Annotated in this window: 46 protein-coding genes, 1 pseudogene and 1 riboswitch (1 of these 48 running past the window's edge); of the genes and pseudogenes, 17 read left to right on the forward strand and 30 right to left on the reverse strand. The window is 67.4% G+C overall.

Annotated elements, in window-relative coordinates; translation table 11 throughout:
- The 3 genes from N5D91_RS07255 to N5D91_RS07265 form a co-directional block, all read right to left on the reverse strand.
- A partial coding sequence (locus N5D91_RS07255) for a hypothetical protein (protein ID WP_279908488.1) occupies positions 1-388 on the reverse strand: 388 nt, incomplete at its 3' end.
- Between the two features lie 68 nt (positions 389-456).
- Positions 457-1,353 carry a siderophore-interacting protein gene (locus N5D91_RS07260; RefSeq protein WP_180855353.1) on the reverse strand — a complete coding sequence of 299 codons (897 nt, stop codon included), beginning with the start codon at positions 1,351-1,353 and terminating at the stop codon, positions 457-459.
- Positions 1,354-1,494: 141 nt separating this feature from the next.
- Positions 1,495-2,721 (reverse strand): multidrug effflux MFS transporter, encoded by a 1,227-nt coding sequence (locus N5D91_RS07265; protein WP_106469715.1) that lies wholly within the window; start codon positions 2,719-2,721, stop codon positions 1,495-1,497.
- A gap of 300 nt (positions 2,722-3,021) precedes the next feature.
- Positions 3,022-3,124, forward strand: a riboswitch (glycine riboswitch).
- A gap of 62 nt (positions 3,125-3,186) precedes the next feature.
- Here N5D91_RS07265 and gcvP point away from each other — a divergent pair.
- Entirely contained in the window at positions 3,187-6,054 is a 2,868-nt protein-coding gene (gene gcvP / locus N5D91_RS07270) for an aminomethyl-transferring glycine dehydrogenase (protein WP_180855354.1), read from the forward strand.
- Between the two features lie 92 nt (positions 6,055-6,146).
- Here the strand turns inward: gcvP and N5D91_RS07275 are convergent, their stop codons facing one another.
- From N5D91_RS07275 to N5D91_RS07285, 3 genes are all read right to left on the reverse strand, one after another.
- Entirely contained in the window at positions 6,147-6,557 is a 411-nt protein-coding gene (locus N5D91_RS07275) for a VOC family protein (protein WP_180855355.1), read from the reverse strand.
- 103 nt (positions 6,558-6,660) lie between these two features.
- Positions 6,661-8,028, reverse strand: coding sequence for an amino acid permease (locus tag N5D91_RS07280; protein WP_014038111.1), 1,368 nt, complete (start codon positions 8,026-8,028; stop codon positions 6,661-6,663).
- A gap of 82 nt (positions 8,029-8,110) precedes the next feature.
- Positions 8,111-8,833 carry an AraC family transcriptional regulator gene (locus N5D91_RS07285; RefSeq protein WP_164162805.1) on the reverse strand — a complete coding sequence of 241 codons (723 nt, stop codon included), beginning with the start codon at positions 8,831-8,833 and terminating at the stop codon, positions 8,111-8,113.
- 107 nt (positions 8,834-8,940) lie between these two features.
- Here N5D91_RS07285 and N5D91_RS07290 point away from each other — a divergent pair, with 107 nt between their 5' ends.
- Positions 8,941-9,315: a hypothetical protein gene (locus N5D91_RS07290; protein ID WP_180855356.1), complete on the forward strand. Its 375-nt coding sequence runs from the start codon at positions 8,941-8,943 to the stop codon at positions 9,313-9,315.
- Between the two features lie 9 nt (positions 9,316-9,324).
- On the opposite strand, the gene N5D91_RS07295 is transcribed toward N5D91_RS07290, so the two are convergent.
- From N5D91_RS07295 to hflK, 7 genes are all read right to left on the reverse strand, one after another.
- Positions 9,325-10,026 (reverse strand): alpha/beta hydrolase, encoded by a 702-nt coding sequence (locus N5D91_RS07295; protein ID WP_180855363.1) that lies wholly within the window; start codon positions 10,024-10,026, stop codon positions 9,325-9,327.
- Positions 10,027-10,373: 347 nt separating this feature from the next.
- Positions 10,374-12,497, reverse strand: a complete 2,124-nt coding sequence (locus N5D91_RS07300) for a methyl-accepting chemotaxis protein (protein ID WP_180855357.1) — start codon at positions 12,495-12,497, stop codon at positions 10,374-10,376.
- Between the two features lie 110 nt (positions 12,498-12,607).
- Positions 12,608-13,246, reverse strand: a complete 639-nt coding sequence (locus N5D91_RS07305) for a hypothetical protein (RefSeq protein WP_180855358.1) — start codon at positions 13,244-13,246, stop codon at positions 12,608-12,610.
- Between the two features lie 117 nt (positions 13,247-13,363).
- The gene (locus N5D91_RS07310) at positions 13,364-14,656 is read right to left on the reverse strand and encodes an adenylosuccinate synthase (RefSeq protein WP_006463282.1); all 1,293 of its coding nucleotides are present in this window, start codon (positions 14,654-14,656) and stop codon (positions 13,364-13,366) included.
- Between the two features lie 325 nt (positions 14,657-14,981).
- On the reverse strand, positions 14,982-15,167 hold the full coding sequence (locus N5D91_RS07315; RefSeq protein WP_180855359.1) for a DUF2065 family protein: 186 nt from the start codon (positions 15,165-15,167) through the stop codon (positions 14,982-14,984).
- Positions 15,168-15,234: 67 nt separating this feature from the next.
- Positions 15,235-16,098 (reverse strand): protease modulator HflC, encoded by an 864-nt coding sequence (locus N5D91_RS07320; RefSeq protein WP_088026795.1) that lies wholly within the window; start codon positions 16,096-16,098, stop codon positions 15,235-15,237.
- Complete coding sequence (gene hflK, locus N5D91_RS07325; protein ID WP_049401370.1) at positions 16,095-17,228, reverse strand: FtsH protease activity modulator HflK; 1,134 nt, start codon at positions 17,226-17,228, stop codon at positions 16,095-16,097. Before hflK ends, N5D91_RS07320 begins: the two co-directional genes overlap by 4 nt.
- A gap of 153 nt (positions 17,229-17,381) precedes the next feature.
- Here hflK and N5D91_RS07330 point away from each other — a divergent pair, with 153 nt between their 5' ends.
- Positions 17,382-18,377 carry a YhdH/YhfP family quinone oxidoreductase gene (locus tag N5D91_RS07330; protein WP_180855360.1) on the forward strand — a complete coding sequence of 332 codons (996 nt, stop codon included), beginning with the start codon at positions 17,382-17,384 and terminating at the stop codon, positions 18,375-18,377.
- Between the two features lie 88 nt (positions 18,378-18,465).
- The gene (gene pilH / locus N5D91_RS07335) at positions 18,466-18,837 is read left to right on the forward strand and encodes a twitching motility response regulator PilH (protein ID WP_005410644.1); all 372 of its coding nucleotides are present in this window, start codon (positions 18,466-18,468) and stop codon (positions 18,835-18,837) included.
- Positions 18,838-18,925: 88 nt separating this feature from the next.
- Here the strand turns inward: pilH and N5D91_RS07340 are convergent, their stop codons facing one another.
- A complete protein-coding gene (locus tag N5D91_RS07340; RefSeq protein WP_180855361.1) occupies positions 18,926-19,816 on the reverse strand; it encodes a DnaJ C-terminal domain-containing protein in 891 nt (296 codons plus the stop codon).
- A 261-nt stretch (positions 19,817-20,077) separates the two neighbouring features.
- Between N5D91_RS07340 and N5D91_RS07345 the strand changes: the two genes are divergently transcribed.
- Together N5D91_RS07345 and N5D91_RS07350 are read left to right on the forward strand one after the other, a co-directional pair.
- Positions 20,078-20,560, forward strand: coding sequence for a peroxiredoxin (locus N5D91_RS07345; RefSeq protein WP_180855362.1), 483 nt, complete (start codon positions 20,078-20,080; stop codon positions 20,558-20,560).
- Positions 20,561-20,589: 29 nt separating this feature from the next.
- Positions 20,590-21,165 carry a ferritin-like domain-containing protein gene (locus N5D91_RS07350; RefSeq protein WP_110713170.1) on the forward strand — a complete coding sequence of 192 codons (576 nt, stop codon included), beginning with the start codon at positions 20,590-20,592 and terminating at the stop codon, positions 21,163-21,165.
- Between the two features lie 99 nt (positions 21,166-21,264).
- On the opposite strand, the gene pbpC is transcribed toward N5D91_RS07350, so the two are convergent.
- From pbpC to prpB, 9 genes are all read right to left on the reverse strand, one after another.
- Entirely contained in the window at positions 21,265-23,646 is a 2,382-nt protein-coding gene (gene pbpC / locus N5D91_RS07355) for a penicillin-binding protein 1C (protein WP_180855562.1), read from the reverse strand.
- Between the two features lie 49 nt (positions 23,647-23,695).
- Positions 23,696-28,603, reverse strand: a complete 4,908-nt coding sequence (locus N5D91_RS07360) for an alpha-2-macroglobulin (RefSeq protein ID WP_279908475.1) — start codon at positions 28,601-28,603, stop codon at positions 23,696-23,698.
- A 226-nt stretch (positions 28,604-28,829) separates the two neighbouring features.
- Positions 28,830-30,290, reverse strand: coding sequence for a bifunctional 2-methylcitrate dehydratase/aconitate hydratase (locus N5D91_RS07365; protein WP_180855563.1), 1,461 nt, complete (start codon positions 30,288-30,290; stop codon positions 28,830-28,832).
- Between the two features lie 124 nt (positions 30,291-30,414).
- Positions 30,415-31,593, reverse strand: coding sequence for a 2-methylaconitate cis-trans isomerase PrpF (gene prpF / locus N5D91_RS07370; RefSeq protein ID WP_110713177.1), 1,179 nt, complete (start codon positions 31,591-31,593; stop codon positions 30,415-30,417).
- Between the two features lie 3 nt (positions 31,594-31,596).
- The gene (locus N5D91_RS07375; protein WP_164161713.1) at positions 31,597-31,959 is read right to left on the reverse strand and encodes a type II toxin-antitoxin system RelE/ParE family toxin; all 363 of its coding nucleotides are present in this window, start codon (positions 31,957-31,959) and stop codon (positions 31,597-31,599) included.
- Positions 31,956-32,198 carry a type II toxin-antitoxin system ParD family antitoxin gene (locus N5D91_RS07380; RefSeq protein ID WP_110713180.1) on the reverse strand — a complete coding sequence of 81 codons (243 nt, stop codon included), beginning with the start codon at positions 32,196-32,198 and terminating at the stop codon, positions 31,956-31,958. Before N5D91_RS07380 ends, N5D91_RS07375 begins: the two co-directional genes overlap by 4 nt.
- Positions 32,199-32,298: 100 nt before the next feature.
- Entirely contained in the window at positions 32,299-34,917 is a 2,619-nt protein-coding gene (gene acnD, locus N5D91_RS07385) for a Fe/S-dependent 2-methylisocitrate dehydratase AcnD (RefSeq protein WP_180855564.1), read from the reverse strand.
- 97 nt (positions 34,918-35,014) lie between these two features.
- A complete protein-coding gene (gene prpC / locus N5D91_RS07390; RefSeq protein ID WP_014038133.1) occupies positions 35,015-36,172 on the reverse strand; it encodes a 2-methylcitrate synthase in 1,158 nt (385 codons plus the stop codon).
- A gap of 36 nt (positions 36,173-36,208) precedes the next feature.
- Positions 36,209-37,102 carry a methylisocitrate lyase gene (gene prpB, locus N5D91_RS07395; RefSeq protein ID WP_010482769.1) on the reverse strand — a complete coding sequence of 298 codons (894 nt, stop codon included), beginning with the start codon at positions 37,100-37,102 and terminating at the stop codon, positions 36,209-36,211.
- Positions 37,103-37,256: 154 nt separating this feature from the next.
- On the opposite strand from prpB, the gene prpR reads away from it, so the two are divergent.
- On the forward strand, positions 37,257-38,840 hold the full coding sequence (prpR, locus tag N5D91_RS07400; RefSeq protein ID WP_180855565.1) for a propionate catabolism operon regulatory protein PrpR: 1,584 nt from the start codon (positions 37,257-37,259) through the stop codon (positions 38,838-38,840).
- A gap of 136 nt (positions 38,841-38,976) precedes the next feature.
- Here the strand turns inward: prpR and N5D91_RS07405 are convergent, their stop codons facing one another.
- The 3 genes from N5D91_RS07405 to pdxH form a co-directional block, all read right to left on the reverse strand.
- Positions 38,977-39,438, reverse strand: a complete 462-nt coding sequence (locus tag N5D91_RS07405; protein WP_110713184.1) for a DoxX family protein — start codon at positions 39,436-39,438, stop codon at positions 38,977-38,979.
- Positions 39,439-39,630: 192 nt separating this feature from the next.
- Complete coding sequence (aacA, locus tag N5D91_RS07410) at positions 39,631-40,098, reverse strand: aminoglycoside 6'-N-acetyltransferase (protein WP_110713186.1); 468 nt, start codon at positions 40,096-40,098, stop codon at positions 39,631-39,633.
- Positions 40,095-40,694, reverse strand: coding sequence for a pyridoxamine 5'-phosphate oxidase (gene pdxH / locus N5D91_RS07415; protein WP_110713187.1), 600 nt, complete (start codon positions 40,692-40,694; stop codon positions 40,095-40,097). Before pdxH ends, aacA begins: the two co-directional genes overlap by 4 nt.
- A gap of 40 nt (positions 40,695-40,734) precedes the next feature.
- On the opposite strand from pdxH, the gene N5D91_RS07420 reads away from it, so the two are divergent.
- Positions 40,735-41,562 (forward strand): kinase, encoded by an 828-nt coding sequence (locus N5D91_RS07420; RefSeq protein WP_180855566.1) that lies wholly within the window; start codon positions 40,735-40,737, stop codon positions 41,560-41,562.
- 6 nt (positions 41,563-41,568) lie between these two features.
- Here N5D91_RS07420 and N5D91_RS07425 read toward each other — a convergent pair whose 3' ends face one another.
- Positions 41,569-41,772 carry a dodecin family protein gene (locus N5D91_RS07425; RefSeq protein ID WP_005410663.1) on the reverse strand — a complete coding sequence of 68 codons (204 nt, stop codon included), beginning with the start codon at positions 41,770-41,772 and terminating at the stop codon, positions 41,569-41,571.
- Positions 41,773-41,870: 98 nt separating this feature from the next.
- On the opposite strand from N5D91_RS07425, the gene N5D91_RS07430 reads away from it, so the two are divergent.
- The 5 genes from N5D91_RS07430 to mdtD all read left to right on the forward strand — a co-directional run bounded on the left by N5D91_RS07430 (position 41,871) and on the right by mdtD (position 46,536).
- Positions 41,871-42,413: a shikimate kinase gene (locus N5D91_RS07430; RefSeq protein ID WP_110713190.1), complete on the forward strand. Its 543-nt coding sequence runs from the start codon at positions 41,871-41,873 to the stop codon at positions 42,411-42,413.
- On the forward strand, positions 42,410-43,522 hold the full coding sequence (gene aroB, locus N5D91_RS07435) for a 3-dehydroquinate synthase (RefSeq protein WP_180847990.1): 1,113 nt from the start codon (positions 42,410-42,412) through the stop codon (positions 43,520-43,522). The genes N5D91_RS07430 and aroB overlap by 4 nt, the downstream gene beginning before the upstream one ends.
- A 164-nt stretch (positions 43,523-43,686) precedes the next feature.
- Positions 43,687-43,926, forward strand: coding sequence for a WGR domain-containing protein (locus N5D91_RS07440; protein ID WP_032127800.1), 240 nt, complete (start codon positions 43,687-43,689; stop codon positions 43,924-43,926).
- Between the two features lie 25 nt (positions 43,927-43,951).
- Positions 43,952-45,034, forward strand: coding sequence for a uroporphyrinogen decarboxylase (gene hemE / locus N5D91_RS07445; protein ID WP_180854998.1), 1,083 nt, complete (start codon positions 43,952-43,954; stop codon positions 45,032-45,034).
- 92 nt (positions 45,035-45,126) lie between these two features.
- Complete coding sequence (mdtD, locus tag N5D91_RS07450; protein WP_010482759.1) at positions 45,127-46,536, forward strand: multidrug transporter subunit MdtD; 1,410 nt, start codon at positions 45,127-45,129, stop codon at positions 46,534-46,536.
- A 606-nt stretch (positions 46,537-47,142) separates the two neighbouring features.
- Here mdtD and N5D91_RS07455 read toward each other — a convergent pair.
- The gene (locus N5D91_RS07455) at positions 47,143-50,670 is read right to left on the reverse strand and encodes a hybrid sensor histidine kinase/response regulator (protein WP_180854999.1); all 3,528 of its coding nucleotides are present in this window, start codon (positions 50,668-50,670) and stop codon (positions 47,143-47,145) included.
- Between the two features lie 95 nt (positions 50,671-50,765).
- The gene (locus N5D91_RS07460; RefSeq protein WP_180855000.1) at positions 50,766-54,311 is read right to left on the reverse strand and encodes an ATP-binding protein; all 3,546 of its coding nucleotides are present in this window, start codon (positions 54,309-54,311) and stop codon (positions 50,766-50,768) included.
- A gap of 164 nt (positions 54,312-54,475) precedes the next feature.
- Here N5D91_RS07460 and N5D91_RS07465 point away from each other — a divergent pair, with 164 nt between their 5' ends.
- The 3 genes from N5D91_RS07465 to N5D91_RS07475 are packed head-to-tail and all read left to right on the forward strand — an operon-like array spanning position 54,476 to position 56,267.
- Positions 54,476-55,108, forward strand: a complete 633-nt coding sequence (locus N5D91_RS07465; protein WP_110713196.1) for a YceI family protein — start codon at positions 54,476-54,478, stop codon at positions 55,106-55,108.
- 10 nt (positions 55,109-55,118) lie between these two features.
- Positions 55,119-55,691, forward strand: a complete 573-nt coding sequence (locus N5D91_RS07470; protein WP_153855745.1) for a cytochrome b — start codon at positions 55,119-55,121, stop codon at positions 55,689-55,691.
- A 3-nt stretch (positions 55,692-55,694) separates the two neighbouring features.
- Positions 55,695-56,267, forward strand: a complete 573-nt coding sequence (locus tag N5D91_RS07475; RefSeq protein WP_110713200.1) for a YceI family protein — start codon at positions 55,695-55,697, stop codon at positions 56,265-56,267.
- A gap of 45 nt (positions 56,268-56,312) precedes the next feature.
- Here N5D91_RS07475 and N5D91_RS07480 read toward each other — a convergent pair.
- Positions 56,313-56,531 (reverse strand): annotated as a pseudogene (locus tag N5D91_RS07480) (glutaredoxin family protein); the annotation flags it as partial.
- Between the two features lie 100 nt (positions 56,532-56,631).
- On the opposite strand from N5D91_RS07480, the gene N5D91_RS07485 reads away from it, so the two are divergent.
- Positions 56,632-57,671, forward strand: the 5' portion of a protein-coding gene (locus N5D91_RS07485) for an L-serine ammonia-lyase (RefSeq protein ID WP_049456519.1). The gene runs 343 nt beyond the window's last position; only the first 1,040 of its 1,383 coding nucleotides appear in the window; the start codon lies at positions 56,632-56,634; the stop codon falls past the right edge of the window.

Genomic DNA, 57,671 nt, shown 5'->3' on the forward strand with positions numbered 1-57,671 from the left:
TGTCCTTCTTCGCCGCCATCGCGGCAGCCAGTTCGGCCTTGAATTCTTCGAAGGTCTGGCCCTTCTCTTTCGCTTCGGCCTGCGCGGCATCGCGCAGCGCATCGGAATACATCAGGCGCACCGGCGTACCGTTGCGCTCGTGCAGTTCACCGGCCTGCATGATCAGCGCCAGCACCTGCGCGGCCGAGTCACTGTGCCCGGCGATGCGGCCATCCATGCCCAGCACCCATTCGCCATCACGGCGCACGACACCGGCCAGCAGGGTGCGCTGCGCATCGCGCAGCTCGGCATGCGGCTCCACCGGCGAGGCCTGGGCAGCGGCCTTGTTGGCGGCCTGCTTTTCCTGGCGACGGCGCTGGTCGCGGCGGGTCTTGGAGCTGGTGGACATGGTGCGGTACCGCTGCGAGGGGGGCGCAAGGATAGCGCACCCCGCCCGCAGTACCGCTTCACGTCGCCTCAGTCCAGTACTTTGCCGTGCCTCCAGTAGCCCATGAAGGTGATCGCGCGGCGGTCCAGCCCACAGTCGCGGACCAGATGGCGACGGATCGCCATCACGGCCCCTGCCTCGCCTGCCACCCAGGCATACAGCGGTCCGCCCACACTGGCATCGGCCTGCTCCCAGAGGATCTGCGCGTCGACGTCGATCTCTTCCAGCGCATCGTCGGCAGCCACGCTCGACGCCGCCGCCAAGCGCGCCTGCACTGCCTGCAGCAGGGGCTGCCCGTACGTCGCCTGCCCGCGCGGCAACCAGACCAGCTCGGCCGTGACCGGCGCCTTCAGGGGAACCGCATCACCGGCCTGCGCCACCTCCAGCAGGGCCAGCGTGCGCGGCGGATCCACCATGGCCGCCAGTTCCTCGAGAATCCCGGCCACTGCCGGCAACGCGGTCTCGTCAGCCACCAGCAGCACCTGGCCAACGCCGGCCGGCGGCTTCCATTCCCAGCCTTCGCTGCTCTCGGCGCAGTCGGCGTCCGGGGCCAGCAGCACCACGCGGTCTCCCGGCCTTGCATGCATGGCCCAGCGCGAAGCGGGCCCGGTCACGCCGTGGATGACGAAATCGACGTCGACCTCGCCCTGCTCGGCGCGTAGCTGGCGGATCGTGTAGGTGCGCATCGGCGGGCGCTGATCATCCGGCAGCGCCCGGTAGCGCGGGTACCAGTCCTCGCCGCTGGGGACCTGCGGCAGGTCCTGGCCGGGCAAGGGGAAGAACACCTTGATCCGCTGGTCCGGGCCTTCGGTCTTCATCCGCGCCACGTCGGCACCAGTGAACACCATGCGGTCCAGGGAAGGGGAGAGAACGCGGCGCTCCTTCAGCGCCACCTCGAACAGGCGGTAGGTCTGCTGCGCAGCCATGGGGGAACCTCATGCAACGGCATCGGATTGGCTGGCTGTCGTGCACCTGTGCACCGGCTGGCTGGAGTGCCCAGCCTAGTCCCGTGGTTTCCCGTCGCAAGCGCTGCGGGCGTCGCGGCCTGCCCTACCCCTGCACGCTGCTCAGTGACCCGTGCAGACTGCCTGCGCCGCGCGTTCACGTTGGTGTTCCCAGTACCAGAACACGAAACCAGCACCGAAGAAGGCGGCCTGGCCCAACGCCAGGTGCAGCGGGCTGGCGCTGAGCAGCGGCGACACCACGCCGGCCACCACCGTGCTGATCATCAGCTGCACGAAGGCCTGCAGCGACGAGGCCAGGCCGCGCTGGTGCGGGTACATGTCCAGCACCGCCAGCGCCAGGATCGGGAAAATCAGCGCCATGCCCATGCCGCCCAGGAAGATCGGCAGCACCGCCCACGGCAGCACGAACTGCGGGGCCAGCGCCACGTAGCCGACGTTCAGCAGCACCGACAGCGCGCACAGGACGAAACCGATGGCGACCTGGCGGGTGGGCGTGGTGTGCCCGGCCATGCGCCCCGACAGGAACGAGCCGGTGGTCATGCCGCCGATGGTGGGGATGAACAGCCAGGCAAAACCACCCTCGCCCAGATGCAGGTGCTGCATCACGAACACCGGCGCCGAGGAGATGTACAGGAAGATGCCGCCGAAACCGATGCTGCCGGCCAGCGCCAGGCGCAGGAACCGCGGGTTGAAACCAATGCGCACGTAATCGCGCATCAGCACGCGCGGCGACAACGGCACCCGTGCCTCCACCGGATGGGTTTCCGGCAGGTAGCGTGCGGTCGCCGCCAGCAGGACCAGTGCGAACACCACCAGGAACCAGAAGATCAGTGGCCAGCCGGCGCCGCTGAGCAGGATCCAGCCACCGATGATCGGTGCGATCGCCGGTGCGATGCCGAACAGCATCGACACCTGGCTCATCAGTCGCTGCGCGTCGTGGCCGTGGTACAGGTCGCGGATCACCGCGCGGCCGACGATCATGCCGACGCCCGCGGACAGTCCCTGCAGCGCGCGGAACGCCAGCAGCGTGGTCAGGTCGGTGGACAGCGCGCAGCCAACCGAAGCGCCGACGAACACCACCAGGCCGCCAAGGATCACCCGCTTGCGGCCCCAGGCATCGGACAGCGGGCCGTGCGCCAGGCTCATCAGGCCGTAGAACAGCAGGTATACGCTGATGGTCTGCTGCACTGCCACCTCGTCCACCGCCAGGCGCTGGGCCAGCTGCGGGAACGCCGGGAAGATGGTGTCGATCGAGAACGGACCGAACATGGCCAGGCCGGCGAGCAGCAGGGCCATGCGGCGGGTGGAGGGAGCAACAGCGGCGGTCATGGGAAAGGCGTCCGGGAGGGCCATGCGCGGCACGCACGGCGGGCGCCGGTCCCCCTGCAGCAGGGACGGCGCCAGATGAATTCGGGTATCCGCCCATCATAGGTGGGGATTGCGCCTGATGCCATGCAGCAGTGCACAAAACGCACGGACGGGCCATCGGCCATTCAGGCGCGGCGGCCAGGTCCGAAGGCGGCCGGCGCGCCCGCAACGGGCTATAATCGGCGGGCAACACGGTGGGAGAAGCGGAACACCGCTGCCGAAGGCGCAACGCCCGTAATCGCTCAGGCCCGATACCACCCGTAACACAACTCTGGAGAGACCGGTTCGATCCGGCGCCGAAGGGGCACGAAGCTGCGGTTCGCCGCGCTTCCAAACTCTCAGGCAAAAGGACAGAGGGGCGCCCCGCAGACCGCCGACCGGCGGCTTGTGCCCGTGCGTGTGCCCTTTCCTGACGGATCCTTCGCCATGTCCCAGAACACCCCTTCCCTGCGTGAGCTCGAGCATCATTCCGCGTTCGTCGAGCGCCACATCGGTCCCAACGATGCCGAGATCGCGCAGATGCTCGACGTCGTCGGCCACGCGTCGCTGGATGCGATGACCGATGCCATCGTGCCGGCCAAGATCAAGTCGCCGGCGCCGCTGGCGCTGCCGGAGTCGATGACCGAAGTGCAGGCACTGGCGAAGATCCGTGCGATCGCCGACAAGAACACCGTGCTGCGCAGCTTCATCGGCCAGGGCTACTACGGTACCCACACGCCGAACGTGATCCTGCGCAACATCCTGGAAAACCCGGCCTGGTACACCGCCTACACCCCGTACCAGGCGGAAATCTCGCAGGGCCGCATGGAAGCGCTGATCAACTTCCAGACCCTGTGCGCCGACCTCACCGGCATGGAAATCGCCAACGCCTCGCTGCTGGACGAAGCCACCGCCGCCGCTGAAGCGATGACCCTGGCCAAGCGTTCGGCCAAGTCGAAGTCGGACACCTTCTTCGTGCACGACGCCGTGCACCCGCAGACCCTGGAGCTGCTGCGCACCCGCGCCGAGCCCATGGGCATCGTGCTGCGCGTCGGCACCCCGGCCGAAGCGCTGGAAGCGGAAGCCTTCGGCCTGCTGCTGCAGTACCCGGACACCTTCGGCCAGGTCGGCGACTACAAGGCGCTGGTCGATGCCGTGCACGCACGCGGCGGCCTGGTGGCCGTGGCCACCGACCTGCTGGCGCTGACCCTGCTGGCCGCCCCGGGCGAATGGGGTGCGGACATCGTGGTCGGCAACAGCCAGCGTTTCGGCGTGCCGTTCGGCTTCGGTGGCCCGCACGCGGCCTTCATGGCCTGCCGCGACGCCTACAAGCGCTCGATGCCGGGCCGCCTGATCGGCGTCTCGGTCGATGCCCAGGGCAACCCGGCCTACCGCCTGACCCTGCAGACCCGCGAGCAGCACATCCGCCGCGAGAAGGCCACCTCCAACATCTGTACCGCACAGGTGCTGCTGGCGGTGATGGCGTCGATGTATGCCGTCTACCACGGCCCGGAAGGCCTGACCCGCATCGCCCGCCGCACCCATCGCCTGGCCTCGATCCTGGCTGCGGCGCTGCGCAAGGCCGGCGTGCAGGTTGGTGGCGACTTCTTCGACACCCTGCATGTCACTGGCGTGCACGCCGATGAGATCCACGCCAAGGCCCGCGCCGCCGGCTACAACCTGCGCGCGATCGACAGCGACTCGGTCGGCATCAGCCTGGACGAGACCACCACCCGCGCCGACATCGTTGCCGTGGCTGCCGTATTCGGTGCCGCACTGGATGTCGACGCGCTGGATGCCAGCACCGCCGATGCCCTGCCGGCGGGCCTGCTGCGCCAGTCCGCATTCCTGACCCACCCGGTGTTCAACACCCACCACAGCGAGCACGAACTGCTGCGCTACCTGCGTTCGCTGGCCGACAAGGACCTGGCGATGGACCGCACGATGATCCCACTGGGCTCGTGCACCATGAAGCTCAACGCCACCGCCGAGATGATCCCGGTGACCTGGCCGGAGTTCTCGCAGATCCACCCGCTGGTGCCGGCCGACCAGGCGCTGGGCTACAAGGAACTGATCGATACGCTGGAAGCGATGCTGGTCGAGTGCACCGGCTACGATGCGGTCAGCCTGCAGCCGAACTCCGGCGCGCAGGGCGAGTACGCCGGCCTGCTGGCGATCCGCGCCTTCCACCGCTCGCGCGGTGAGGAACATCGCGACATCTGCCTGATTCCGGACTCGGCGCACGGCACCAACCCGGCCTCGGCACAGATGTGCGGCATGAAGGTGGTGGTCACCAAGACCGATGCCAACGGCAACGTCGATGTCGAGGACATCCGCCTCAATGCCGAAAAGTACAGCGACCGCCTGGCCGCGATCATGATGACCTACCCGTCCACGCACGGCGTGTTCGAGGAAGAGGTGGTGGAGATCTGCGAGATCATCCACAAGCACGGCGGCCAGGTGTACACCGACGGTGCCAACATGAACGCCCTGGTCGGCGTGGCCAAGCCGGGCAAGTGGGGTTCGGATGTTTCGCACCTGAACCTGCACAAGACCTTCTGCATCCCGCACGGCGGTGGCGGCCCGGGCGTCGGCCCGTGCGCGGTCAAGGAGCACCTGGCCCCGTTCCTGCCGGGCAAGCTGGGTGACCACGGCCCGGTCGGCATGGTCAGCGCAGCCAGCTTCGGCAGCGCCTCGATCCTGCCGATCAGCTGGATGTACATCGCGATGATGGGCACCGAAGGCCTGCGCAAGGCCACCCAGGTCGCGCAGCTCAATGCCAACTACATCGCCAAGCGCCTGGCCCCGCACTTCAAGACCCTGTACACCGGCCGCAACGGCCTGGTGGCGCATGAGTGCATCCTGGACGTGCGCCCGCTGGAGAAGACCAGCGGCATCGGTGCCGAGGACGTGGCCAAGCGCCTGATCGACTTCGGCTTCCACGCCCCGACCCTGAGCTTCCCGGTGGCCGGCACGCTGATGGTCGAACCGACCGAGAGCGAGTCGCTGCACGAGCTGGATCGCTTCATCAACGCGATGATCCAGATCCGCGAGGAAATCACCGCGATCGAAGACGGCCGCCTGGACCGCGAGGACAACCCGCTGAAGAACGCACCGCACACTGCCACCGCAGTAACCGCGAGCGAGTGGACCCACGCCTACCCGCGCGAACTTGCCGCCTTCCCGCTGGCCAGCCTGAAGCAGAGCAAGTACTGGCCGCCGGTGGCCCGTGTCGACAACGTGTACGGCGACAAGAACGTGATGTGCGCCTGCATCCCGGTCGATGCCTACAAGGATGATGAAGTCGAGGCGTGATTCCTCGCTGCATCGGTAAAGAAAACGGCCCGCGCAAGCGGGCCGTTTTCATAAGGGCGTATGGACCAGGGCCCACACCCACAAACATCCGATCACGGGTCCGGCATCTGCCCCTGGCTCAGCTGCCACGACACCCCGAAGCGGTCCTGCACCCAGCCATAGCGGTTGCTGAAGTCATAGTCGCCCACCGGCATCAGCCAGTGGCCGCCCTCACCCAGCACGCGTGCGGCACGTTCGAACTGCTCGGCACCGGAACACTCGACGAACAACGAGATCGACGGGGTGAAGGTGAATTCGTGCACGTCCAGGCTGTCGAAGCACAGGTAGTGGGTGCCACCGAGCAGGAAGATCGCCTGGCGGACCTGCCCAGGCACACCGGCGCCGGCCCCCTCGGGGTGGCGTTGCAGGGCCAGCAGGCGGAAATCGGCAAAGGCTTCGGCGTACAGGGCCAACGCGGCCTCGGCCTGGCCGGTGAACATCAGGAAGGGACGGCTGCGCAGCATGCGGTGCTCCTGGTCGACGGGCCGGTGACGGCCCACGCGATCAGGATGGCACGGCAGATGTGCAGCCCCCGTGGTAGTGCCGGCCGCTGGCCGGCAGCTTCAGTCACGCCTCGCGCATGCGCCGCGCGATGGCGCTGCTGGCGGCGATCGTGGCGGTCAGTGCCACCATCGACAGGAACTGCAGCCGGGTGTGCGACTCGCTCAGCAGCAGGCCGAAGATCAGTGCCAGAATCGCCAGCGCGCAGCAGGTCAACCACGGGAAGCCGGCCATGCGGAACGGCAGCCGGGTACCCAGGCGATCCGCGCGGCGACGCAGTACCAGCTGCGAGACCAGCGACAGCGTCCACACCAGCAGGCAGGTGGAACCGACGATGTTCAGCAGCACCGGCAGCACCCTGTCCGGGAACAGCAGCTCCATCACCGTGGCGGCGAAACCGAACAGCACGCTGGCCAGCACAGCGATCACCGGCACCTGGCGCGGATCGGTCCAGCCCAACACGGCCGGCGCCTCACGACGCTGCGCCAGCGAATACATCATGCGCGAGGCACCGTAGAGGTTGGCATTGAGCGCCGACAGCAGCGCGATCACGGCAATCAGGGTGATGGCGGTACCGGCGCCCGGGATGCGGGCGATGTCCAGCACGGCGGCGAACGGCGACTTCAGTGCCTCGCTGGTCCATGGCACCACGGCGATGATCACGCTCAGCGAGCCGATGTAGAACACCAGGATGCGCCAGGCCACGGTGCGGATGGCACGGGCGATGCTGCGCTCGGGATCTTCGGTTTCGGCCGCCGCCACGGCCACGATCTCGGTACCGCCAAAGGCAAAAACGACAACCAGCAGTGCCGCGCCGATCCCGGCCAGCCCCTTCGGCGCGAAGCCGCCATGCTCGGTGAAGTTGCTCAGGCCCGGCGAGGTCACCTGCGGCAGCCAGCCCATCAGCAGCGCCACACCGATGGCGATGAAGGCCAGGATCGCCGCCACCTTGAGGATGGCGAACCAGAATTCGAACTCCCCGAAGTTCTTCACTCCGAGCAGGTTGATCGCGGTGAAGAACAGCATGAAGGCCAACGCCGCCATCGGTACCGGTATCGCCGGCCAGACCGTGGCCAGCAGCCCGGCTGCACCCACTGCTTCGGCGGCGATCACGATCACCAGCTGCACCCACCACAGCCAGCCCACGGTGGCACCGGCGGTAGCGCCCATGGCGTCGGCTGCATACACCGAGAACGCGCCGCTGGTGGGCTTGGCCGCCGCCATCTCACCCAGCGCGTTCATCACGATGATCACCAGCGCACCAGCGACCAGATACGACACCAGAACCGCCGGACCGGCCGCCTGCACACCCACGCCCGAGCCGAGGAAGAGGCCGGCGCCGATGGCGCTGCCCAAGCCCATCATGATCAGCTGGCGGGGCTTGAGCGAATGTCCGAGGCGGGACGGCGAAGCGGTCGGAATCGAGTTGGGCATCGGCGGGGCTGGCGGCGGGCTACAGGGGCGACACCTTACCCTGTCCCGTGCCCATGGGGATAGGCACAGCGCAGCAGGCCGCTCAGGCCAGCGCCGGCTCGCCGACGTTGCCACCAATACGGGCGCGGTAGGCGCGCGGCGAGAAACCGGTTTCAGCCTTGAACTTGCGGGTAAAGGCGCTCTGGTCGCTGAAACCGCAGGCCTGGCCGATGCAGGCGATGCTGTCGTCGCCGTGCAGCAGGTGCATGGCCATCTGGATCCGCAGCCGGGTCAGCACCTGCTGCGGGGTCATCTGGAACACCTTGCGGAAACTGCGCTCCAGCTTGGACAGCGAGAAGCCGGTGATGTCGAGCAGGGTCTGCATGCGCACGTTCTCGGCGTAGTGCGCATTGAGGTGGGCCAGCGCCAGCCGCAGCTGCTCGTACTGGGTGCCCAGGCTGTCCTTCTGGCCAAGGTCGCGGGATATGCCGATCAGGCCCTCGATGGTCCCATCGACCACCAGCGGGCGCTTGCAGGTCAGGCACCAGCCCGGTTCGCGGTTGGCGAACAGGTGCAGCTCCATCAGGTTCTCGATCACCTCGCCGGACAGCACGCGGGCGTCCTGGTCGACGTAGTCCGCACTGAGGCCGGTCGGGTAGATTTCAGCCGCGGTACGCCCGATCACGTCCTTGCGCGCGCGCAGGCCCAGCCGCCGCAGCATGGTCTGGTTGACGTGGGTGTAACGCCCCTGAAGGTCCTTGATGAAGAACAGCACATCCGGGATGGCGTCGAACAGGGCTTCGATGTCGGCGGGCTCGACTCGCATGCCACAAGCATAGCCGAGGCCCCTTGCCGGTGCGATCACCCTTGCGGGACTTGCGCTTAACGCCGCCAGGCCCACCGTGGGGGCCAGCCCCCACCGGAGAACCGGCCATGCCCCGCGGTGACAAGTCCGCCTATACCGAAAAGCAGAAGCGCCAGGCCGAGCACATCGAAGAGAGCGAGCGCGAGCGCGGTGCCAGCGAAAGCACCGCAGAGCGCATCGCCTGGGCCACTGTGAACAAGCAGGATGGCGGTGGCAAGCGCAGTGGCAGTGGGCGCAAGGTGGCGAAGAAGGCAACGGCGAAGAAGGCGCCGGCCCGCAAGGCGGCCAAGAAGAAAGCAGCAAAGAAGGCGGTGGCCAAGAAGGCCAGCACCACCACTTCACGCAGCGCTGCCGCAAAGAAGGCGGCGAAGACCCGTGCGGCGAAGAAGACCGTGCGCAAGGTGGCGGCGAAGAAAGCAGCACGTACCCGCGCGCGCGGCTGAGCCCTTCGATCAGGGCGACAGCGTCCTCATCCACGCGGCAATTTCGGCTGCAGCTGCATCAGCGCGCGCCTGCAGCAGCAGATGTGGCCCCTGCAACGACACATGGCGGGCATCGGGCAACAGGACCTGCAGCTCGGCCACGCTGGGCGGCCATAGCAGGCGGTCCTGCTGGGCATGCAGGCACAGCGTCGGCAACACGAGTTCCGGCAGCAGTGCACGAACATCCACCTGCAGCGTCGCCGCAGCACGCTGGCGCAGGGTTGCCGCTGGCACCTGCGTGATTGCCAGGCTCAGCTCGCGCAGGTTCGCACGCGTCCGCCATTGCCCCAGCAGCAACCGGGCCATCAACGCCAGTGGCGGCAACGGCCACGCCGGAGCCAGTATCCGTGCGCTCGCCGCAGGCAGCGGCACCGGCCTCCGTGCGAAGGTCGTACTCAGTACCAACCCTCGCAGGCCCGGCGGTGGCGCCGCCGCCAGCTCAACGGCCAGGGGACCGGCGAACGATTCGGCCAGCAGCACAAAAGGAGATGCCGGAAGCTGCGGGCGCAGGATCGACGCCAACGTCGTGTAGTCCTGTGGTCCCCGCGCGGGCATCGGCAGCACCTGCATCTGGATGCCCCGCGCCTGCATCGCCTCTACGAAGTGCGCCGACAGCAGGCCGGTGCCATCCAGACCTGGCAGCATCACGACCGGCAGCATCACGGCATTCATCACGTTGATCACCCTTCAGGTTTCTTCGCGCGGTTCCCTGCCTGCAGCTTCACTCATTGGCTCGGCCCAAGGAAGTGCACGGCGGCACACGTGGCGCTACGCTGGTGGTCCCGACGGAACGGAGAAGGCGGCATGCGCAAGCCACGCTGGCTCAGCTGGCCGGAAAGACCTGGACGACCGTCTACCTGCTGGTGACGCCCCCTACCCTGATCGTGCTGTATGCCGTGGGGGCCAGGCTCGGCATGTGTCTTTGAACAATGATGGCGGTGTGTCCGCCTCTCTGGGCAGGCAACGGGAATACGGCTGCCCAGGGCGGCCGTATTCCTGTCACGGGTTCAGCAGCCTGCTCAGGCTGCGCGACGCGGCACAACTGAAGCAGCTTCGCCTTCCACCTTGAACACCGACACCGACGTGGTCAGTGCATGCGCCTGTTCTTCCAGCGCGCGACTGGCCGCGGTGGCTTCTTCCACCAGCGCAGCGTTCTGCTGGGTCACCTGGTCCATCTGCACCACCACCTGGTTGACCTGCTCGATACCGGCGGCCTGCTCCTTGCTCGCCGCAGCGATGTCGCTCATCAGCTGGGTCGTGCGCGAACTTGCCTGCGCCACGCGCGCGATCGCCGCCTCCGATTCAACGGTCACTGCCAGGCCACTTTTCACCTTCGCAGCGGCGTCTTCGATCAGTTCCTTGATCTCCTTGGCGGCGACACCGGCACGCTGTGCGAGCGTGCGCACTTCGCTGGCGACCACGGCGAAACCACGGCCCTGCTCACCTGCACGCGCCGCTTCCACTGCAGCATTCAGCGCCAGGATGTTGGTCTGGAACGCGATGCCGTCGATCACCGTGGAGATTTCCGAGATGCGTGCCGAGGACTGGTCGATCTCACCCATGACCGACGCCATCTGTGCCATCGCCTGTTCGGTCTCGCGTACAGCGGCACCGGCGGCATGCGCTTCACTGTCGGCCTGACGCGCCAGCTCGGCGTTCTGGCGCACGGTGGAGGTCAGTTCCTCCATCGATGCGGCCGCTTCTTCCAGATTGGCTGCCTGCTGCTCGGTACGGCGCGACAGGTCGTTGTTGCCGGCGGCCAGTTCCTGCGCCGCGTTGTTGATGCTGTCGGCAGCCACCTGGATGCCTCGCACGATGCCGGTCAGCTGTGCGGTGGTGGTGTTGGCGTCGTCGCGCATACGGGCGAACACGCCGTCGTACTCGCCGTCCATGCGTGCGGTCAGGTCGCCGTGCGAGATCGCGCGCAGCACGTCGGAGACATCGGCGATGCTGGCCTGTGAACTGGCCATCATGCCGTTGAGGTGCTCGACCATCGCCTTGAACTGGAACTGGAATGCAGCGGCGTCGCCACGCATGCTGAAATCACCGGCGCGCGCGGCGCGGGCCAGTTCATCGATCTGCGCGTTGATTGCCATCAGGCTCTGCTTCACTGCCGCCAGGGTGCGGGTCAGCGTGCCCTTCTCGCCCGGGTAATCCGGCAGGTCACGGCTGAGGTCGCCGATGGCGTAGCGCTGCATCACCTCGGCCATCAGCAGCTCCACCTGCACGTGCGATTCGACCAGGCTGTTGGTGGCCTGCACCATGCGGCCGAAGTCACCGGGGAACGCCGTGACGTCCATGCGATAGCGGATCGCGCCGGCCTCATGCTGCTCTGCCATCTGCAGCTGTGCGCCGATCGCCGCCTGCACACTCTGCCGCACACTGGCCATGGCTTCGCCCAGCTGGGTCAGTTCATCGCGGCCACCAAGACGAAACTCCTGGTCCAACTGTCCCTTGGACAGGCGTTCGGCCAGGTTCACGGCGCGGGCCAGCGGGCCGGTCAGGCTGCGGCCGATCATCACCGAGGCACCGATGCCCACCAGCAGCGCGACACCGCCCAGCACCAGCAGCTGCAGCAGACTGCGCTCACCCAGACGAATCGCCTCGGCGGCGGCATCACGGCTTTCCTTCTCTTCGAAGTCCACGCCATCGGACAGCGCCTTGTTCCAGCCATTGGCCGCTTCCTGCACCGGCCCCAGGGTCAGCGCCACGGCGCCCGGGTAGTCGCCCTGCTCCATCAGTTCGCTGGTCTGCTTGTTGAGCGGGCGCGCAATGGCACGCTTGGCCGCGATGGTTTCGGCAATGGCCTTGCCGTCGGCGTCGCTGGGCAGCGCCTGGTAGGCGGTCCAGCTGGCCTCGTAGCGCTTCACCAGATCGGCGATGCGCTGCTCGTCGTGGCCGCGGTCTTCGCCCTGGCGGATCAGCATCTCGCGGCGCACCACCATCATCTGGTTGTTGGCATCGAGCATCTGCGACAGCAGGCGCACCTTGGCCACGCTGACGTCGACCACCTGCTGCATCGCGCGCTTCTGCACGACACTGGCGGTGGCGCCGGTGGCCACCACGGCGGCGACCAGCAGCAGCAACAGGCCAAAGCCCAGCCCAAGACGCCAGGCAACCCTGACATTCCTCAAGTAGTTCATCGGTACATCCAAAACGGGGGGATGCGCCCCTATCGGCCGCTGCCGGGCGTGGCTTGATGGCGACCATGCCATCCGGCCGGGTACGGTTCAGAGAGGTGATGGCACGGCGGTCACGGCACCCGGCGCTGCCAGCGCCGCGGGGGGAAGGTGAACACCGCCAGCGCAGCGCCCGGAATCAGCAGGAACAACGCCGCCACCTTCCAGAAGAAGAACGGCCACAGCCACACGTAGTCCAGGTCAGTCAGCTTCAGCACGTCCATCGGTGGCAGCAGTTCCACCGAGGCCACGCGCCCCGCCAGCGCGGGCTCGACCTCCAGAACGGTCACCCGCAGCCACGAACGCCCGCGCGGCAGCGCATCCCCCCGGCCATAGCCGAAGTACGAGGCGGCAAATCCACCAGGCTCAACCGATTCCAGCGCGCGGGTAATGCCGGAGCCCGGCACGCCCGAACGCGTTTCGGCGCGGAAGTCAGTTTGATCTGTCGGGGTTTCCGCGCGCAGGCGCACCTCAGGGTCGATCGCCGTGGCAGTACCGTCATCCGCGTAACGCAGGCGCAGCCGCAATTGGTCATCAATGAAGCGGTAGACCGTGACCTCGGCCGTCGCACCCGGGCTCAGCACCAGAGGCAGCACCTGCGTGCGTGAGGCCATGTAGTTGGCGATCGCGCCCAGCACCAGCACCGCGCAGGCAAGCGCCCAAAGGCTCCACAGCACCCACAGGGTGATCCGCACCACCGTTACGCCCTTCACGCTGACATCCGGGTCATCACGTCACTTCCCTGCTGGCCGTGCCGACACAGTAACGAAAAAGCCCCGCTTTCGCGGGGCTCTTCCTGTCACCTACGCCGGGCAGCGCCCGGCGCTACCTCAGGCGAACGGATCCTGCAGGACCATGGTGTGGTCGCGGTCCGGGCCGGTGGAGACGATGCTGATCGGGCAACCGGCCAGCTCTTCCAGCGAACGCAGGTAGGCACGTGCGGCCGGCGGCAGCTCGTCCCAGTTGGTGATGCCGTGGGTGTTCTCGCTCCAGCCCGGGAACTCCAGGTACACCGGGGTGCAGTCTTCCCAGCCCTGCGCGTCCAGCGGCGCGTATTCGGTGCGCTTGCCGTTGTATTCGTACGCAATGCAGACCTTCAGCTTTTCCATGCCATCCAGCACGTCCAGCTTGGTGATGCACAGGCCGCTGATGCCGTTGATGGCCACGGCACGCTTCAGCGCGACAATGTCCATCCAGCCGCAACGACGCGGACGGCCGGTCGAGGCACCGTACTCGGCACCGCGGTCACGGATGCCCTGGCCGACTTCGTCGTCCAGCTCGGTCGGGAACGGGCCGCCGCCGACGCGCGTGGCGTAGGCCTTGGCGATGCCCAGCACGTAGTCGATCGAATCGGCGCCGACGCCGGAACCGGCCAGCGCACCACCAACAGTGGTGTTGGAGCTGGTGACGTACGGGTAGGTGCCGTGGTCGATGTCCAGCAGCGCACCCTGCGCGCCTTCGAACAGCACGCGCTTACCCTGCTTGCGCAGGTCGTGCAGGATGCCGGCCACGTCGGACTTCATCGGCTGCACGTATTCGCCGAAGGCCAGCGCTTCGTCGAAGGTCTTCTGGAAATCGACCGCGTCAGTGTTCAGATACTTGGTCAGCACGAAGTTGTGGTAATCCAGCGCAGTGCGCAGGAGTTCTTCCAGCTGCTTCGGGTAATGCAGGTCGGCGATGCGGATACCGCGACGCGCCACCTTGTCTTCGTAGGCCGGGCCGATGCCACGGCCGGTGGTGCCGATCGCCTTGCCGCCGGCAGCGCGCTCGCGCGCCTGGTCCAGGGCGATGTGGTACGGCATGATCAGCGGCGCGGCCGGGGAGATCTTCAGGCGCGAACGCACTTCCACGCCGGAGGCTTCCAGCTCGGCGATTTCCTTCTGCAGCGCGGCCGGCGAGATCACCACGCCGTTGCCGATCAGGCACAGCGCGTCGTCACGCAGGATGCCCGACGGAATCAGGTGCAGGACGGTCTTCTTGCCGTTGATGACCAGGGTGTGGCCGGCATTGTGGCCGCCCTGGAAGCGCACGACGGCGCCGATTTCCTCAGTGAGCAGATCGACGATCTTGCCCTTGCCTTCATCGCCCCACTGGGCACCCAACACTACGACAGACTGACCCATGACGGGCTCCTCGATTTGTTGCGGCCATCGGGGCCGCGGACGGTTGAACCGTGGCGGGGCTGGCCAGCACCTGGAAGGCGGCTCCAAACGGGGAGCAGCCGGCGATGGAAGGCCCAGACACGGAAAAAGCCGAACGGGGAGGCCCGTCCGGCTTTTGTGCATTATCCGGGTTTCCGGGGTCGGGTGCCACCTTTCCGACGGACGGCTTCACCGGCCGGTCAGGCGCCCCGCCCGGTCGTGCCGGCCGCTGGCCGGCAATGCCAACCAAGGTTGGCATCTACCAGAGCCGCGCCACGCATGTACCGGCCGGTCAGGCACGACCCTTTCAATGCCGGGCCCACCACAGCAGGCTCAGGCCGGCCAGCAGCACCAGCCCGCCGAAGCTGCGCAGGGCCGGGCTGGGCAGGTCCAGCAGGCGCTCGGCCATGCGCTTCCAGGCGAACGGGGCGACGAACAGGAACAGGCCTTCCAGCACCGCCACCAGGCAGACGGCGGCGAACAGATCTTGCATGGGGGACTCCGGAAAAAGCACGGGGCCCGGCATCTGGCCGGGCCCCGTGGGGTACTGCCCTGCGACCTCAGCGGTCGTTCTTCAGGTACTGCAGGAACGGGTCGTTCTTGTCGAGCACGATCACGCCGTTGCCGTCGCTCATGGAGCCACGGTAGGCCTCCAGGCTGCGGTAGAACGCATAGAACGACGGGTCGGCCGAGCCGGCCTTGCCGTAGATGCGCGCCGCATCGGCATCGCCTTCACCGCGCAGGCGCTGTGCATCACGCTCGGCTTCGGCGATCAGCACGGTGCTGTCACGGTCAGCCTGGGCGCGGATGGTCAGCGACTGCTCCTCGCCCTCCGCACGCAGCTTGGCCGCTTCCTGCTTGCGCTGCGCACGCATGCGCTCGTACACGTCATTGATCACCTGACTGTCGGTCGGCAGGTCCACCTGCTTGATGCGCAGGTCGATCATCTGCATGCCGAGGCCGGCCACCGCTTCGTTGATCCCCTTCAGCTGCTCGGCGATCAGCTCGCTGCGGTCGCCGGACACCAGCTGCTGCAGGGTGCGCGAGTTGATCTGGTTGCGCAGCGAGTCGGTGATGATCGGCGCCAGGCGGGCATTGGCGATACGCGGATCGCCGCCGGTGGCACGGAAGTAGTCACCCACGTTGGAGATGTAGCCGATGGCGAAGAAGTCGACGCTGACGTCCTTCTGCTCGGCGGTGAAGTAACGCGCCGGGGCGGTGTCGAGCACCTGGAAGCGGCGGTCGAAGACCTTCACCGTTTCCACCACCGGCACCTTGAAGTGCAGGCCCGGCTTGATGTCCGAACGCACCACCTTGCCCAGGTTCAGCACCATGGCGGTCTGGTCCTCGCGGACCACGTACACCGAGCCAAGCAGGCCCAGCACCACCGCCACGATCACGGCGATCCAGATAGGACTCTTCATCGGCTGCCCTCCTCACGGCCGCTCGGTCGCCCGGTCGGGCGGCCCACCGGCCGGCCCGGATCACGGGAAGCTTCCGCCGCTGCACCCGGCAGCGACGGCATCACCACCTCAGGATTGGTCACTCCCGGCGGCGCCGAGGTGGTGGGACGGGTATCGCCGGTCATCGGCACGTAGATCAGCTGGCGGCCATCGCCACCGATCACCTTGCGGTTCTCGCTCAGCACCTGCTGCACGGTCTCCAGCCACAGGCGCTTGCGGGTCACTTCCGGGGCGTCCTTGTACTGGGCCTGCAACAGGCTGAAGCGCTGCGCGTCACCCTCGGCCTTGGAGACCACGGCCTGCTTGTAGCCTTCGGCGGTGGTACGGGCGCGCGAGGCCTGGCCTCGGGCTTCCGGCACGACCTTGGCGGCGTAGGCCTGGGCTTCGTTGATCAGGCGTTCCTTGACCTGCTGGGCACCGTTGACCTCGTCGAAGGCCGGCTTCACTTCTTCCGGCGGACGGGCGTCCTGCAGGGTCAGGCCGGTCACGGTCAGGCCGGTCTTGAACGCCTTCAGCAGTGCCTGCAGGCGCTCCTCGGCGGCCACGGCCAGCGGGCCACGGTTGTTCAGCACCGCGTTGAGGTCGGCACGGCCGACTTCCTCGCGCACCGCGCTCTGCGCCGACTGCTCCAGCACCTGGTTGGCATCGACCGTGCCGAACAGGTACTGCTGCGGGTCGTCGATGCGGTACTGGACGTTCAGCGAGACGTTGACGATGTTCTCGTCGCGGGTCAGCACCGGCACCTGGATCGAGAAGGTCTTGATCTCGGTGGCATTGACCTTGGTGACCGATTCGATCGGCCACGGCAGCTTGAAGTTCGGGCCGGGCTGCAGGATGCGCGAGAACTGGCCGAAGCGCAGCACCACGCCACGCTGCTGTTCGCCGATCAGCTGGAAGCTGGAGAACAGCACCAGCAACACGACAGCCGCCACCACCCAACGCATGATGCCGCCGTCGAACAGGTCCTTCAGCGGCCCGGGCAGTCCGCCCCAGCCACCACCATTGCCACCGCCGCGCGACCCGAACGGCCCGCGTCGATTGTCCTCGGGGCCTTGTCCGCCCTTGTTGCCGCCGGGTGTATTCCAGGCCATGCACGCTCCATCAAGATTTGGGCTGCGGCGCGGGCCCTTCCCGCACCACCAGCCGTGAAACCATCACCGATCATACAAGATGGGGCGGATCGGCAGGATCGAAAGGGGGGCAACGGGGTAAGGTGGCGTTTTCCTCGAAGTCAGGCAACGCCGATGGCCCCCACCACCCCGTTCACCGCCTTCCGCATCGAAAACGACGACGCCGGCTACCGCAGCGGCCTGGCCCAGCTCAATGTCGACGACCTCAACCCCGGCCAGGTACTGATCCGCGCCCACTGGTCTTCGGTCAACTACAAGGACGCGCTGGCGGGCACCGGCAAGGGCATGATCCTGCGCCGCTTCCCGCTGGTCGGCGGAATCGATGTGGCCGGCACCGTGGTGGCATCCACCGACCCGGACTGGCGTGAAGGCGATGCGGTGCTGGCCACCGGCTGCGGCCTCAGCGAGACCCGCGATGGCGGCTACAGCCAGTATGTGCGGCTGGAGTCGCGTGCGGTGATCGCCCAGCCGGCCGGGCTGACCCCGCGTGAGGCGATGGTGCTGGGCACCGCCGGCTTCACGGCGGCGCTGGCGCTGCTGCGCATGCAGGACAACCGGCAGGTGCCGGAACTCGGCCCGTTGGCGGTCACCGGCGCCAGCGGCGGTGTCGGCGCGCTGGCGCTGTCGATCTTCAGTCGTGCCGGCTACACCGTGCACGCAGTCAGCGGCAAACCGGACCAGGCCGAGTTCCTGCATGGTATCGGCGCCACTGAAGTACTACCGCGCGAGGCACTGTCCGACACCGGCCCGCTGCAGTCGGCCCGCTTCGGCGGGGGCCTCGACAATGCCGGAGGCGACATGCTTGCCAGCCTGCTGGCACAGACGGTGCCCTACGGCAGCGTGGTCAGTGCCGGTCTGGCCGCCAGTCCGACGCTGGATATGACGGTGATGCCGTTCATCCTGCGCGGCGTGTCACTGCTGGGCGTGTCCTCGGCCAATGCACCGCGCGGGCTGCGCGAAGAAGTGTGGTCGCGGCTGGGCAGTGACTGGAAGCCGCAGCAGCTGGACCGCATCTGCACCGCCGAAGTCGGCCTCGATGGCCTTCCTGCCGTATTCGAACGGATGCTGGCGGGCGGTTCGCTGGGCCGCACCGTGGTGCGGATCGACTGAACGTCGCAGGCAGGCGACGGACGGCAGATGCGCCCCTCCCGCCAGTAATGGGCCCGCACTACACTGCGGGCATTACATGGGGAACAACATGGCACGCATTCTGATCGTCGACGACTCACCGTCGCAGCTGTTGGGGATACAGCGCATCGTCGAGAAGCTCGGGCACCAGATCCTGACCGCCACCGATGGCGCCGCCGGGGTCGAAACCGCCAAGGCCGAGCTGCCCGACCTGGTCCTGATGGACGTGGTGATGCCCAACCTCAATGGCTTCCAGGCCACCCGCACCCTCGCCCGCGACGAGGCGACCCGGCACATCCCGGTGATCCTGGTGACCACCAAGGACCAGGACACCGACCGCATGTGGGGCATGCGCCAGGGCGCCAAGGCCTACATCACCAAGCCGTTCTCGGAAGACGAACTGTCCGAGGTGCTGGAACGGGTGTTCGCCGGGCAGGGCTGAGACACGCGCGGTAGTGCCGGCCGCTGGCCGGCAACCACGCATCACCGTCCCGGGCAATGAAGTTGCCGGCCAGCGGCCGGCACTACCTTCAAATGGTCTCGCCGAACGCCTTGGCCAGATTGCGGTAGGCCTTCTTCTGCGCCTCGTCGGTCGCGGCCGGGGCCACGATCTCGATTTCAACAATCTGGTCGCCATCCGGGCTGCCCGGCAGCCCGCGGCCGCGCAGGCGCAGCTTGCGGCCGGCATCGGAATCGGCCGGAATCTTCAATTCCACCGCTCCACCCAGGGTCGGCACGCTGATGCTGGTACCCAGCGCGGCCTGCCACGGGGTCACCGGCAGCGTATAGAGGATGTTGCGGCCATCGACCTCGAACTGTGGGTGGGCGGCATATTCCACTTCCAGCAGCAGGTTGCCGCCATGGTTGCCCTGCCCGGCCAGCCGGATCACCTGGCCTGGGCGGATGCCCTTGGGCACGCGCACGTCCAGCTGCTTGCCGTTGACGGTGATGCGCAGGCTGTCGCCGCTATAGGCCGCTTCCAGCGGAACCGACAGCTTGGCGCGGGTGTCGCGGTTGGGCGCGTGGCCCTGGCTGCTGAAGCCCGGCCCCGGACCGGCTCCGCCACCGCGCTGACGCGCGAACAGGCTCTCGAAGAAGTCGCTGAAGCCGCCATTGGGGCCGCCACCGCCGAATACTTCCTCGAAATTGAAGCCGCCGGCACCGCCGTAGTTCGGCGGTACGTTGAACTCCTCGCCCGGGCGATAGCCCTGTGCGCGCAGCTGGTCATACGCCGCCCGCTTTTCGGGGTCGCGCAGCGCCTCGTAGGCCTCGTTGACCGCCTTGAACTTGTCTTCGGCCCCGGCCTCCTTGCTGACGTCCGGGTGGTACTTGCGTGCCAGCCGGCGGTAGGCGGTCTTGATCTCCGCCTCGCCCGCGCTCGGTTCCACCCCCAGGGTGGCGTAGTAATCCTTGAATTCCATCCAGCTACCTCGATCTGCTTCGGCCGCGCCGGTGGCGCCGCCCCGGGTTCATTCTACGCGCCGGCGATGCTACGCCGCCCCTCGTGCGGCCCCGGTGAGGCCGACTGATCCTGCGCAATGCGGCTGCCATCCCCATGCGCCACGCTGTGGCTGGAAGCCCCTGCCACAAAGCCTGAAGATGGGGCCTGCACACCGGGTTTCCAATGTCTTGACGCCCCTGTCCCATCCGGCCCACTAGCCTGCCCCAGCAAGGAGTTCCCCATGACCATCCATGTCGGCGACCGCGTTCCGGAAGTGACCCTCAAGCGCATCCGCGAGGGCATCGAAACGCTCGATACGCACTCGCTGTTCGACGCACGCAAGGTGGTGCTGTTCGCGGTGCCCGGTGCGTTCACCCCGACCTGCTCGGCGCGCCACCTGCCCGGCTACGTCGAGAAGTTCCAGGCATTCCGCCAGCGCGGCATCGACGTCTACTGCATGGCCGTCAACGACCCGTTCGTGATGAAGGCCTGGGCTGCCGACCAGAGCGTGCCCGACGGCCTGCTGATGCTGTCCGATGGCAACGCCGAACTGACCCGCGCACTCTGCCTGGAACTGGATGCCAGTGCCTCGGGCATGGGCATCCGCTCGCGCCGCTTTGCGCTGTATGTGGTCGACGGTGTGGTGCGCGCGGCCTGGATCGAACAGCCCGGCCAGTTCGAGGTGTCTTCGGCCGAATACGTGCTGGACCACCTGCCCACCTGATCTTCCACCGCAAGAGGAAACGGCCAGCCATGTCCAGCAAGCCAGCCAAAGCTCCCAGATCTGCCGCCAAGGTACCCGGCATCAGCGATCGCAAGACCCTGCGCGAGCGTGCACGACGCAACATCGAGGACGGTGCGATCACCGACAGCTACAGTGCCGACCGCAAGGTGGTGATCAAGCTGCTCAACGACGCACTGGCCACCGAGTACGTATGCGTGCTGCGCTACTACCGGCATTACTTCATGGCCAAGGGCATGTTGGCCGACGCGGTCAAGGCCGAGTTCCTCGAGCATGCACAGCAGGAACAGGCGCACGCCGGCAAGCTGGCCGAGCGCATCGTCCAGCTCGGCGGCGAGCCGGACTTCAACCCCGATACGCTGACCGCGCGCTCGCATGCCGAATACAAGGAAGGCAGCGACCTGCGCGACATGGTCCGTGAGAACCTGGTGGCCGAACGCATTGCCATCGATAGCTACCGCGAGATGATCAACTTCATCGGCGACCGCGATACCACCACCAAGCGCATCCTCGAGGAGATCCTGGCGCAGGAAGAGGAGCACGCCGACGAATTCGCCGACCTGCTGGATGGGTGGATCGGGGAATAGCGGCCCAACGCTCTCTGTAGAGTCGAGCCATGCTCGACTGGGGAAAAGCAGTCGAGCATGGCTCGACTCTACAAGGGCCCGGTACCTACCGCAGGACATTTACCGGAGAACGTTGAACCGCACCTGCGTCCACGCGCCGTCAGCCGCCAGCGCGGTCAGGGTGTGTGCGCCCGGCTCGGCGAATTCGCGCTGCATCAACTGCGCGCCGTGGGTCTGCGCGATCCAGCGTCCATCCAGCAACCAGTCCACTGCCTGCTCACTGCCCAGCGCGCGCAGCTGCAGGCGCACGCCATGTTCCGCATTCGGCGCGCGCGCCAGCGTGGCGCCGTCGTTGAGCCCGTCCACATGCAGCGCCACGCTGGCTTCGCGCCCATCGTCGCGGCAGTCTGGCGATAGCGCCGGCAGCTGCGAGGCCTCGCGCGTGGCCTTGGACAACCACGGTGACAGCAGCGCCGGCCAGCGCGCGATCTCACGTGTCACCTCCTCGTGTGACGCACGGCAATCGGCCGACACACGCAGGCCGGTCCGTGCGTCTGCGAGATAACGCTGCCGTCCCGGCTGCCAGCGCCGCGCCTCGCGCTCAGGGAAGGTCGGCGGCGCCGCGCCGTCCAGCAGATAGGCCGACATCCGCCGCTGGCACAGTGCCGCCGGCAGGCCCTCGGCGCGTTCGCCGGTGGGCCAGCAGATATCTTCCTGGCTGACACTTGCCGGCATCGGTGCAGCAGCCGAATCGCCGCGCTGGCGCGGCAGGCTGTCCACCACTTCGAACATCAGCGGCAGCGCGGTCACCGCGCCGTACTGGCCCGGCAACGGCGTGCCGTCCGGCCGGCCCACCCACACGCCCACGGTGTAGTGGCGGGTGCTGCCGATCGCCCACGCATCGCGGTACCCGTAACTGGTGCCGGTCTTCCACGCCACCCGCGGGCGTCCACCGACATCGAAGGTACCGACGCTGTAGCCCGGGCGAGGGTTCGATTCCAGCATCTCGCGCACGATCCAGCTGGCGCCCGGCGAGGCCAGGCGCCGCTCGATCATCGGTTCGTCATCGGTGTAGCGCACGCGCCCGGCGATGCCGTTGCGGTTGAGCGCGGCGAACGCACCGACCAGATCTTCCAGCCGCGCACCGGTGCCGCCCAGGATCAGCGACAGGTTGGGCGTGCTGCCCGGTGGGAAGCGCAGCTGGATGCCAGAGTGCGACAGGCGTGCGGCGAAGCGCGCCGCGCCCACCCGTTGCAGCAGGTCCACCGAGGGCACATTGAGTGACAGCCGCAATGCACTGGAGGCACCAATCGGCCCATTGAAGGCCATGTCGAAGTTGCCGGGACGGTAGCTGCCGAAACTCTGCGGCGCATCGACCAGCAGGCTTTCCGAATGGATCAGGCCATCGTCCAGCGCCATCGCGTACAGGAACGGCTTGAGCGTGGAGCCCGGCGAACGCCAGGCCTGCACCATGTCCACGTGGCCAAGGCGCTGGCGGTCGCCGAACGCCAGCGTGCCGACATAGGCGCGTGCCTGCAGGGTCTGGTTGTCGACCACCAGCAGCGCCGCCGAGGTGCGCTCGGGCAGCGTCGAGAAATAGCTGGCCACGCGTTCTTCCAGCGTGCGCTGCAGGCCGATGTCGATGCTGCTCTGGATGCGCGCCTGGCCTGGATGCGCCGAATGCAGGCGCTGCGCCAGCAGCGCGGCATGCAACGGCGGCCGCAGCGAGCGCGCGACCACGTTCTCGATGCGCGCGTCCTCCACCTCGTCCGCTGTCCACGCGCCCAGCTCGGCCATGCGTGACAGCACCTTGTCGCGCGCCTTCTGTGCCGCTTCCGGGTGGCGGTCCGGGCGCAGCCGGCTCGGCGCCTGCGGCAGCACCGCCAGCAGCGCGGCCTCGGCATGCGACAGTTGCGCCGCCGGCTTGCCCAGATAGGCCCAGCTGGCCGCTTCCACGCCCTCGATAGTGCCGCCGTACGGCGCGCGTTCCAGGTACAGGGCCAGGATCTGCGGCTTGCTCAGGTGCACTTCCAGCTGCACCGCGCGCAGCATCTGCTTGAGCTTTCCCCAGGGCGTGCGCGTATGCGGATCGAGGATGCGGGCGACCTGCATGGTCAGGGTCGAGCCACCGGACACGATGCGACCGCCGCGCAGCAGCTGGCCGCTGGCACGCAGGATCGCCAGCGGGTTGATGCCCGGATGGCGCCAGAACCAGCGGTCCTCGTAGGTCAGCAGCGCCTGCAGGTACAGCGGCGAGACGCTGTCGATGGAAGCAGGATAGCGCCACACGCCCTCGGCATCGGCGAACGCACGCAACGGTGTGCCGTCTGCAGCCACCACCAGGGTGCTGGTATCACGCTGCTTCGGCAGCGGCGGCGGGAAGGCGAAATCCAGCACCAGCAGCAGTGCCAACAGACCCGCCGTACCCCAGCGCAGCCACGGCCACAGCGGCCGCAGCCGGCGGCGCAGGGCCGCCAGCCGGGTCGTCATCGTGTTCTTCATTGCGGGTTGCCAGCAGGACGGGCCGCGCCGTCGCGGCCCGTCCGCGCGGTCACGGCTGTACCACCGTGATCGTGGTCGGGTTGCTGCGGCCGACGCCGCGCAGCTGCGGCCGGTACATGTCCTCCACCAGCGGCGGCGGCACCGAGTAGGTACCCGGGGTCACCGCACGCACCAGATAGAACACGTTGGCCTTGCTGCCACGCGAGAGCTTCAGCGCGGCCACATAGCGGTCGTCGCGGAACTCCTCATGCTTGGTGTCGGCGGCTTCACCGCGGTCGCTGATGGTGATGCCATCAACCACCACATCGGCCCACTGCTTGGCGTCGCCCAGATTGAAGTTCTCGATCTCCAGGCCGGCCGGCAACAGGTCGGTCAGCAATGCATCGGGCATCGTGGTGTCGGCGGTGACGGTGACCCGCACGATCAGGGCTTCGCCCTCCTTCAGCGGACGCGGCGACCACGGTTTGCCATCGGTGCCGTAGTAGCTGCGCTCGACGCCCAGCACGCTGTTATCCGGTGCCGGCGCGCTGCGCGGGATACCGGCCACGTCGATGCTGGCGAACATCGGCGGCTGCCCCTGCGGAGTGAAGCGCACGCCGCTGGCCAGCTCGCTGGCGCTGAAGTTGCGGCCGAACAGCTTGCGCTCGCCGATCGCTTCGGTCGTGCCGCCGATCACCAGTTCACCGGCCACCAGCGCCTTCTGGTTGGCGGCCAGTGCCTTGCCAAGGCGGGCAATCGCTACCTGTTCCTGCGTGCTCAGCCACATCCAGCCGGCATTGCGGCGCGCATCCAGGCCACGGCCGAGGTCAACCGCACGTGCATCCCAGGCTGGCTTGGCCAGCTTGTTTTCGTGGGTCAGCGCGATCATCAGCGCGTCATCACGGATCGCACTGCCGTAGTCGCCGAAGTACGACGGGCGTTCGCTGCTGGACTTGGCGAAGGCGGCGGCCAATGCCGCCTGGCCACGCTTGGCATCGCCCTGCAGCGACAGCGCCACGCCCAGATGGACCAGCGACAGGCCGCCGACCGCCTTGCTGCGCTCGTTGTCATACAGCGTGCGCAGCGTCCCCAGCGGAGCGCGGTTGACCCGGGCCAGCACGTAGCCCGAATAGGCCTGGTTGGCGAACTTCAGCTTCTCGCGGTCGTCCTGGCCGTAGAACTGGTTGCCGCCGGACAGCAGATCCTCGCTGAGACGGTTGAGCGCCTTCTGCAGCACGTTGTCGGGCACCGCGAAACCGGCGTCCTTCGCGTCGAGCAGGAACTCGGTGATGTACGGGGTCAGCCACGGGTTCACGTAGCCGTCGTCACCCCACATCGAGAAGTTGCCATTGGCCACCTGCATCGACGCCAGGCGGCCAAACGCACCTTCCATGCGCTCGCGACGGGTCTTGGCATCCAGCCCGTCGGCACCGAGCATTGACGACGTCGCCTGGTCCAGGATCAACGCAGCGTAGCCCTTGCTGGTGGTCTGCTCGGCACAGCCATACGGGTAGTTCAGCGCGCCCTGCAGTGCACTGGCGAACGGAATCGGCGGCAGCGGACTGACCAGCAGGCGAGCATTCACCGACTCGGACATCAGGCCATCGGTCAGGCTGTTATCGAGGCTGACCGCGGCCAGCGGATCCAGCGTACGCACCTGCGAACGCAATACCTGCGGCCACGCCGCACGCACCGGCAGGTCGTAGCGGCGATCGGCCTTGAAGCCGTTGCCGTCCACCCGCACCCGCACCTTGGCCACGCTGTGGCCCTCGCGCGCCGACAGCGGGAAGCTCAGCGTGGTCTTGGCATCGGCATTCAACTGCACGCTGCGGCTGCCCTCGCCCAGGTTCAACGGGCCTTCGCTTTCCACCTTCACGGTGAACTGGCCCGGCTTGCCGGTGAAGTTCTGCACGTCCAGGGTCACCGTGCTGCGGTCGCCCGGGGCGAGTACGCGTGGCATGCTGGCTTCGGCCAGGATCGGCGCGCGCACGATGGTTTCCACATCGCGCTTGCCGTACTGGTCATCGCTGTAGACCAACGCCGACACGCGCAGGGTACCGTTGAAGTCCGGCACCTTCAGGCGGATCCGGGCGATGCCCTTGGCGTCGAGCTGCACCGGGCCGGAGAACAGGTCCACGGTCTGCACGCGCGCGGTCGGGCGCTTGGCCTGCGGCAACGCCTGCAGCGCCATGTCGCCACCGAACTTCAGCTTGCCGGCACCGCCATCAAAGCTCTCGATCACCCGGCTGTAGATGTCGTAGGCATCGATGCCGAGGCGACGCTGGGCGAAGAAGTGCGCACCGGCATCGGGCACCGGGAAGCGGGTGATGTTGAGGATGCCCACGTCCACCGCCGAGACGGTGACGTGCGCCATCTTGCCGGCCAGCTGCGGTGCGCTGACCGTCACCGGCAGGTCCTGCTCCGGGCGCATCTGCTTGGGCGCAGCCAGGCCGACGGCGACGGTGCGGCCCTTGCGGTCCATCGGCACGTGCACCACGCCCACGGCACGGGCCGGGGTGATCTTGCTCGGCGCACTGCCGCCACGGAACACCAGCGCGGTGATATAGACGTCGTGGCGTTCCCAGTCGGCGGTGACCGGAATCTTGAAGGTCGAACCCGGCTTGGCCTCGATGTCCTGCACGTACAGCATGCGGTCGGTCTCGACCATCAGGATGCCCTTGCCGGCATGCGGCGGGGTCACCGTCACTTCCAGGGTGTCACCGGCCTTGTAGCCGGTCTTGTCCAGGCCCAGCTTGACCTTGTCCGGGCGCGCGTCCAGGCCGCGGTTGTCGTCGCCCCAGCTCCAGCCGGCGCGGAACGGGTAGCGGCTGGTCAGGCCGGTGGACGGATCGAACACGTCCACCCGGTACTCACCCCACTCCACCGGGAAGTCGAAGGCGACCGCGCTGCTGCCGGCATCGACGGTGCGGGTTTCCTTGTTCTCGAAGCGGCGGGTGTAGTCGTAGTCCCAGCGGTTGTCGTTGAAAGTCCAGTGGTAGTCGCGCAGTTCGCGCACCAGGGTGATCTTCAAACCCTTGGCCGGCTGCGGCGCACCGGCGGCATCCACACGCATCAGTTCGAAGCGCGCATTGCCGTTGGAATCGGCGCCGTCCTCGGGGTTGAACAGCGGGCGCACGCCGACCAGCGCATTGGCCGGCCACATCACCCGCTTCAGGGTACGGGTGACCGTGCGGCCACCGGTTTCATACAGGCTGCCGGACAGCACCACGGCGATCGGTGCCTTGGCCTTGGCCGCCTCTTCCGGCAACGCAACGTCCTCACGCAGCTGGCCATTGGCCGGCAGCGTGGTATCGATCACGTCCTTGGCCTCGCGCGGCAGCTGCAGGGTCGGGTCACCGAAGAAATAGCCTGGCAGGCCGTCCACCGGCTTCTGCTCGACGGCCACCGCCATGCGCGCGGTGAAACGGTTGCCATCGGCCGGCGCGCCATACAGATAGGCGCCATTGGCCTGCAGGCGCAGGTCCTCACCCGGCTTCAGCGTCTTCTGCGCGCTGTCCAGGTCAAGCTTCATGCGCTCGGGCAGGAACTCTTCGATGCGCAGGGTCATGCCCTGGATCGCTTCCTTGCTGGCCGGATCGGTGCGGAACTCGACCTGCCAGCGCCCGGTCGGCGCCTCGGCGGGGATCACCTGCTCGAAGTTGATGTAGCCCTGCTCGCCCGGCTGCAGGCGAGTCTCGCGGAAGGTCTTGCCATCGGGCTGCTTCAGGCGCAGGAACACCGGCTGAGCCTTGACCGGCTTGCCGTCGTTGTCGCGCAGCAGCGCGGACAGGCGCACGGTTTCGCCCGGGCGATACAGGTCGCGCCCGGACCAGGCATAGACGTCGAACCAGGCGTTGTCACGGCCGGCCACGGCGAATTCGCTCAGGTCCAGCGCCGGCTGGTTGAACGGCAGGAAGCTGGTGTCCTTGCCGCTGCTGGCGACCAGCACGTGGGTGGCATCCAGGGTGTAGTTCAGCAGCGCATTGCCATTGCCGTCGGTGCTGCCCTTGAGCACCACCTCGCCCTTGGCATCCAGCACGCGCAGGTCGATGTTCTTCAGCGGGGCACCGTCCTTGAGGCCGGCGGTATGTACGAACAGCTTGTCCTTGTAGGCACGGGTATGCAGGCCGATGTCGCTGACCGAGAAGAACGCGGTGTCGAACTCGCATTCATAGTCACCGGTGCGCTTGAGCAGGGCGAAGTACAGGCCCGGCTCCTGCAGTTCCTTGATGTCCTGGGTCGGCAGGTAGGTCAGCACCCGCTCGTTCTTCTTGCCGCCGAGGATGAAGCGGTTGACGTAGACCGGCTCGGCCAGCTTGTTGATCGGGCTGCGCTCGTAGTCGCTGCTCAGCTCCCAGCTGCCACGGCGGCCGCCGCGCTGGTACTGGCTGAAGAAGGTCGGCAGGTCCTTCTCGCGCACGCGCAGGAACTCGACGTCGACCTCCGGCACGTTCACCGAGACCACCGGCAGGCCTCGGCTGTCCTTGGCCGGCAGAACGCTGCCCTGCGAGGCGAAACCGACCACCGGCTTCAGCTCGCCGCTGAACACCTTCTGCTTCAGTTCCTTGCCCAGGCGGCTGCCATCGGCGGCGAGCAGGTCGGCCGAGACCACCAGGCTGAACTCCTTGCCAGCCTCGACGAACGGGTAACGCAGGGTCAGGCCGTCATCGGACAGCGTCCAGCTGCTGTCGTCGGTGCCGACCTTCTCTTCGAAGCGCACCAGCTTGTCGAAATCCTGGGTGCCGACCAGCGGGCGCGAGAACTCCAGCGCCAGCGACAGGCCGTCATTCTTCTGGTCCGGGTAGGCGCGCAGCAGGGTGAATTCCTTCACCTGCTCGGCCTTGGTGGTGATCGCTTCACCGCTGGTCTTGGGCAGCTGCCCGCTGTCGTTGCGGCAGCCGGCCAGGCCCAGCAACAGGCCTCCTGCCAGTACAGCCGCCGCCCATCCCCACCGCTTCCGCCGTGCCGGACCGCTCATGTCGTCACTCCTTGATCGAGGTGGCCATTATAGGCGGGCTGCGTCAAGGTGTTGACGCGAATTCGGCAATTGCTCCGGGCGCGGGTAGCACCGGCCGCCGGCCGGCGGGATCGGTAGTCGCCAACCGTGGTTGGCGTCGGCCGTGCCAACCAAGGTTGGCACCTACCAAAGCAGGTGCAGCTACGTGCCCGGCAAGCAGGCGCAGCGCCAGATCCGGCGAAGCCCCCTACCCCGGCAGGTACAGATCCACGTAGTCGGTCACCGGCATCGCCGCCAGCGCCACCGGGTCCAGCGAGGCGGCCAGGATGCGCTGCTGCTGGGCGGTCGGGAAACGGTGGGCCAGGTGACGGCGGAACTTGTCCATCAGCAGCGGAATACCCTCTTCGCGGCGACGCGCGTGGCCGAGCGGGTACTCCACCAGCACTTCCGGCAGTTCACTGCCATCGTTGAAGCGCATGCTGAGGCCGTTGGCGATGCTGCGCTTGCCCGGGTCCAGGTAGTCGGCGCTGAGCTGCGGATCCTCGTGGCAGGCCATCTTTGCGCGCAATGCGTCGATGCGCGGATCGGCGGCGACGTCGTCCTCGTAGTCCTCGGCCACCAGCCGCCCATGCAGCAGCGCGATGGCGATCATGTACTGCACGCAGTGGTCGCGGTCCGCCGGGTTGTGCAGCGGCCCCTGCTTGTCGATGATGCGGATGCAGGCGTCCTGGGTCCGGATCGCGATGTGCGCGATGTCCTCGACCCGCCGCCCCATCGTGCGCAACTGCTGGTGCAGCGCGATCGCCGCCTCCACTGCGGTCTGGCCGTGGAACTCGGCCGGGTAGCTGATCTTGAACAGCACGTTCTCCATCACATAGCTGCCCAGCGGTCGCCCCAGCGTCAGCCTCTGGCCATGCATGGACACCGCTTCGAAGCCCCAGGTCGGTGCGCTGAGCACGCTGGGGTAGCCCATCTCGCCGCTGGCCGCCATCAGCGCCAGGCGCACGCCACGGCTGGTCGCGTCGCCGGCCGCCCAGCTCTTGCGCGAGCCGGTGTTGGGCGCATGCCGGTAGGTTCGCAGCGCCTGGCCATCGACCCAGGCCAGCGACAGCGCATTGAGCATGCGTTCGCGATCCAGCCCGAGCAGCTGCGCCACCACAGCGGTGGTGGCGACCTTGACCAGCACCACATGGTCCAGCCCGACCCGATTGAAGGAATTCTGCAGGGCCAGTACACCCTGGATCTCGTGCGCCTTGATCATCGCCAGCAGCACGTCGTGCACGATCGGCGGCGGGCGGCGCAGGGCCTGCGCGTTGCGACCCAGCCAATCGCAGACGGCAAGGATGCCGCCCAGGTTGTCCGACGGATGGCCCCATTCGGCCGCCAGCCAGGTGTCGTTGAAATCCAGCCAGCGCACCATCGCGCCGAGGTTGAAGGCGGCCTGCACCGGGTCCAGCACGTAGTGCGTACCCGGCACACGCGCACCGTTGACCACGCTGATGCCCGGCACCAGTGGACCGAGCAGCTTGCTGCAGGCCGGGAAAGACAGCGCCTCCAGGCCACAGCCCAGCGTGTCGAGCAGGCAGTGATGCGCGGTCTGGAACGCCAGCGGTGAGTCGATGCGTGCGTCGCGCACGTAATCGACGATGTCCACCAACAGCGCATCCCACGCTGCACGCTCGTTGGAGGGGGTGTGGCTGTCGGACATCGTCGATCTCCTCGTTGCGGTGCACGGTTGCCCGTGCACCATGCCAACCAAGGTTGGCATCTACCAAAGCAATCGGTCTCTGCGGCCCGGTAGTCGCCAACCTTGGTTGGCGTTTACCAACGCATCACTCGGCCGGTACCCGCACCTTGCCTTCCATCAGCACGCGGGCGCTGCGGCTCATGATGGCCTTGGTCACCGTCCACTGGCCGTCAACGAGACCGGCCTGCGCACCCACGCGCAGCGTGCCGGAGGGATGACCGAAGGTCACCGCTTCGCGTTCGCCACCACCGGCGGCACGGTTGACCAGGGTGCCCGGAATCGCCGCCGCAGTACCGATCGCCACGGCGGCCGTGCCCATCATCGCGTGGTGCAGCTTGCCCATCGACAGCGCACGTGCGTGCAGGTCGATGGCCGAGGCCGCAATGGCCTTGCCGCTGGACGACACATAGTCCTGCGCCGGCGCCACGAAGGCCACCTTCGGCGTGTGCTGGCGGGTCGCCGCATCTTCCAGGTTTTTGATCAGACCCATGCGCAGCGCGCCATGTGCGCGGATGGTCTCGAATTTCTGCAGTGCGGCCTTGTCCTCGTTGATCGCCGGCTGCAGCTCGGTGCCGGTGTAGCCCAGGTCGGCGGCGTTGAGGAAGATGGTCGGGATGCCGGCGGTGATCATCGTCACCTCGAAGCTACCCACGCCGGGCACTTCCAGGGTATCGACCAGATTGCCGGTCGGGAACATCGCGCCCGCATCGCCGTCATCGGACGGATCGATGAATTCCAGCTGGATCTCGGCGGCCGGGAAGGTCACGCCATCCAGCTCGAAATCGCCGATCTCCTGTACTTCGCCATCGCGCATCGGCACGTGCGCGATGATGGTCTTGCCGATGTTGGCCTGCCAGATGCGCACGGTGCACAGGCCGTCACGCGGCACGCGGGCCGGATCGATCAGACCATTGGCAATCGCGAACGGACCCACCGCAGTGCTGAGGTTGCCGCAGTTGCCGCTCCAGTCGACGAAGGCGGTGTCGATCGACACCTGGCCGTACAGGTAGTCCACGTCGTGGTCAGGCACCGAGGCGGTGGAGATGATCACGCACTTGCTGGTGCTGGAGGTGGCGCCGCCCATGCCGTCGGTCTGCTTGCCATACGGATCGGGCGAACCGATCACGCGCATCAGCAGCGCATCGCGTGCGGCGCCAGGCACCTGCGCGGCCTCGGGCAGGTCCTGCAGGCGGAAGAACACGCCCTTGCTGGTGCCGCCGCGCATGTAGGTGGCGGGAATACGGAGTTGCGGGAGGAAGGTCATGGATCAGTATCCTGGATGCGACGAACCAATATCGGGGTTGAGCTCCTCGTCTTCGAACAGTGCTTCCATGCCCCGCGAAGCATTCCAGATGCGCACGATGGAAACGTGCCCAGGTAGCTCCACGTAGTAGACCAGGTAGCCGTTGAAGCGACGAACCGGATGAAAGCGCAACGGGGCGGCGAGGCAGGGCAACAAATCCGCATGCAGTGCGGAACCAGCACCCGGGTGCGCCTCGATCAGCTTTACAACGGATTCCACCGCATCGATGAAGCCGATTTCCAGCACTTCTCCGCCTTGATCTGCATACCAGCCTGCTGCCTGGTCAAGATCTCGAACCGCTGCGGGGGACCAGTGCGAGGGCTTCACTTGCGGTTCCGTGCACGCTCACGCAGCTTGTCGAAGTGATCCGGCGGCAGAGGCGCCGAAGGTCCCGACGCCAGCCCCTCGGCAATCAACTGCTTGAGCAGCGCTTCAGCCTTGCTGCGCTGACGCTGGCGGATCAGGTCACGCACGTAGTCCGACGTACTGGAGTAGCCGCCTTCGCGCACTTCTTCGTCCACGAACTGCTTGAGCGGATCGGTCAGCGAAATGTTCATGGTGGCCATGAAACTCTCCTTTGGCAGTTTTTGCCAAGTCAGTGTGCGCCCTGCCCTGGTGTCGGACAAGCCCGCCCCCGGCCTCCGGGGGCAGGCATTCAGCCCGGCATCACGCCACCTTGGCGCCTTCCAGGAAGTCCTGGGCGAAGCGCTGCAGCACGCCACCGGCTTCGTAGATCGCCACTTCCTCGTCGCTGTCCAGGCGGCAGGTGACCGGCACGATCACGTCCTGGCCGTCGCGGCGGTGGATGACCAGGGTCAGGTCGGCGCGCGGGGTGCGCTCGCCGACCACGTCGAAGGTCTCGGTGCCGTCGATGCCCAGGGTCAGGCGGGTGGTGCCCGGCTTGAACTCCAGCGGCAGCACGCCCATGCCGATCAGGTTGGTGCGGTGGATGCGCTCGAAGCCTTCGGCCACGATCGCCTCCACGCCAGCCAGGCGCACGCCCTTGGCGGCCCAGTCACGCGAGCTGCCCTGGCCGTAGTCGGCACCGGCGATGATGATCAGCGGCTGTTTGCGGTCCATGTAGGTTTCGATCGCTTCCCACATGCGCATGACCTTGCCTTCCGGCTCCACGCGCGCCAGCGAACCCTGCTTCACGCTGCCGTCGTCGTTGCGCACCATCTCGTTGAACAGCTTCGGATTGGCGAACGTGGCGCGCTGCGCGGTCAGGTGGTCGCCGCGGTGGGTGGCGTACGAATTGAAGTCCTCTTCCGGCAGGCCCATCTTCGCCAGGTATTCACCGGCGGCACTGGACGCCAGGATCGCGTTGGACGGCGACAGATGGTCGGTGGTGATGTTGTCCGGCAGCACCGCCAGCGCGCGCATGCCAGACAGCGTGCGCTCACCCGCCAGTGCACCCTCCCAGTATGGCGGCCGGCGGATGTAGGTGCTCTGCGGGCGCCAGTCGTACAGCGGGCTGACCGCCGCACCGTGCTCCACGCGCACGTTGAACATCGGGTTGTAGACACGGCGGAACTGCTCCGGCTTCACCGCGGCCTTCACCACCGCGTCGATCTCGGCGTCGCTCGGCCAGATGTCCTTCAGGCGCACCTCGTTGCCGTCGGTGTCCACGCCCAGCACGTCCTTCTCGATATCGAAGCGCACGGTGCCAGCGATGGCATAGGCGATCACCAGCGGCGGCGAGGCCAGGAAGGCCTGCTTCGCGTACGGGTGGATGCGGCCGTCGAAGTTGCGGTTGCCCGACAGCACGGCGGTGGAATACAGGTCGCGGTCGATGATTTCCTGCTGGATCTTCGGGTCCAGCGCACCGCTCATGCCGTTGCAGGTGGTGCAGGCGAAGGCGACGATGCCGAAGCCCAGCTTCTCCAGGTCCGGCAGCAGGCCGGATTCTTCCAGGTACAGCTGCACCGCCTTGGAGCCCGGCGCCAGCGAGGACTTCACCCACGGCTTGCGCAGCAGGCCACGTTCGTTGGCCTTGCGCGCCAGCAGCGCGGCGGCGATCACGTTGCGCGGATTGGAGGTGTTGGTGCAGCTGGTGATGGCGGCGATGATCACCGCGCCATCGGGCATCAGCCCCTGCGACTGTTCGGCCTTGCCCGCTTCCAGCTTGGCTGCGTCGGCAATGCCGCGCTCGGCCAGTTCGGCGGTGGCCACGCGCTTGTGCGGGTTCGACGGACCGGCCATGTTGCGCACCACGCTGGACAGGTCGAAGCGCAGCACACGCTCGTACTGCGCGGTGGCCAGGTCATCGGCCCACAGGCCGGTGGTGCGTGCGTAGTTTTCGACCAACGCCACCTGCGATTCCTCGCGGCCGGTCAGGCGCAGGTAATCGATGGTCTGCCCGTCGATGTAGAACATCGCGGCAGTCGCGCCGTACTCCGGGCACATGTTGGAAATGGTGGCGCGGTCACCGATGGTCAGTGCCGCGGCACCCTCGCCGAAGAATTCAAGATACGCACCCACCACGCGTTCCTTGCGCAGGAACTCGGTCAGGGCCAGCACTACGTCGGTGGCGGTGATGTCCGGCTGCGGCCTGCCGGTCAGCTCGACACCGATGATGTCCGGCAGGCGCATCCAAGAGGCGCGGCCCAGCATCACGTTCTCGGCTTCCAGGCCGCCAACACCAATCGCGATCACGCCCAGCGCGTCCACGTGCGGGGTATGGCTGTCGGTGCCCACGCAGGTATCCGGGAAGGCCACGCCGTCCTGCACGTAGACCACCGGCGACATCTTCTCCAGGTTGATCTGGTGCATGATGCCGTTGCCCGGCGGAATCACGTCCACGTTCTCGAACGCCAGCTTGGTCCAGTCGATGAAGTGGAAACGGTCTTCGTTGCGGCGATCTTCGATGGCGCGGTTCTTCTCGAACGCCTGCGGATCGAAACCACCGCACTCCACCGCCAGCGAGTGATCGACGATCAGCTGCACCGGCACCACCGGATTGACCTTGGCCGGGTCACCGCCCTTGTCGGCGATCGCATCACGCAGGCCGGCCAGGTCGACCAGTGCGGTCTGGCCGAGGATGTCGTGGCAGACCACGCGTGCCGGGAACCACGGGAAGTCGAGGTCGCGGCGGCGCTCGATCAGCTGCTTCAGCGAATCGCCAAGCGTAGCCGGATCGCAGCGGCGCACCAGGTTCTCGGCCAGCACGCGCGAGGTGTATGGCAGGGTGGCATAGGCGCCGGGCTGGATTGCATCGACAGCGGCGCGCGCGTCGAAATAATCCAGCGTGCTGCCGGGGAGGTTCTTGCGGTAATCGGTATTCATGGGCTGGCGGAGTGCTTGAGGCGGGCCGGGTGCCGGCGGTGCGGCGGCGAAAGCATCCGGCCGGCACGGGGCCGGCCGGATGGGTACAGCAGGGGGATCAGACGCGCTTGTCGATGGCGACGAAGTCGCGGTCTTCCGGACCGATGTAGTTGGCGCTCGGGCGGATGATCTTGCCGTCGATGCGCTGCTCGACGATGTGCGCGCTCCAGCCGGCGGTGCGGGCGATCACGAACAGCGGGGTGAACATCGCGGTCGGCACGCCCATCATGTGGTAGCTGACGGCACTGAACCAGTCCAGGTTCGGGAACATCTTCTTGATGTCCCACATCACCGATTCCAGGCGCTCGGCGATGTCGTACATCTTCATGCTGGACTGTTCTTCGGACAGCTCGCGGGCCACGTCCTTGATCACCTTGTTGCGCGGATCGGAGACGGTGTAGACCGGGTGGCCGAAACCGATCACCACTTCCTTGCGCTCGACGCGGGCCTTGATGTCTTCCTCGGCCTCATCCGGGTTGTCGTAGCGCTTCTGCACTTCGAACGCCACTTCGTTGGCGCCGCCGTGCTTCGGGCCGCGCAGCGCGCCGATGCCACCGCAGATCGCGCTGTACATGTCGCTGCCGGTACCGGCGATGACGCGGCAGGTGAAGGTCGAGGCGTTGAACTCGTGTTCCGCGTACAGGATCAGCGAGGTGTGCATCGCCTTCACCCACGATTCCTGCGGCTTCTCGCCGTGCAGCAGGTGCAGGAAGTGGCCACCGATCGAGTCGTCGTCGGTTTCCACGTCGATGGCGCGGCCGTTGTGGCTCCAGTGGTACCAGTACAGCAGCATCGAACCAAGGCAGGCCATCAGCTTGTCGGCGATGTCGCGCGCGCCCGGATGGTTGTGGTCGTCCTTCTCCGGCGCCACGCAGCCGAGCACGGACACGCCGGTGCGCATCACGTCCATCGGGTGCGCCGACGGCGGCAGTTCTTCCAGCGCCGCCTTCACCGCGGCCGGGATGCCACGCAGCGACTTCAGCTTGGCCTTGTACGAAACCAGCTCGGCGCGGGTCGGCAGCTTGCCGTGCACCAGCAGGTAGGCGATTTCCTCGAACTCGCTGGTGTTGGCCAGGTCCAGGATGTCATAGCCACGGTAGTGCAGATCGTTGCCACTGCGGCCCACGCTGCACAGCGCGGTGTTGCCGGCGGCGGTGCCGGACAGGGCGACGGACTTCTTCGGCTTGAAGGTCGGGGTTGCGGTCGTATCGTTCATGTTTCCCTCCGAAAACTTGATGGTGCAGGGTACTGCTTATTTCTTGGCGGCGAACAGTGCATCGAGCTGCTGCTCGAACGCGTGGTAGCCGATGCGGTCGTAGAGTTCTTCGCGGGTCTGCATGGTCTCCACCACGTTGCGCTGGTGGCCATCGCGGCGGACCGCCTGGTAGACGTTCTCGGCGGCCTTGTTGGCGGCACGGAACGCCGACAGCGGGAACAGCTGGATGGCGACGCCGGCCGAGGCCAGTTCATCACGGCTGAACAGCGGGGTGGCACCGAATTCGGTGATGTTGGCCAGCACCGGCACCTTCACCGCGTCGACGAAGCGGCGGTAGGTGTCCAGATCGTAGGCGGCCTCGGCGAAGATGCCATCGGCACCGGCCTCGACACAGGCAATGGCGCGCTCGATGGCCTTGTCCACGCCGTCCACCTGGATGGCGTCGGTGCGCGCGATCAGGAAGAAGTCCGGATCGGTCTTGGCATCGGCGGCCGCCTTCACCCGGTCGACCATTTCACCCTGCGAGACGATCTCCTTGCCCGGACGGTGGCCGCAGCGCTTGGCGCCGACCTGGTCCTCGATATGGCAGGCCGCGGCGCCGGCCTTGATCAGCGACTTCACGGTGCGCGCGATGTTGAACGCGCTCGGGCCGAAACCGGTATCGATGTCGACCATCAGCGGCAGGTCGCAGACATCGGTGATGCGGCGCACGTCCACCAGCACGTCTTCCAGGGTATTGATGCCCAGGTCCGGCAGGCCCAGCGAGCCCGCGGCAACGCCGCCGCCCGACAGGTAGATGGCGCGGAAGCCGGCGCGCTTGGCCAGCAGGGCGTGGTTGGCGTTGATCGCGCCGATCACCTGCAGCGGCGACTCGGCAGCCAGCGCCTCACGGAAACGGGCACCGGCGGAGAAAGGGGTGGAAGCAGTCATGCGGCAATCCAGGTTGAAGAACGGGAAAGAGAGCGCAAGCACCATGCCAAGCTGCAAGCCGTTGATTTCACGGGGATGACCGGCATGCAACAGTGAAACATATGAAACACTGAAACAGATGTATCATGAAACACCCTGATCGCCCCTCACCGTCATGTATCTGCCCCGCTCGCCCCTGCGCCATGCCGATGCTGACCCCGGCCGACCGGTGATCTGGACGGTCAGCGTCTCGCGGCTGACCGGCCTGCTCGGCGACGTCATTCCCGAGTTCGACCGCCGCGCGCGCATCGAGCAGATCAACCTCGGCTTCGAGGAAGCGGTGGAGCTGATCGGCCAGCGCCTGCGCCGCGAGCACTGCGATGTGGTGATTGCCGGCGGCTCCAACGCCGCCTGGCTGCGCGGCCGGCTGGATCTGCCGCTGGTGCCGATCCAGGCCAACGGCTTCGACCTGATGGAGGCGCTGGCGCGAGCGCGACGCATCGCCGGCCGCATCGGCCTGGTCACCCACGCCAGCGACGTGCCGGTGTTCAGCAACTTCCAGCAGAGTTTCGGCCTGGATATCGAGCATCGGCGCTTCGTCACCCGCGAGGACGCGCGCGACTGCATCGCCGACCTGCGCGCCAACGGCATCGAAGTGATCGTCGGCACCGGCATGGCCATCGACCACGCCGAACAGGCCGGCCTGCCCGGGGTGCTGCTGTATTCGGCCGACTCGGTGCGGCAGGCCTTCGAGCATGCGCTGGAACTGACCCAGACCCTGGCCCGCTCCAGCGGCAATCGGCCTACCCCACGCCGACGCCCGGCAGCGCGCGCCGACGCGCATGAACTGCTCGGCGACAGCGAGGCGATGGCGCAGGTGCGCGCGCAGATCGCGCTCTACGCCCCACATGACAGCACCGTACTGGTCAACGGCGAAACCGGCACCGGCAAGGAACTGGTTGCGCGCCAGCTGCACGCGGCCAGCGGCCGTCGAGGCCGCTTCGTCGCGTTGAACTGCGGCGCGATCAGCGAATCGCTGCTGGAGGCGGAGCTGTTCGGCTACAGCGATGGCGCCTTCACCGGCGCACGCCGTGGCGGCCGTGTCGGCCTGGTCGAGGCGGCAGATGGCGGCACCCTGTTCCTGGACGAAATCGGCGAACTGCCGCTGCCGCTGCAGACCCGCCTGCTGCGCGTGCTGGAAGAACGTGAAGTACTGCGCGTGGGCGCCACCGAACCGACACCGGTGGACCTGCGCGTGGTCGCCGCCACCCTGCAGTCGCTGGAGCAGCGCGCGGCGGCCGGCAGCTTCCGCCGCGACCTGTATTACCGTCTGGCCGCGCTGCGCATCGCCCTGCCCTCGCTGCGTGCGCGACGCAGTGACATCCCACTGTTGGCGCAGCACTTCTTCCGCCTGCTGCGTGGCATCGATGCGCCACTGGATGAGGATGCGCTGGCGGTGCTGACCGCCGCCAGTTGGCCAGGCAACGTGCGTGAGCTGCGTAATCTGGTGGATCGGCTGCGCATCCACTGGCAGCCCGGTGAAGGGCTGATTGATGCTGCGCGACTGCTGCAGCTGGCACCCGAACTGGTGAATGAGGGCGCCGCTGCGCTACCACTGGAAAGCAACGGCAAGCGCCCGCCGCGTGCGCAGTTGGAAACGCTGTTGCAGGAACATCGCAATGATCGCGAGGGCATGGCGCAGTCGCTGGGCGTGTCACGCACCACGCTATGGCGCTGGCTGCGCGCGGAGGGATTGTAACCACTCGTTGCCTGGTGGGTGCGAACCTTGGTTCGCACCGCTCTTCCGTCAAGCATCTCATCCACGCATGGCGTGGATCTACCGGAACACACCAAATGCTACAGGCGCACTCCGGCTGCGCGCGGACGATGAGCACTCACCGTACCCAGCGCGCCTCGATGGCGAACCGTCCACTCCCCACCGCCGCAATCCAAAGCAGCAACACCCCCAGCGGCACTTCGCTCAGGTAGAAGAACCAGCTCAGCCAATCGGGCAGGCTCAATCCCGCAGGAATGCGCGCGATGCCATCGGTCATTGCGGCCACCGCACAGATGCCCGCCAGCAGCAGGGCCGAGGGGCGACTCAACAGACCCAGCACCAGCAGGCCGCCGGCGATCCATTCAATCGCGCCGAGTACCGGCGCACTGAACACCGGGAACGGAATGCCCGCATCAACCAGCGTATGCACCATGCGCTCGCGCCCCGCGTCGGTGAACACCTTGTTCCAGCCGGACACGCAGAACATCACCCCGGCGACGATGCGGGCAAGCAGTAGCAGGAAGGCTTCCACGCCGCGGCGCGGTGGAGGCACGGCAAACAGGCAACGCCAGGAGGGCATGGCAATTCCGGAAGTCGAGGGCATCCAGCCGAGTGTGCAGGTCACTGGCCTGCTCGCAGATGAAGCGAACCCGTCGGTTCGCGACAATCTGCTCCTGTAGCGTCGATCCATGCTCGACTGCTTTTCGTACCGGAGCAACAGCAGTCGAGCATGGCTCGACACTACGGGAGCATCGCCAACCAAGGTTGGCGGCTACCGGGGCAGCTCGGCATCCAACGCCATGCGGAAATACACGACGCGCTCGGTTTCCTCGAAGCCACACGCGCGATGCGCGGCGTGCGCCTGTACGTCTTCCATGCGACTGTCAGAGGCCAGCTCGCTGCAGCCGGCTGCGCGCGTCCACGCCTGCACTGCCGCCAGCAGAGCGCGGCCCACGGCGTGGCCCTGCCACGGCGGCTGCACGTACCAGCCTTCCAGGAAGCCGACTGGCGAAGACTCGGTGCCATTCACGTAGTCATGACGCAGGCGTACTTCGGCAAAGCCCACCGCTTCGCCACCGGCCAGACAAGCGAGGAATACCGCGCCTTCGGCATCGGCCAGCGACTCCGCCAGTTCCTCCAGCGGATCATCGGCATCGGGCCACAGGCCCAGCCGCAACTGCGCCCACGCGGCCGCATCGGCCGGCGTGGCCTGGCGGATCGTGGGCGCGCTGTCGATCACGGGTACAGCAGGCGCTTGCTCCAGCGCCCTTCGGCACCGGCTTCATAGCACCAGCGTTCGTGCAGGCGGAACTGCGCGCCGTACCAGAACTCGATGCGGTCAGGCACCACGCGCAGGCCGCTCCAGCCGTCCGGGCGCGGCACGTCCTTGCCCTCGAAGCGGGTTTCGATCTCGGCCACGCGCGCGTCGAATTCCTCGCGCGTCGCCAACGTCTTCGACTGCTGCGAGGCCCAGGCGCCGATCTGGCTCATGCGCGGGCGGCTGGCGAAATAGGCATCGGCCTCGGCGTCGGCAACCTGCTCGACACGGCCTTCGATGCGCACCTGGATGCCGGCCTCGCGCAGGCTGCGCCACAGGAACAGCAGCGCGGCCTGCGGATTGGCCTGCAGCTCCTGGCCCTTGTGGCTGTCCAGGTGGGTGTAGAAGACGAAGCCACGCTCGTCGAAGGCCTTCAGCAGCACGGTGCGCGCCGAGGGACGGCCCTGCGTATCGGCGGTAGCCACGGTCATCGCGTTCGGCTCGACCTCGCGGCTCTGTTTGGCCTCCTCGAACAGGCCGGCAAACGTGGACAGGGCTTCGGCGTACAGGTCGCTCATGATTGCGTTCTTCTCACACGGATTGGGCTATTGTGGCCGCATGGCCGCTGCTGCGTATATGCCCCAGGTGAAAGGATTCCCCGAAACATTGGCCGAACAGGCGCTGGATGATGCGCTGGGCAGCGGTGCAGCGGTTCCAGTATTGGCGATCAGCGGCCTGCAGGGGAGCGGCAAATCGACGCTGGCCGCGCAGGTGGTGGCGCGCGCCCAGGCACGCGGCCTGAACGCGGCCACGCTGTCGATCGATGACGTCTACCTCACCCGTGCACAGCGCCAGCGACTGGCCCGCCAGGTGCATCCGCTGCTGATCACCCGCGGCCCGCCCGGCACCCACGACCTGCCGTTGGCCCATGCCGTGCTGGACGCGGTGGCCGCACGCCAGCCCTTCGCCATGCCGCGCTTCGACAAGCTGGCCGACGAACGCCTGCCCGAAGCGCAATGGCCGCAGCTGCAACAAACGCTGGACCTGCTGGTATTCGAAGGCTGGTTCCTGGGCGCGCCCGCGCAGGACGACGACGCGCTGGACAGCCCGCTGAACGCGCTGGAACGCGAGGCCGACGCCGATGGCCGATGGCGTCGCTGGTGCAACCAGGCGCTGGCCCGAGACTACCCGGCGCTGTGGCAGCGCTGCGACCGCCTGTGGTTCCTGCAGCCACCGGATTTTTCGGTGGTACCGCGCTGGCGCTGGCAGCAGGAACAGAACCTGCAGGCCGCGCAGCCGGGCCGGCACGGCATGAGCCGGCCACAGCTGGAGCGCTTCGTGCAGTACTACGAGCGGGTCAGCCGGCAGGCACTGCACGCCCTGCCCGCCTTGGCCGACCACGTGGTGGTGCTGGACGGCCAGCGCCAGGTACAGGACGTGCGCTGAGCGCGCCTATTCCACCAGGAACGTCACCCGCAGGTTGACCCGCCATTCGGTGATCTCGCCGCTGCCATTGGTGACCACCTTGGTCTCGTTCACCCAGGCGCCCTGGATGCCCTTGACCGTCTCGGAGACCTTCTTCAGCCCGCTGCGCACGGCGTCTTCCACGCTCTTCGGCGAGGAGGCGGTGATTTCGATGACCTTGGCGACCGTCATGGCCTGTACTCCGGCTGGCGCGGGAGACCCCGCAGGAACGCCTACCCTGACGTGAAGAACGTAAAGGCCGGGGCACGGAGGTGTTAGCATCAGAGGGCATGAATCCTGCTCCGAACCTGATCCTGATCGGCCCGATGGGCGCCGGCAAAACCTGCATCGGCCGCCGCCTGGCCGAGCGCTTCACGCTGGACTTCGTCGATGTCGACCAGGCCATCGTCGATGCCGCCGGCGCCAGCATTCCGACCCTCTTCGAGCACTCCGGCGAAGCCGGCTTCCGCAGCCATGAACGCGAGGCGCTTGCGCGCGTGCTGGAAGGCCGTAACCAGCTGGTCTCCACCGGTGGCGGCGCGGTGCTGGATCCCGGCAACCGTGCACTGATCGCCCGGCGTGGCTTCGTGGTCTACCTGCGGGTCAGCGTGGCCGCGCAGCTGGAACGCCTGGCCCGCGACAAGGGCCGGCCGCTGCTGCAACGCCCGGACCGCGAGCAGGTGCTGCACGATCTGGCTGCTCACCGCGACCCGCTGTACCGCGAACTGGCCGACCTCACCCTCGATACCGACCCGTATACCGCTGCCGACGCGACCGCCCACCTGGTGGTCAAGCTGGCCACGCAATGGCAGCGCCAGGACCTGACCGCATGACTCCCCCCGCCCTGCTGCAGGTCGCCGTTGGCGGCGACCGCCCTTACTCCATCACCATCGGCGCCGGTGCCCAGGCCGACAGCGCTGCGCTGGCCTCGCACGTTCGCGGCCGCCACGTGCTGCTGCTCAGCGACAGCGAAGTGGCTCCGCGCTACCTGGCCGCCGTGAAGCAGACACTGTTGGCCGCACGCCCCGACCTGATCGTCGGCGAGCACGTCCTGGCCGCCGGCGAAGCCTCCAAGACCCTGGCCGAATTCGGCCGCGCGATCGAAGCGCTGGCCGCGCTCGGCGCCACCCGCGACGCCTGCGTGTTCGCCCTCGGCGGCGGCGTGGTCGGTGACCTCGCCGGTTTCGCCGCCGCCTGCTGGATGCGCGGCGTGGACTGCGTGCAGCTGCCGACCACCCTGTTGGCGATGGTTGATTCATCGGTGGGCGGCAAGACCGCGGTCGACATTCCGGCCGGCAAGAACCTGGTCGGCGCGTTCCATCCGCCGCGCGCGGTGATCGCCGATACCCGCGTGCTGGCCACCCTGCCGCCGCGCGAGCTGCGCGCCGGCCTGGCCGAAGTGGTGAAGTACGGCGCGCTGGGCGATGCGGTGTTCTTCGAATGGCTGCAGCAACACGCCGGGGCGCTGCTGGCCGGCGAGGATGCGGTGCTGGCCGAGGCAATTGCACGCAGCTGCCGGCACAAAGCCGCCATCGTCGAACGCGATCCGTTCGAGAAGGGGGAGCGTGCCCTGCTCAACCTGGGACACACCTTCGGCCACGCCATCGAGACCGAACAGGGCTATTCCGCCCCGGGCCGTGATGCGCTGAACCATGGCGAGGCGGTGGCGGTGGGCATGGTCCTGGCGGCAAAGCTGTCCACCGACCTCGGCCTGGCCGACGATGCCGACCGCGTGCGCCTGCAGGCACTGCTGGAGCGTCTGGGCCTGCCGGTGACGATCCCCGCAGGACTGGACCCGCAGGCCTTGCTCGGCCGCATGCGGCTGGACAAGAAGAACGTGGCCGGCCGCCTGCGCCTGGTGCTGTGGCGCGGCATGGGCCGCGCCGAAGTGGTGCCGGACGTGGATGAGGCGGCGGTGCTGAAGGTGCTGGGCGCGGGCTGACCGTATCCGGGGTCCGGTAGTGCCGGCCGCTGGCCGGCAACTTCAGCAAACGGGGAAGCCGGCCAGCGGCCGGCACTACCGGGCTGCGCGGCAGGATTGCCGGCCAACGGCCGGTACGACCGCGTTGCGGCCGGGGTCACCCTGGCCCCGCTACAATCGGCGCCATGCACGTCTACCTGCAACATCCCGACGCCGGTGCGCAGGCACCGCGCTTCCTGCGCCTGAGCCTGCAGCCGGATCTGTTCGGCGGCTGGGAACTGCTGCGCGAGAGCGGTCGCGTCGGCAGCCGCTCGCAGCTGCGGCGCGAGCTGTTCCTGCAGGCCGACGAAGCCCGCCACGCCTTCGAGAAGGCCCGCGATGCCGAACTGCATCGCGGCTTCCAGATCCTTTCGCACGGCGACTGACGCCGCTGCCTCATTCGCCCAAGGAATGCCCATCGTGACCAGCCCTCTCCGCAACGATCGCCTGCTGCGCGCCCTGCGCCGCGAACCGGTGGACTGCACCCCCGTCTGGCTGATGCGCCAGGCCGGACGCTACCTGCCGGAGTACCGCGCGACCCGGGCCAAGGCCGGCAGCTTCCTGGCCATGGCCAAGAATCCGGAGATTGCCTGCGAGGTCACCCTGCAGCCGCTGCGCCGCTTCCCGCTGGATGCGGCCATCCTGTTCTCGGACATCCTCACCATTCCCGATGCGATGGGGCTGGAGCTGTACTTCGTCGAAGGCGAAGGCCCGAAGTTCCGCCACCCAGTGCGTGATGAAGCGGCCATCGCCAAGCTGGCGGTGCCGGACATGGAACAGGACCTGGGCTACGTGATGGACGCGGTGCGCCTGATCCGCCGTGAGCTGGACGGCCAGGTGCCGCTGATCGGTTTCTCCGGCAGCCCGTGGACGCTGGCCTGCTACATGGTGGAAGGCGGCGGCAGCAAGGACTTCGCGCGGATCAAGGCGATGGCACTGAACCATCCGCAGGCCCTGCACCGCCTGCTGGAGGTCACCACCGAGGCGGTGATCGCCTATCTCGGCGCGCAGCGCGCGGCCGGCGCACAGGCCCTGCAGGTGTTCGATACCTGGGGCGGCGTGCTGTCGCCGTCGATGTACCGCGAGTTCTCGCTGCGCTACCTGCAGCGGATTGCACAGGGCCTGAAGCGCGGCGAAGGCAACGAGCGCACGCCGCTGATCCTGTTCGGCAAGGGCACCGGCCTGCACCTGGAAGCACTGTCGCAGACCGGCGCCGATGCGCTGGGCCTGGACTGGACGCTGGACCTGGACGAAGCGATGCGCCGCACCGGTGGCCGCGTCGCCCTGCAGGGCAACCTCGACCCGACCACGTTGTACGCCTCGCCGGATGCGATCGCCGCCGCTGCAGCACGCGTGCTCGACACCTATGCCGCCGGCAACGGTGGTTCGCGCGAGGGCCATGTGTTCAACCTCGGCCACGGCATGTCGCCGGACATGGACCCGGCGCACGTGCAGGTGCTGGTCGACGCGGTGCACGCGCACAGCCAGCGCTGAACAATGCCCATGCGGTCACGGCGCGATGTTGATCGCGCCGTGACCCGCAGTGCGCGATCATGTCGGCCCCCACGCTGCACCGGCCGCACCCCATGTCTACATCGCCATCGACCTACAACCGCCAGCGCCCCCTGCTGTGGCTGGTTTCGTTGGCGATCTTCATGCAGATGCTGGACTCGACCATCGTCAACACGGCCTTGCCGGCGATGGCGGCCAGCCTGGGCGAGAGCCCGCTGCAGATGCAGTCGGTGGTGTTCAGCTACGCGCTGGCAGTGGCCACCTTCATTCCCGCCTCCGGCTGGATCGCCGACCGCTACGGCACCCGCCGTACCTTCCTGGTGGCGATCATCCTGTTCACCCTCGGCTCGCTGGCCTGCGCGCTGGCCCAGCACCTGCACCAGCTGGTCGGTGCGCGCGTGCTGCAGGGCATCGGCGGTGCGATGCTGCTGCCGGTCGGTCGCCTGGCGGTGATGCGTTCGGTGCCGCGTGAGGATTTCCTGCGCGCGATGAGCTTCATCGCCATCCCGGCCCTGGTCGGCCCGTTGATCGGCCCGACACTGGGCGGCTGGCTGGTCGAGATCGCGTCGTGGCACTGGGTGTTCCTGATCAACCTGCCAATCGGCGTGATCGGTTTCATCGCTGCGATGAAGATCATGCCCGACCACTACGCCAGCCATCGCACCCGTTTCGACCTGCGCGGCTACATCATGCTGGCCTTCGCGATGGTGGTGCTGTCGTTGGCACTGGACGGCATCTCCGGGCTCGGAACGCCACATGCGCTGGTGATGCTGATGACCGTGGCTGGCCTGGCCGCGCTGGTCGGTTACTGGCTGCATGCCGCCAACTCCACCGCACCCTTGTTCTCGCTGGCCCTGTTCCGCGTGCCCAGCTACCGCATCGGCATCCTCGGCAACCTGTTCTCGCGCATCGGCAGCAGCGCCATGCCGATGCTGATCCCGCTGCTGCTGCAGGTCGGCCTCGGCCTGGGCCCGATGAATGCCGGCCTGATGATGGTGCCGGTGGCGGCGGCCGGCATGGTGTCGAAGAAGCTGGCGGTGAAGCTGGTCGAGCGCTACGGCTACCGCCGCGTGCTGATGGTCAACACCGTGCTGGTGGGCCTGGCGATGGCCAGCTTCATCCTGATGACACCCGGCCAGCATCTGGCCTGGCGCCTGCTGCAGCTGGCGTTCTTCGGCGCGGTCAATTCACTGCAGTTCACCGTGATGAACACCGTGACGCTGCGGGATCTGGACCGCGAGTTCGCCAGTTCCGGCAACAGCCTGCTGTCGATGGTGATGATGCTGGCCGCCGGTTTCGGCGCCGCGGCCGCCGGCAGCCTGCTGGCCGCATTCGGCAATCACCTGGACAGCAACAGCGCGACCGCCGCGCTGCACGCCACCTTCCTGTGCGTGGGCGCGATCACCCTGACCTCGACGATGATCTTCTGGCAGCTGCCGGACACCAAGCCCGAACCACGGCAGGTCGAGCACGTCGCGGAGTGAGGCGGTTCGGCAGGGTTGCACCCTGCACCCGCAGAGGCCGAAGCCGAAGCGACAGCGAGCATTCCGTGGGATGGCGCGGCGGTGTGGGCTTGCAGGACACGCCGTAAACCCGTCCATGGGGGCTCGATGGCGCCATCCATGGCGCCAACGGTCCTGCAAGCCCACACCGCCCCACCTCTGACAGGTTCACGCGGCTGTGGGTAACGGCGACTGCTGGAACGCGCGGTTGTTGGTAGGTGTCGACCTTGGTCGACACATCTGTCAGATATCGAATTCCAGATTGGGGTCAGAGCCCGTTGCGCAGCAACGGGATCCGACCCCGTGCTCCGACAGATCGCGGAAAACTGTCGAAGGCGGGGTGGGTCCGGTGGCGGGAGTGTCCGCGGCATGGGTCCGAGGCATGCCTCGGGCGGGTTGGGCAGGATGCCCAGCCCCGGTCTTGCCGTGTGCGCAGGACAGCGCACACGAGCAAGCCGCGGCCAAGCCCCCAGGGACGGGTTTACGGCGTCTCCCGCCACCGGACCCACCCCGCCATCCCGCGGATTGCACGCTTTTGACGTTGACGTTGATTCTGCAGGTGCAGGGCTGCAAGCCCCGCAATAAACCCTACCCTCCCATCACCCTGGCAATTGCTTCGACCAGCAGTTCGCCGGTCACCGGCTTGCGCAGGAAGCCGCCGATGCCGGCCGCTTCCACCTGCTGCTGAAGGTCCGGATCAGTGCGCGCGGTCACCGCCAGCAGCGGCAGCATGTAGCCCTGGTTGCGCAGGTGCTGCGCCAGTTCGAAACCACTCAGGCCCGGCAGGTCCAGATCCAGCAGGCCGACATCGAAATCACCCGCGCTGATCTCGCGCAGCGCCGCCAGCGCATGGCCTGCATGCACCACCTCATGCCCGCGCGCACTCAACAGGCCTCGCACCACGTCGGCCACGGTGGCATCGTCCTCGACCAGCAGCACCCGCAACGGCGGCATGTTGGCTACGTCCTCGCGATGCGCTTCGCCCTCGGCCTCGGCACTGGCATCGACCACCAACGGCAACGGCAGGCTCACGCCGAAGCAGGTGCCGCGGCCCAGCTGGCTCTCCACCTGGATTCGTCCCTGCATCGCCTGCGCCAGTTCGCGGCAGATCGCCAGGCCCAGACCACTGCCACCGTACTGCGCGGCAGTGCGGGCACCATCGGCCTGCTCGAAGCGGCGGAACAACCGCTGCTGCTGTTCCTGGCTGATGCCCGGACCTGTGTCGCGTACCTCGAAATGCAACGCGCGCAGCTCGCCATCACTGCGTGCATGCAGGGTAATGGTGCCACGGCTGGTGAACTTGACCGCATTCGAGAGCAGATTGAGCAGGATCTGGCGTACCCGCATCGAGTCGCCGGTGGCCTGCAGGCCTGGGGGCAACTGGTTGTCGAGGGTGAAGCGCAGGCCCTTCTGTGCGGCCAACGGGCCCATCAACGCCGTCAGATCCTGCAGCAGGCAGCTCAGCGCGAACGGCTTGGACTGCAGCTCCAGGCGGCCGGACTCGATGCGTGCCAGGTCCAGCGCATCGTTGACCAGGTGCAGCAGATGTTCGCCAGCGTGGCGGATCGACTGCGTGTAGCCGCGCTGCTGCGGATCCAGGTGCGAAGCCAGCAGCAGCTCGCTCATGCCGAGCACGCCGGTCATCGGGGTACGGATTTCGTGGCCGAGGTTGGCCAGGAAACGGGTCTTCGCCGCCGAGGCCTGCTCAGCCAGTTCCTGCTTGTGCAGCGCCAGCTGATAGGCGTGGCGGCGCTGCAGGCGGCGGCGATACAGCCAGGCGAACCAGCTGGTCAGCAGCAGCGCGATCGAGGCCAGCACCAGCAACCCGGACAGACTACGCCACCACGGCGGCTGTACGCGGAACTCCAGACTCTGCACCCGCGACCAGACGTGATCGGCCGAACGCGCCTGCACTTCCAGGCGGTAACTGCCCGGTGGCAGGCGCGAGAAAAGACGCTCACCGGCCGGTCCCACTTCCACCCAATCGGGGTCGTAGCCGGCCAGCCGGTAGCGGTAGCTGTTGGACGCCGAATCAGCGAACGACAGCAGGCGCGCGACGATGCGCAGGTCACGATCACCATCGGCAATCTGCAACGGCGTGTCGTGGGTCAGGTCGAGCACCTGGTCATTGCGACGCACCTCGACCCGTTCGATCACCAGCGGTGCACGCCGCACCGACGGCCGTACCTGCTCGGGGTCGAACACCACCACACCGGCCGGTGTACCGGCCACCAGGTGGCCGTCCTCCGACATCACCAGCGTGTGCTCGTGGAACTCCTGGCTGGGCAGGCCATCGTGCACACCGTACAGGCGCACGCTCTGGCCATCGGCGCCGATCCGTACCAGGCCGCGCGCGCTGGTGGCCCAGACCACCCCTTGCGCGTCAACCACCAGCCCGGACGCGGAGATCGCCGGATAGCCCTGCTCGGCGCCGACCACGGCCTGCCGTTCCAGCCGGCCCTGGCTCCAGCGGTAGCGCGACAGGCGACCATCCTCGGACAGCCATACCTGGCCATCGGCACCCACGTGCAGTGCGTGGATCCCCGTCGCCGGCGCACCCGGCACCGGCTGGAATCGTTCGCTTTCCGGCAACCACTGCAGCAGGCCGCGGCTGCTGGCCAGCCAGATGTGGTCCTGCGGCCCGCATTCCACGTCGAGGTTGAGCTGCCCCTGCTGCAGGCCGCGCTGGCCGTTGTCCAGCTGACGGCGCAGGCGCCCGTCGAGGTCGCGCTGCTGCAGGCCGGACGACAGCATCAGCCAGAGGCTGTCGCCATCACAGGTCGTCATCGACTCGATGATGCCTTCCATGGTTGCGTCGGCGCCGGCGTCGCGGCCCCAGCGACGTAGATCGCGCTGCTCCGGGTCATAGCGCAGCAGGGCATCGTTCGAACCGATCCAGACCTGTCCACGGCGGTCCTCGCGCACCGAGCTCAGCCAGTGCATGCCGTTGACCCAGGTGCGGTGCTGTTCGATCTTGCCGGTCTTCGGGTCGAAGCGATCCAGCGCACCATGGCTACCCACCGTCCAGATGCCGCCATTCCGGGATGGGCTGGTGCCCAGCACGTAGGCGTTGCGCAGCGAGCGGGCATCGTCCTCCAGCCGCGACAGCACCGAGAACTGCCACCAGCGGGGCAGCAGATGCCACAGCCCGGCGTTGGTGCTGGCCAGCCAGATGCCGCCTTCACGGTCCTCGTAGGCACCGGTCCAGTTCGGCCGTACCGGTCCACGTGCCACCGCGCTGTACAGCGGTACGGTCCGGTACTGGCCGTCGACCGCGCGGCCGAGGCCTGTGCGGGTGTCCAGCCAGTACCCGCCCTGTTCATCGCGCAGCATCATGCCCAGCACCTGCTCGCCTTCGGGCAGCTTCCACGGCGGCGCCTCGAAGCGACCATCGGGGCGGCGCACGATGGCGCCGGCCATCGTACTGATCCACAGGCTGCCGTCGGGCTCGGTGGTCAGGCCATTGATCAGGAGACTGGGAATGACGTCGGTGCCAATGCGTTCGAAATCGGTGCCGGTCCAGCGCGCAACGCCGTGCTTGGTGCCGATCCACAGGCTGCCGTCGGCCAGGGTAGCCAGATACGGAACCGATGCCGCAGGCAGACTGCGCGGATTGTTGGCTTCCGGCAGGAAGCGCTGCAACCGATCCTGGTTGTCCAGTCGGTACAACCCACCCTCGTGGGTTCCGAACCAGATCGAACCGTCGGGCGTAGTCGCCAGGCTCCAGACCGTGTTGGTGCCCATCAACGGCTGGCTGCTGCGGTCGTAGAAATGCAGTTGGCGGCGATCGGCCGACATCCGCACCAGACCGGCATTCTCGGTACCGATCCAGAGCTGGTTGCGCGCATCGACCAGCACCGTCCAGATGCGGTTGTCGCGCAACCCGTCTTCCGAGCGCCAGATCCGGTAGTTGCGCCCGTCGTAGCGGGCCAGGCCATCGTTGGTGGCGATCCACAGGTAGCCGTAGCGATCTTCGGCCATGCGATTGACGGTATTGGACGGCAGGCCGTCGAACACCGTCACCTGGCGCGGGCTTGGCGGCACCGGCTGCGCTGCAGCGGGTGACAGGCAGCACAGGAGGACCAGCAGCAGCATCGCCGCCCGCAGATACGCCACCGATTGCCTCCTCATGCTGCCCTGATGATTCCCGCGCTGCGGGCGTCGGCATGGTAAACCGAAAGTCGCGCCGTTCACGCCCGGCGCCGACGCTTTCACGTTGCGGTCTGTCGTTTTGCACGGGCCTGGGCGATCGCCGCCACCAGCATGTCGCCGGTGACCGGTTTGCGCAGGAAGCCATCGAAACCGGCAGCCAGCACCTGCGATTCGGCATAGGCATCGGAGCGCGCGGTCACCGCCACCAACGGCAGCTCATACCCCAGGGCACGCAGCTGGCGGGCGATGGCGGTTCCGTCCAGCGCCGGCAGGTCGAGGTCGAGCAGGCCGACATCAAAGCCGTCGGTGGCGATCTCCGACAGCGCGCCCAGACCATGCAGAACGTGCACCACGTCATGGCCACGGCGGCGCAACAGGCCTGCGATGACCTCGGCCACGGTGGCATCGTCTTCGACCAGCAGGATGCGCAACGGCGGCAATACCGGCTGCGCCGGAGCATCGCCCACTGCGACGGCCGCCTGCCGGGTCCAGGGCAGCGGCAACCGTACCCGGAAGCGCGCGCCCTTGCCCGGTTGGCTGTCCACTTCGATGCGCCCGCCCATCGCCACGGCCAGCTCCTGGCAGATCGCCAGGCCCAGCCCGCTGCCGCCGTAGCGCGATGCTGTGCGTGGGCCATCGGCCTGTTCGAAGCGGTGGAACAGGCGGTCCTGCTGCTCGGCATTGATGCCCGGGCCACTGTCATGCACCTCGAAGCAAAGGCCACCGCCGTTCTCCTCCAGGCGCACCGCCAGGCCGACATGGCCACGCTCGGTAAACTTGATCGCATTGCCCAGCAGGTTGAGCAGGATCTGCCGCACGCGCATCTCGTCGCCGCTGACACTGATCGGGCCTGGCGGATCGTCGCCACGCTGGAAATCCAGCTTGCGCTGTTTCGCCATCGGCTGCATCAGCGTCTGTACCTGGTCGAGCAGGCCGGCCAGGTCGAACGGACGCAGATCCAGCTCCAGTCGACCGGCTTCGATGCGCGCGAGGTCCAGCGCATCATTCACCAGCCGCAGCAGATGGCTTCCAGCCTGCTGGATCGAACCGGCATAGCTGCGTTGCACCGGGTCCAGCGGCGTGGCCAGCAGCAGCTCGCTCATGCCCAGCACCCCGGTCATCGGCGTGCGCACCTCATGGCCCAGCGTGGCCAGGAACCGGCTTTTGGCCTGCGAGGCCTGTTCGGCCAGTTCCTGCTTGTGCACGGTCAACTGCCATTGCTGGCGGCGACGCAGGCGCACCCGGATCGACCACACCAGGGTGAGCAGCAGCAGCGAGCCGATCAGGATGTAGCCGAAGATCGCCATGCCGCTGCGCCACCAGGGCGGCAGCACCTTCACCTGCAGCTTCTGTGAGGGTGTCCATGCACCACTGGCAGTGGCTGCCTGCACTTCGATGACATAGCTTCCGGTAGGCAAACGCGAAAGCGTACGCTGGCCGTTGCCGCCCTGCTCCACCCAGTTCTGGTCGTAACCGCGTACCTGGAAGCGGTAGCGGTTGCCCTGGGGATTGGCATATGACAGCAGTCGAGCGTCGATCTGCAGATCGCGATCATCCGGCCCCAGCAGCAATGTGCCAGCGTTCGGCAGTGGCTGCCAGCCACGCGCATCGTCGCGGCGCACGCGCACGTCGGCAATCACCAGCGACGATTCCGGCAGCACGACGTCAGCGGCATTCACATCGAAGGCGACCAGGCCGGTCTGGGCGACTGCCAGCACGCGGCCATCGGCATTCACCGCTGGCGGTCGGCTGGTGAATTCGGCGTCGGACAGGCCATCGCGTTCGTTGAACTGCTGCAGGCGCCGTGCCTTGGGGTCCCAACGCAGCAGACCACGCGGCGTGGTCGCCCACAGGCGTCCGTTGTCGGCCAATGCCAGGCCCCCCATGCTGACCGGTGGTACGCCGGCACTTCCATCGATGCGCTGGATCAGGCGCAGGCTCATGCCATCCCACTGGTAGCGCTCGAGCGCCCCTTGGCGGGCCAGCCACAGTTGTTGCGGATCAACCCACACCAGATCGTAGATCAAACCACGCGAGACACCCGGCACCGCCTCGAAGCGCCCGGCATGCTCGCGCCAGATGCCCATGTCGCCCATCACCCAGACCTTGCCCTGGGCGTCGAAACGGATCTGCTCGATCGGTGAATCGGCCGCCTTGCGGAAATCGTCCAGCGGATAGCTGCGCAGCACGCGGCCGTCGGCACTACGCTGCTGCAGACCCAGGTTCATGACTGAAAGCCAGACCGTGCCATCAGGCGCCTGGCGCATCAGATCGATGCGCTGGCGCAGGTCGGCGCCACCATCGATGTGCCAATCCTGCAGTGCGCGTGTCGTCGGGTCATACACAGTGATGCGACCAGCACGCCCCAGCCACAGGCGCCCATCCGGGCGCGGCAGCACCGACCACACCGCACCGCTGCCGATCTCACGATCGCTGGCCAGCAGGCGCAGCGTGCCGCGCGTATCCAGCTGGTACACGCCGTGCGCCGATCCCACGTAATAATTCTGGCCGTCACTGGCAGCGCTCAACAGGTACTGGCTGTCCAGTGGCTTGCCATCGAGCTGGTTCCAGATCGAAAAGCGGCGCCAATCCGGCGGCAGGTAGGCCAGGCCCTGGGTCAGCAGCGCCACCCACAATCCGCCCTCATGGTCCTGCAGCAGATCAAGCACGCCACTCTGCGCCGTGAGGAAGCCGCTGCCGCGGTCGCCCTCGAGCCGCCGCAGTGCGCTGGCATCGCCACGCAGCAGACCGTCTGATGTACCCGCCCAGTAGCCCCCCTGGCGATCGGCCAGCACCAGTGCCGAACGCAGGCGGGCACTGTCGATCCAGCGCGGGCGGCTGACCCGGTCCTGCGCATCGATGCGGTACAGACCGTCGTTCTGGCTGCCGATCCAGATCGAGCCATCCGGATCGCGACTCATCCGCAGCACGCTCAACACGCCCAGCTCGCGTGGTGCCACAGATTCGAATCCGCGGCCGTTCCAGCGTGCCACCCCACGCTCGGTGCCGATCCACAGGCGCCCCTGCGCATCAACCAGGCTGCTGTAGATGGTGTTGCTGGGCAGGCCGTTCAGGCGCGCGGGGTCGTGCTTGAAGAAGCGCAGGCTGCCATCCTCCCCGAACCGGCAGACACCCTGGCTGCTGGTGCCGATCCAAAGCGCATCCTCGGCGTAGGCCAGCGTCCAGAACTGGCCCAGGCACGGACCATTGACGGCATCGAAGGTCCTGAATCGCTCGCGGTCCGCATCCAGGCGTGCCACACCCTTGCCATTGATACCCACCCAGACGCGGTCCAGCGGATCGACCAGCAGGGTCTCGATCTCATTGCCGGGCAGCGAGCCCGGCTGTTCCGGATCATGTTCCCAGACCCGCAGGGTATCGCCGTCATAGCGCACCAGGCCACCGTCGGTGGCCGCCCAGATGTGCCCCTGGCGGTCCTCGGCCAACGCCAGCACCATGCGCGAGGGCATGCCTTCGGCTGCACCGAAACGGCGCAGGCGCGGTGTTTCTGCCATGTCCGGGGCCGCAGCTGCCGAGCTCAACGCCATCAGCAACAGCCCCATGCCCACGATGCCTCGGCACCACCGGCGCCAGCCACTCGTCATCCTGAACCCCCTGTCCTGGCCCGATTGTCACACAGGGCCGGGTTCATGGCTGCAACAGCCTGTTTCCACGGGTGGCCCCACCACGAACTGTTGCAGCCATGTGCGCATCGTTGGCAGGGGCCTGTGCGTATGATCACAGCGTCCCCTTCCGGAGCCCGCCATCGATGCGTCCCTGCCTGGCCCTGCTGCCCATGCTGCTCGCCACCGCCCCCGCCTGGGCGGACGCAGACACCTATCGCCTCGATCCGGTGCATACACGGGTGTTGTTCACCATCGACCACGCGGGCTACTCGCAGGCCATGGGTACGGTCTCCGGCAGTGAAGGCCGCCTGCAGTTCGATCCCGACAACTGGCGCGAAGCCACGCTGGACGTCGAGGTACCCGTGTCGCGATTGGACCTTGGTGACGCCAAATGGAACCAGGCCACGCTGGCCCGCAGCCTGCTCGACGGCGAGCGTTTCCCCAGCGCACGCTTCGTCTCCAGCCGGGTCGAACCGATCGATGCCAAGCGTGCGCACGTGATCGGTACCCTGACCCTGCGCGGCGTCAGCCAGGAAGTCACCCTGGACGTGACCCTCAATGCCATCAAGCGCTACCCCCTCCCCCCGTTCCGACGCACCGCCGGTTTTTCCGCCAGCACCACGCTGAGCCGGCGCGCGTTCGGCATCACCGCCTGGCCGGGCGTCATCGGTGATGCAGTACAGCTGAGGATCGAGGCTGAAGCCACCCTCGACCGCAGCGACGCCCCGGGAACTCCCGCTCCCGTTCCGCACTCCGACCCCAAGACGGCCCGCTAGAGGACCTTTCATGACCGCCAAGAACACCCCCGCCGCCTGGGGGAGTGTCAGCCAGATCCTGCATTGGTTGATCGCACTGCTGATCCTCGCCCTGGGCGTGGTCGGCCTGACCATGGGCGAACTGCCCAAGACCCCCAAGTACTTCTGGGTCTACACCGCACACAAGTCGATCGGCATTACCGTACTGGCGCTGGTGCTGTTCCGCCTCGGCTGGCGCCTGTACGCCGGCGCCCCCAAGCCGGTGCCGGGCGTGCCCAGCTGGCAGGAGCGCATCGCCAGCGCCACCCACGTGCTGTTGTATGTGCTGATGTTCGCCATCCCGCTGTCGGGCTGGCTGTACGACTCGGCCAGTGGCCTGCGCCCGTTCCGCTGGTTCGGCCTGGTCGACGTGCCCAAGCTGAGTGGCCCGGATCCGCAGGTCGTCGCGGTGTCCCATGCCCTCCACGAATACGGCTTCTGGCTGTTGATCGCGGTGGTGCTGGCCCATGCCGGTGCTGCCCTCTACCACCACCTGTTCCAGCGCGATGCGACATTGTCCCGCATGTTGCCGCGCGGCTGGCTCGCCTCCCCTCAGAAGGACTGACCGATGAACCTGAAACTGACCACCCCGGCCGCCGTGGCCGCCGCCCTGGCCGGCATGCTGGCCACTGCTCCGGCGCTCGCCGCCGACTACGCGCAGGCTCCCGGCGCCGGTTCGATCCTGGTGTTCGCCACCAAGTACGACGGTGAAGTGTTCACCGGCAGCTTCCCGGGCTTTGCCACCAAGCTCAGCTTCGACCCGGCCAATCCGGCCGCCGGTTCGCTGGACGTGGTGATTCCGCTGGCCGGTGCCAAGAGCGGCAACAGCGACCGCGACTCGACCCTGCAGGGCGCCGACTTCTTCAACGTCGGCAAGTTCGCCACTGCGCGCTACACCGCCAAGGGCTTCCGCGCGGTGGGCAATGACCAGTTCGCCGCCGATGGCACGCTGGAGCTGCGCGGCGTCAGCAAGCCGGTCACCCTTACTTTCACCTGGAAGCCGGGCACCCAGCCGGTGCTGACCGGCAAGGCCACGGTCAAGCGCCTGGACTTCGGTGTCGGCGGCGGTGACTGGGCCGATACCAAGACCATCCCGGACGACACCGCGATCAGCACGATCGTGAAGTTCAACGCGAAATAAGCAACAGGCCGGGGCACCGCCCCGGCCATCATCTCCGGTAGTGCCGGCCAGCCAGGCCTGCACCGTGGCGGCATCGAACGGCCAGTCCAGCTCACGCTCGCCGCGCTCGTCACGCAGCACCGGCACCCGCGCGCCGTAGCGTGCTTCCAGCGCCGGCTGGTCATCCAGGAACACCGATTCGAACTCCGGGGCCCGCGCCTTGGCCAGTTCGGCCAGGGCCATGTCGCACAGGTGGCAATCGTCACGCTGGAACAGAGTCAACACCGGCAGGGTCCCCTTGGTGGAAATGCTGCGCCGCAGCCATTGAAGTGCGGCGTGAACCGCTAGAATAGCGGTCTCTTCCGGTACCCGCAGTACGGCAACCATGGCTGTCAGCACGTTCGACGTTTTCAAGATCGGCATTGGTCCGAGTTCCTCGCACACCGTCGGGCCGATGAAGGCCGCCGAGCGATTCATCCATCGCTGGCTGCTCGATCCGGGCCGCCTGCACGAGGTCGCGCGCATCCGCGCCGATGTCTATGGCTCGCTGGCGCTGACCGGCCGCGGCCATGGCACCGACAAGGCGATCCTGCTGGGCCTGGAGGGCCAGCGGCCGAACCTGATCGACCCGGACATCATCCCGGCCACCCTGGAGCGCATCCGCAGCAGCAAGCGCATCCAGCTGATGGGCCAGCACGAGATCGCCTTCGACGAGAAGCGCGACCTCGGCATGAACAAGCGCCAGAAGCTGCCGTACCACACCAACGGCATGCGTTTCACCGCGTACAACGCCGACGATGAAGTGATCGCCACCCGCGATTACTACTCGGTCGGAGGCGGCTTCGTGGTCAACCAGGACGACGCGGCCGATGACCGCATCGTGCCCGACGAGACCCCGCTGCCCTACCCGTTCAAGAGCGGCGACGAGCTGCTGGCGCAGACCGCACGCAGCGGCCTGAGCATCGCCCAGCTGATGTTCGAGAACGAGAAGTGCTGGCGCAGCGAAGACGAGATCCGCGCCAACCTGCGCGAGATCTGGAGCGCGATGCAGTCGTGCGTCGCGCGAGGCATCCGCGAGGAAGGCGTGCTGCCGGGTGGCCTGAAGGTCGGCCGTCGTGCACCGGCGCTGTACCGCGAGCTGTCGTCGAAGCCGGAAGCGGCGATGCGCGACCCGCTGACCACGCTGGACTGGGTCAACCTGTACGCACTGGCAGTGAACGAGGAAAACGCTGCCGGTGGCCGCGTGGTGACCGCACCGACCAACGGTGCAGCCGGCGTGCTGCCGGCGGTGCTGCATTACTTCGACCGTTTCTGCCCGGGCGCGAACGAGCAGCGTGTGTTCGACTTCCTGCTGACCTCGGCGGCGATCGGCATCCTGTACAAGGAAAATGCTTCGATTTCCGGTGCCGAAGTGGGCTGCCAGGG

The sequence above is a fragment of the Stenotrophomonas sp. GD03794 genome, assembly GCF_029842145.1.
Lineage (GTDB): Bacteria > Pseudomonadota > Gammaproteobacteria > Xanthomonadales > Xanthomonadaceae > Stenotrophomonas > Stenotrophomonas riyadhensis.

Coding starts and splice junctions, on each gene's coding strand:
- N5D91_RS07260 (WP_180855353.1), bottom strand. CDS start 1,353: ATGGCTGCGCAGCAGACCTACCGCCTGTTCGAGGTGGCGCTGAAGGAG.
- N5D91_RS07265 (WP_106469715.1), bottom strand. CDS start 2,721: ATGACCGCCGCTGTTGCTCCCTCCACCCGCCGCATGGCCCTGCTGCTC.
- gcvP (WP_180855354.1), top strand. CDS start 3,187: ATGTCCCAGAACACCCCTTCCCTGCGTGAGCTCGAGCATCATTCCGCG.
- N5D91_RS07275 (WP_180855355.1), bottom strand. CDS start 6,557: ATGCTGCGCAGCCGTCCCTTCCTGATGTTCACCGGCCAGGCCGAGGCC.
- N5D91_RS07280 (WP_014038111.1), bottom strand. CDS start 8,028: ATGCCCAACTCGATTCCGACCGCTTCGCCGTCCCGCCTCGGACATTCG.
- N5D91_RS07285 (WP_164162805.1), bottom strand. CDS start 8,833: ATGCGAGTCGAGCCCGCCGACATCGAAGCCCTGTTCGACGCCATCCCG.
- N5D91_RS07290 (WP_180855356.1), top strand. CDS start 8,941: ATGCCCCGCGGTGACAAGTCCGCCTATACCGAAAAGCAGAAGCGCCAG.
- N5D91_RS07295 (WP_180855363.1), bottom strand. CDS start 10,026: ATGAATGCCGTGATGCTGCCGGTCGTGATGCTGCCAGGTCTGGATGGC.
- N5D91_RS07300 (WP_180855357.1), bottom strand. CDS start 12,497: ATGAACTACTTGAGGAATGTCAGGGTTGCCTGGCGTCTTGGGCTGGGC.
- N5D91_RS07310 (WP_006463282.1), bottom strand. CDS start 14,656: ATGGGTCAGTCTGTCGTAGTGTTGGGTGCCCAGTGGGGCGATGAAGGC.
- N5D91_RS07315 (WP_180855359.1), bottom strand. CDS start 15,167: ATGCAAGATCTGTTCGCCGCCGTCTGCCTGGTGGCGGTGCTGGAAGGC.
- N5D91_RS07320 (WP_088026795.1), bottom strand. CDS start 16,098: ATGAAGAGTCCTATCTGGATCGCCGTGATCGTGGCGGTGGTGCTGGGC.
- hflK (WP_049401370.1), bottom strand. CDS start 17,228: ATGGCCTGGAATACACCCGGCGGCAACAAGGGCGGACAAGGCCCCGAG.
- N5D91_RS07330 (WP_180855360.1), top strand. CDS start 17,382: ATGGCCCCCACCACCCCGTTCACCGCCTTCCGCATCGAAAACGACGAC.
- pilH (WP_005410644.1), top strand. CDS start 18,466: ATGGCACGCATTCTGATCGTCGACGACTCACCGTCGCAGCTGTTGGGG.
- N5D91_RS07340 (WP_180855361.1), bottom strand. CDS start 19,816: ATGGAATTCAAGGATTACTACGCCACCCTGGGGGTGGAACCGAGCGCG.
- N5D91_RS07345 (WP_180855362.1), top strand. CDS start 20,078: ATGACCATCCATGTCGGCGACCGCGTTCCGGAAGTGACCCTCAAGCGC.
- N5D91_RS07350 (WP_110713170.1), top strand. CDS start 20,590: ATGTCCAGCAAGCCAGCCAAAGCTCCCAGATCTGCCGCCAAGGTACCC.
- pbpC (WP_180855562.1), bottom strand. CDS start 23,646: ATGAAGAACACGATGACGACCCGGCTGGCGGCCCTGCGCCGCCGGCTG.
- N5D91_RS07360 (WP_279908475.1), bottom strand. CDS start 28,603: ATGAGCGGTCCGGCACGGCGGAAGCGGTGGGGATGGGCGGCGGCTGTA.
- N5D91_RS07365 (WP_180855563.1), bottom strand. CDS start 30,290: ATGTCCGACAGCCACACCCCCTCCAACGAGCGTGCAGCGTGGGATGCG.
- prpF (WP_110713177.1), bottom strand. CDS start 31,593: ATGACCTTCCTCCCGCAACTCCGTATTCCCGCCACCTACATGCGCGGC.
- N5D91_RS07380 (WP_110713180.1), bottom strand. CDS start 32,198: ATGGCCACCATGAACATTTCGCTGACCGATCCGCTCAAGCAGTTCGTG.
- acnD (WP_180855564.1), bottom strand. CDS start 34,917: ATGAATACCGATTACCGCAAGAACCTCCCCGGCAGCACGCTGGATTAT.
- prpC (WP_014038133.1), bottom strand. CDS start 36,172: ATGAACGATACGACCGCAACCCCGACCTTCAAGCCGAAGAAGTCCGTC.
- prpB (WP_010482769.1), bottom strand. CDS start 37,102: ATGACTGCTTCCACCCCTTTCTCCGCCGGTGCCCGTTTCCGTGAGGCG.
- prpR (WP_180855565.1), top strand. CDS start 37,257: ATGTATCTGCCCCGCTCGCCCCTGCGCCATGCCGATGCTGACCCCGGC.
- N5D91_RS07405 (WP_110713184.1), bottom strand. CDS start 39,438: ATGCCCTCCTGGCGTTGCCTGTTTGCCGTGCCTCCACCGCGCCGCGGC.
- pdxH (WP_110713187.1), bottom strand. CDS start 40,694: ATGAGCGACCTGTACGCCGAAGCCCTGTCCACGTTTGCCGGCCTGTTC.
- N5D91_RS07420 (WP_180855566.1), top strand. CDS start 40,735: ATGGCCGCTGCTGCGTATATGCCCCAGGTGAAAGGATTCCCCGAAACA.
- N5D91_RS07425 (WP_005410663.1), bottom strand. CDS start 41,772: ATGACGGTCGCCAAGGTCATCGAAATCACCGCCTCCTCGCCGAAGAGC.
- N5D91_RS07430 (WP_110713190.1), top strand. CDS start 41,871: ATGAATCCTGCTCCGAACCTGATCCTGATCGGCCCGATGGGCGCCGGC.
- aroB (WP_180847990.1), top strand. CDS start 42,410: ATGACTCCCCCCGCCCTGCTGCAGGTCGCCGTTGGCGGCGACCGCCCT.
- N5D91_RS07440 (WP_032127800.1), top strand. CDS start 43,687: ATGCACGTCTACCTGCAACATCCCGACGCCGGTGCGCAGGCACCGCGC.
- hemE (WP_180854998.1), top strand. CDS start 43,952: ATGCCCATCGTGACCAGCCCTCTCCGCAACGATCGCCTGCTGCGCGCC.
- mdtD (WP_010482759.1), top strand. CDS start 45,127: ATGTCTACATCGCCATCGACCTACAACCGCCAGCGCCCCCTGCTGTGG.
- N5D91_RS07460 (WP_180855000.1), bottom strand. CDS start 54,311: ATGACGAGTGGCTGGCGCCGGTGGTGCCGAGGCATCGTGGGCATGGGG.
- N5D91_RS07465 (WP_110713196.1), top strand. CDS start 54,476: ATGCGTCCCTGCCTGGCCCTGCTGCCCATGCTGCTCGCCACCGCCCCC.
- N5D91_RS07470 (WP_153855745.1), top strand. CDS start 55,119: ATGACCGCCAAGAACACCCCCGCCGCCTGGGGGAGTGTCAGCCAGATC.
- N5D91_RS07475 (WP_110713200.1), top strand. CDS start 55,695: ATGAACCTGAAACTGACCACCCCGGCCGCCGTGGCCGCCGCCCTGGCC.